The sequence below is a fragment of the Phenylobacterium sp. genome, assembly GCF_036821595.1.
In the GTDB taxonomy this organism is placed as follows: domain Bacteria; phylum Pseudomonadota; class Alphaproteobacteria; order Caulobacterales; family Caulobacteraceae; genus Phenylobacterium.
This window is the reverse complement of sequence record NZ_DAISJG010000025.1, coordinates 1-42,633: the sequence shown is the minus strand read 5'-3', so window position 1 is coordinate 42,633 and position 42,633 is coordinate 1. Positions and strand designations below refer to the sequence as shown.

At 70.1% G+C, this 42,633-nt stretch carries 38 protein-coding genes; 17 read left to right on the top strand and 21 right to left on the bottom strand.

Going from position 1 to position 42,633, the window contains the following annotated elements; genetic code table 11:
• Positions 1-45: 45 nt before the first annotated feature.
• Genes narI through V7Z97_RS12550 form a run of 5 tightly spaced genes read right to left on the bottom strand, consistent with a single transcriptional unit; the run spans position 46 to position 9,548 of the window.
• Complete coding sequence (narI, locus tag V7Z97_RS12570) at positions 46-837, bottom strand: respiratory nitrate reductase subunit gamma (RefSeq protein WP_334163772.1); 792 nt, start codon at positions 835-837, stop codon at positions 46-48.
• 11 nt (positions 838-848) lie between these two features.
• Positions 849-1,544: a nitrate reductase molybdenum cofactor assembly chaperone gene (gene narJ / locus V7Z97_RS12565; protein WP_334163771.1), complete on the bottom strand. Its 696-nt coding sequence runs from the start codon at positions 1,542-1,544 to the stop codon at positions 849-851.
• Entirely contained in the window at positions 1,541-3,067 is a 1,527-nt protein-coding gene (gene narH / locus V7Z97_RS12560) for a nitrate reductase subunit beta (RefSeq protein ID WP_334163770.1), read from the bottom strand. Before narH ends, narJ begins: the two co-directional genes overlap by 4 nt.
• Entirely contained in the window at positions 3,067-6,804 is a 3,738-nt protein-coding gene (locus tag V7Z97_RS12555; protein WP_334163769.1) for a nitrate reductase subunit alpha, read from the bottom strand. Before V7Z97_RS12555 ends, narH begins: the two co-directional genes overlap by 1 nt.
• Positions 6,801-9,548 carry a nitrate/nitrite transporter gene (locus tag V7Z97_RS12550; RefSeq protein WP_334163768.1) on the bottom strand — a complete coding sequence of 916 codons (2,748 nt, stop codon included), beginning with the start codon at positions 9,546-9,548 and terminating at the stop codon, positions 6,801-6,803. Before V7Z97_RS12550 ends, V7Z97_RS12555 begins: the two co-directional genes overlap by 4 nt.
• Before the next feature lie 658 nt (positions 9,549-10,206).
• Between V7Z97_RS12550 and V7Z97_RS12545 the strand changes: the two genes are divergently transcribed.
• The 4 genes from V7Z97_RS12545 to V7Z97_RS12530 all read left to right on the top strand — a co-directional run bounded on the left by V7Z97_RS12545 (position 10,207) and on the right by V7Z97_RS12530 (position 12,040).
• Positions 10,207-10,416 carry a hypothetical protein gene (locus V7Z97_RS12545; RefSeq protein ID WP_334163767.1) on the top strand — a complete coding sequence of 70 codons (210 nt, stop codon included), beginning with the start codon at positions 10,207-10,209 and terminating at the stop codon, positions 10,414-10,416.
• 286 nt (positions 10,417-10,702) lie between these two features.
• Positions 10,703-10,843, top strand: a complete 141-nt coding sequence (locus V7Z97_RS12540; protein WP_334163766.1) for a hypothetical protein — start codon at positions 10,703-10,705, stop codon at positions 10,841-10,843.
• A gap of 118 nt (positions 10,844-10,961) precedes the next feature.
• Positions 10,962-11,552 (top strand): DUF488 domain-containing protein, encoded by a 591-nt coding sequence (locus tag V7Z97_RS12535; RefSeq protein WP_334163765.1) that lies wholly within the window; start codon positions 10,962-10,964, stop codon positions 11,550-11,552.
• A gap of 71 nt (positions 11,553-11,623) precedes the next feature.
• Positions 11,624-12,040, top strand: coding sequence for a PRC-barrel domain-containing protein (locus V7Z97_RS12530; protein ID WP_334163764.1), 417 nt, complete (start codon positions 11,624-11,626; stop codon positions 12,038-12,040).
• Between the two features lie 13 nt (positions 12,041-12,053).
• Here V7Z97_RS12530 and secY read toward each other — a convergent pair whose 3' ends face one another.
• Both secY and V7Z97_RS12520 read right to left on the bottom strand, forming a co-directional pair.
• The gene (gene secY / locus V7Z97_RS12525; RefSeq protein WP_334163763.1) at positions 12,054-13,427 is read right to left on the bottom strand and encodes a preprotein translocase subunit SecY; all 1,374 of its coding nucleotides are present in this window, start codon (positions 13,425-13,427) and stop codon (positions 12,054-12,056) included.
• 122 nt (positions 13,428-13,549) lie between these two features.
• Positions 13,550-13,999, bottom strand: coding sequence for a MarR family winged helix-turn-helix transcriptional regulator (locus tag V7Z97_RS12520; RefSeq protein WP_334163762.1), 450 nt, complete (start codon positions 13,997-13,999; stop codon positions 13,550-13,552).
• Between the two features lie 181 nt (positions 14,000-14,180).
• Between V7Z97_RS12520 and V7Z97_RS12515 the strand changes: the two genes are divergently transcribed.
• Positions 14,181-14,936 (top strand): Bax inhibitor-1/YccA family protein, encoded by a 756-nt coding sequence (locus V7Z97_RS12515; protein WP_334163761.1) that lies wholly within the window; start codon positions 14,181-14,183, stop codon positions 14,934-14,936.
• A gap of 4 nt (positions 14,937-14,940) precedes the next feature.
• On the top strand, positions 14,941-16,599 hold the full coding sequence (gene ctaD / locus V7Z97_RS12510) for a cytochrome c oxidase subunit I (RefSeq protein ID WP_334163760.1): 1,659 nt from the start codon (positions 14,941-14,943) through the stop codon (positions 16,597-16,599).
• Between the two features lie 55 nt (positions 16,600-16,654).
• Here ctaD and V7Z97_RS12505 read toward each other — a convergent pair whose 3' ends face one another.
• Complete coding sequence (locus V7Z97_RS12505; protein WP_334163759.1) at positions 16,655-16,900, bottom strand: hexameric tyrosine-coordinated heme protein; 246 nt, start codon at positions 16,898-16,900, stop codon at positions 16,655-16,657.
• Positions 16,901-16,951: 51 nt separating this feature from the next.
• Positions 16,952-17,251 carry a hypothetical protein gene (locus V7Z97_RS12500; protein ID WP_334163758.1) on the bottom strand — a complete coding sequence of 100 codons (300 nt, stop codon included), beginning with the start codon at positions 17,249-17,251 and terminating at the stop codon, positions 16,952-16,954.
• 156 nt (positions 17,252-17,407) lie between these two features.
• Between V7Z97_RS12500 and V7Z97_RS12495 the strand changes: the two genes are divergently transcribed.
• Positions 17,408-18,871 carry a nitronate monooxygenase gene (locus V7Z97_RS12495; protein WP_334163757.1) on the top strand — a complete coding sequence of 488 codons (1,464 nt, stop codon included), beginning with the start codon at positions 17,408-17,410 and terminating at the stop codon, positions 18,869-18,871.
• An 18-nt stretch (positions 18,872-18,889) separates the two neighbouring features.
• Here V7Z97_RS12495 and V7Z97_RS12490 read toward each other — a convergent pair whose 3' ends face one another.
• The 5 genes from V7Z97_RS12490 to V7Z97_RS12470 form a co-directional block, all read right to left on the bottom strand.
• Entirely contained in the window at positions 18,890-19,147 is a 258-nt protein-coding gene (locus tag V7Z97_RS12490; RefSeq protein WP_334163756.1) for a hypothetical protein, read from the bottom strand.
• Positions 19,148-19,173: 26 nt separating this feature from the next.
• Positions 19,174-19,650, bottom strand: coding sequence for a PRC-barrel domain-containing protein (locus V7Z97_RS12485; protein WP_334163755.1), 477 nt, complete (start codon positions 19,648-19,650; stop codon positions 19,174-19,176).
• Between the two features lie 82 nt (positions 19,651-19,732).
• Positions 19,733-20,194, bottom strand: coding sequence for a group III truncated hemoglobin (locus V7Z97_RS12480; protein ID WP_334163754.1), 462 nt, complete (start codon positions 20,192-20,194; stop codon positions 19,733-19,735).
• A 4-nt stretch (positions 20,195-20,198) separates the two neighbouring features.
• Positions 20,199-21,056 (bottom strand): superoxide dismutase, encoded by an 858-nt coding sequence (locus V7Z97_RS12475; protein WP_334163753.1) that lies wholly within the window; start codon positions 21,054-21,056, stop codon positions 20,199-20,201.
• A 198-nt stretch (positions 21,057-21,254) separates the two neighbouring features.
• On the bottom strand, positions 21,255-22,370 hold the full coding sequence (locus tag V7Z97_RS12470; protein WP_334163752.1) for a tellurite resistance/C4-dicarboxylate transporter family protein: 1,116 nt from the start codon (positions 22,368-22,370) through the stop codon (positions 21,255-21,257).
• 599 nt (positions 22,371-22,969) lie between these two features.
• Here V7Z97_RS12470 and V7Z97_RS12465 point away from each other — a divergent pair.
• Together V7Z97_RS12465 and V7Z97_RS12460 are read left to right on the top strand one after the other, a co-directional pair.
• Entirely contained in the window at positions 22,970-23,431 is a 462-nt protein-coding gene (locus V7Z97_RS12465; RefSeq protein ID WP_334163751.1) for a mobile mystery protein A, read from the top strand.
• Positions 23,428-24,021 carry a mobile mystery protein B gene (locus V7Z97_RS12460; protein WP_334163750.1) on the top strand — a complete coding sequence of 198 codons (594 nt, stop codon included), beginning with the start codon at positions 23,428-23,430 and terminating at the stop codon, positions 24,019-24,021. The genes V7Z97_RS12465 and V7Z97_RS12460 overlap by 4 nt, the downstream gene beginning before the upstream one ends.
• A 52-nt stretch (positions 24,022-24,073) precedes the next feature.
• On the opposite strand, the gene V7Z97_RS12455 is transcribed toward V7Z97_RS12460, so the two are convergent.
• From V7Z97_RS12455 to V7Z97_RS12435, 5 genes are read right to left on the bottom strand one after another with little or no spacing between them, the layout of a single operon-like run.
• Positions 24,074-25,282: an acetyl-CoA C-acetyltransferase gene (locus tag V7Z97_RS12455; RefSeq protein WP_334163749.1), complete on the bottom strand. Its 1,209-nt coding sequence runs from the start codon at positions 25,280-25,282 to the stop codon at positions 24,074-24,076.
• Positions 25,283-25,322: 40 nt separating this feature from the next.
• Entirely contained in the window at positions 25,323-26,012 is a 690-nt protein-coding gene (locus V7Z97_RS12450; protein WP_334163748.1) for an acyl-CoA dehydrogenase family protein, read from the bottom strand.
• A 5-nt stretch (positions 26,013-26,017) separates the two neighbouring features.
• Positions 26,018-27,169, bottom strand: coding sequence for an acyl-CoA dehydrogenase family protein (locus V7Z97_RS12445; RefSeq protein WP_334163747.1), 1,152 nt, complete (start codon positions 27,167-27,169; stop codon positions 26,018-26,020).
• A gap of 7 nt (positions 27,170-27,176) precedes the next feature.
• Complete coding sequence (locus V7Z97_RS12440) at positions 27,177-28,589, bottom strand: alpha/beta hydrolase domain-containing protein (RefSeq protein WP_334163746.1); 1,413 nt, start codon at positions 28,587-28,589, stop codon at positions 27,177-27,179.
• Entirely contained in the window at positions 28,589-31,402 is a 2,814-nt protein-coding gene (locus V7Z97_RS12435; RefSeq protein WP_334163745.1) for a TonB-dependent receptor plug domain-containing protein, read from the bottom strand. The genes V7Z97_RS12440 and V7Z97_RS12435 overlap by 1 nt, the downstream gene beginning before the upstream one ends.
• 245 nt (positions 31,403-31,647) lie before the next feature.
• Here V7Z97_RS12435 and V7Z97_RS12430 point away from each other — a divergent pair, with 245 nt between their 5' ends.
• The 8 genes from V7Z97_RS12430 (at position 31,648) to V7Z97_RS12395 (ending at position 41,326) form a co-directional block, all read left to right on the top strand.
• Positions 31,648-32,718, top strand: a complete 1,071-nt coding sequence (locus V7Z97_RS12430; RefSeq protein ID WP_334163744.1) for a phosphotransferase family protein — start codon at positions 31,648-31,650, stop codon at positions 32,716-32,718.
• Entirely contained in the window at positions 32,715-34,436 is a 1,722-nt protein-coding gene (locus tag V7Z97_RS12425) for a class I adenylate-forming enzyme family protein (protein WP_334163743.1), read from the top strand. Before V7Z97_RS12430 ends, V7Z97_RS12425 begins: the two co-directional genes overlap by 4 nt.
• Positions 34,433-35,752 (top strand): spinster family MFS transporter, encoded by a 1,320-nt coding sequence (locus tag V7Z97_RS12420; RefSeq protein WP_334163742.1) that lies wholly within the window; start codon positions 34,433-34,435, stop codon positions 35,750-35,752. Before V7Z97_RS12425 ends, V7Z97_RS12420 begins: the two co-directional genes overlap by 4 nt.
• Positions 35,753-35,788: 36 nt before the next feature.
• The gene (locus V7Z97_RS12415) at positions 35,789-37,411 is read left to right on the top strand and encodes a carboxylesterase/lipase family protein (RefSeq protein WP_334163741.1); all 1,623 of its coding nucleotides are present in this window, start codon (positions 35,789-35,791) and stop codon (positions 37,409-37,411) included.
• Positions 37,412-37,437: 26 nt separating this feature from the next.
• Positions 37,438-38,346, top strand: coding sequence for an IclR family transcriptional regulator (locus V7Z97_RS12410; protein WP_334163740.1), 909 nt, complete (start codon positions 37,438-37,440; stop codon positions 38,344-38,346).
• 52 nt (positions 38,347-38,398) lie between these two features.
• On the top strand, positions 38,399-39,799 hold the full coding sequence (locus V7Z97_RS12405; RefSeq protein WP_334163739.1) for a CapA family protein: 1,401 nt from the start codon (positions 38,399-38,401) through the stop codon (positions 39,797-39,799).
• Complete coding sequence (locus V7Z97_RS12400) at positions 39,796-41,076, top strand: spinster family MFS transporter (protein ID WP_334163738.1); 1,281 nt, start codon at positions 39,796-39,798, stop codon at positions 41,074-41,076. The genes V7Z97_RS12405 and V7Z97_RS12400 overlap by 4 nt, the downstream gene beginning before the upstream one ends.
• A 67-nt stretch (positions 41,077-41,143) precedes the next feature.
• Positions 41,144-41,326, top strand: coding sequence for a hypothetical protein (locus V7Z97_RS12395; RefSeq protein ID WP_334163737.1), 183 nt, complete (start codon positions 41,144-41,146; stop codon positions 41,324-41,326).
• A 1-nt stretch (position 41,327) separates the two neighbouring features.
• Here the strand turns inward: V7Z97_RS12395 and V7Z97_RS12390 are convergent, their stop codons facing one another.
• Together V7Z97_RS12390 and V7Z97_RS12385 are read right to left on the bottom strand one after the other, a co-directional pair.
• The gene (locus tag V7Z97_RS12390) at positions 41,328-42,356 is read right to left on the bottom strand and encodes a TrbI/VirB10 family protein (RefSeq protein ID WP_334163736.1); all 1,029 of its coding nucleotides are present in this window, start codon (positions 42,354-42,356) and stop codon (positions 41,328-41,330) included.
• The coding region (locus V7Z97_RS12385; protein ID WP_334163735.1) for a TrbG/VirB9 family P-type conjugative transfer protein at positions 42,353-42,633 on the bottom strand (281 nt) is incomplete at its 5' end. The genes V7Z97_RS12385 and V7Z97_RS12390, both read right to left, overlap by 4 nt.

The following is a 42,633-nucleotide window of genomic DNA, read 5'->3' as shown; positions in this document are numbered from 1 at the left end:
GGGCCGCGGCGCCGCGCGAGGTGGTGAGGACGAACCGCACGTCGGTCATTGGTTCTCCTCCACGGCCGCCCGCTGCACGACCGGCCCGCCGTAGCTCGGGGCCGAGCCCGCGACGCCGTGGGACAGCGAGGCCGGCTGTGGCTGCTTCACCGATCCGCGCGTGCGGACCAGCTGGTAGCCGGGCCGGATCAGGAAGAAGAGCGGGATGCTCCAGATGTGCACCAGCCGGCTGAATGGCGTCACCAGGAAGAGCGTCAGGCCCAGGATGATGTGCAGCTTGTAGACCAGCGCCGCGTCGACGATCAGGTCGGCGGCGTTGGGATTGAAGGTCAGCAGGCCGTTGGCCCAGCCCATGAAGAGCAGCATCTCCTCGCCGTTCAGGTGCTGGATGGTCCAGTAGGTGGTGGCGAGCCCGAGCGACAGCTGCAGCCACAGCAGCAGGAGCACGGCGATGTCCGTCCAGTGCGAGCTGCGCCGGATGCGGGCGTCGAACAGGCGCCGGTGCAGCAGGAGCGTGGCGCCGATCCAGGCCATGATCCCCGCCGCGCCGCCGACGATCAGGGCCGCCCGCTGCTTGAAGCCGTGCTCGATGCCGATGGCGTCGAAGACGTTGATCGGCGTCAGCAGGCCCACGAAGTGGCCGCCCAGCAGGATCAGCACGCCCATGTGGAAGAGGTTGGAGCCCAGCATCATCTGGCCCCGGCGCAGGAACTGGCTGGACTGCGAGCGCCAGGTGTACTGCGCCTTGTCGAAGCGGAAGATGCTGCCGACGATGAGCACGGTGATGGCCAGGTACGGAAACCAGCCGAAGGCGAGTTGATTGATGAAGGCCTGCATCGCACGCTCCCTCAGCTCCCTGCCGGCGGGCGGTCCGCCGGACGTTTCCACGCCCTGAGCTTGGCCACGAAGCCGGTCGGCTCGGGCGTCTCGGGGCCGAATTTCACCGGCGCTTCCTCCCAGGCGGCGTCCACCGCCACGAAGTCGTCGGCGCTCGGGTCGGGTTGTCTGCGCAGGTCCTCCAGCGCCTCGGGATCGACGCGCCCGCCGGAGAGCTCGATCAGCGCCTGCAGCACCGCGGCGTAGGGCGTCCCGCGCTTGGCCAGGCGCTCGAAGAGGGCGTGGAAGACGTGCGCCGGCTGGGCCAGCATCTCGCGCGCCTCCCGGGGCGGCAGCAGGGAGGCGAACTCGAGGAAGGCCGGCAGGTAGTCCGGCAGCTCCTCGGGCGTCATGCGGAAGCCCTGGCCGAGATAGGTCTCGCGCAGGTCGATCATCGCCTGGCCGCGCTCCCGGCTCTCGCCATGCACGTGCTCGAACAGGTGCAGGGACAGCGACCGGGTGCGGTCGAACAGGTCGACGTAGCGGCCCTGCAGGTCGATCAGCTCGTCACGGGCGAACGCCTCGAACAGCGGATCCAGGGCGTAGCGCGTCCTGGGCTTCAGCGCCCGCTCCTCGGTGATCGCCGTCCGCAGCTCGCCGGCGCCCGCCTTCAGCTCCTCGGTCGGATACGACAGCAGGAGCGAAAGCGCCTTCAGGGTCCGGCTCATGTGGGGATGTCCATGTACTTCTTGCGGGGCGTCTGCTGCCGCCTTCCGAACAGGTCGGCCTTGGTCGTGCCGTTGGACCCTTCCCGGAAGGCGAAGCCGGCGGCGCCGCGCAGCCAGTAGGCGTCCTCCGCGTCCTCCCGGTGGGTGGTCGGGATGACGTAGCGGTCCTCGTAGGCCGCCAGCCCCATGTAGCGGTACATCTCCTCGATCACCGCGCCCGTGAGGCCGACCTTGCCGGCGATGCCCTCGTCGATCACGCCCTCGACGGTCTTCGCCCGCATGTAGGCCCGCATGGCGAGCATGCGCTCCAGCGCCTGGGCGATCGGCTCCTCGGCGCCGGCCGTCAGCAGGTTGGCCAGGTAGCGCAGCGGGATGCGGAGCGAGCGGACGTCCGGCATGCCGTCGTTGACGGTCATCTTGCCGGCCTCGGCCGCCGACTGGATCGGCGACAGCGGCGGCACGTACCAGACCATCGGCAGGGTCCGGTACTCGGGGTGCAGCGGGAAGGCCACCTTCCATTCGAACGCCATCTTCCAGATCGGCGAGCGGGTGGCCGCCTCGATCCAGGTCTCCGGCACCCCGTCACGGCGCGCCTGCTCCTGCACCGCCACGTCGTTGGGGTTCAGGAAGACCGAGAGCTGGGCCGGATAGAGGTCCTTTGGGTCCTCGACGCTGGCGGCTTCCTTGATCCGGTCGGCGTCATAGAGGATCACGCCCAGGTAGCGGATGCGGCCGACGCAGGTCTCCGAGCACACTGTGGGCTGCCCCGCCTCGATGCGGGGGAAGCAGAAGATGCACTTCTCCGACTTACCCGAGGACCAGTTGTAATAGACCTTCTTGTAGGGACAGGCCGAGACGCACATGCGCCAGCCGCGGCAGCGTTCCTGGTCGATCAGCACGATGCCGTCCTCGGCCCGCTTGTAGATCGCGCCCGAGGGGCAGGCGGCCAGGCAGGAGGGGTTCAGGCAGTGCTCGCACAGCCTGGGCAGGTACATTAGGAAGGTGTTCTCGAACTGGCCGTAGATCTCCTTCTGCACGCCCTCGAAGTTGTAGTCCTGGGAGCGCTTGGAGAACTCGCCGCCCAGGTCGTCCTCCCAGTTGCCGCTCCACTCGACCTTCTTCATCACCTCGCCGGTGATCAGCGACCGCGGCTTGGCGGTGGGCTGAGCCTGCAGCTCGGGGGCCTTCTCCAGCCACTCGTATTCGAAGGTGTAGGGCTCGTAGAAGTCGTCGATCTCGGGCAGGTCGGGATTGGCGAAGATCTTCGACAGGATCCGCCACTTGGCCCCGATGCGCGGCTCGATGCGGCCGTTGGCCTTGCGCACCCACCCGCCCTTCCAGCGGCTCTGGTTCTCCCAGTCCTTCGGGTAGCCGATGCCCGGCTTGCTCTCGACGTTGTTGAACCAGACGTATTCGACGCCTTCCCGATTGGTCCAAACGTTCTTGCAGGTGATCGAGCAGGTGTGACACCCGATGCACTTGTCGAGGTTCAGCACCATGCAGACTTGCGCGCGGACCTTCATCAGACTTTCGCCTCCTGCTCGGACTGAGCTGCGGCTTTGTCGAACCAGTTCAGCTGGCTCATCTTCCGCACGATGATGAACTCGTCCCGGTTGGCCCCCACCGTGCCGTAGTAGTTGAAGCCGTAGGCCAGCTGGGCGTAGCCGCCGATCATGTGGGTCGGCTTCATGTTGATGCGGGTGACCGAGTTGTGGATCCCGCCGCGCTGGCCGGTGATCTCCGAGCCGATGGTCCCGACCAGCTTTTCCTGGGCGTGGTACATGATCGCCAGGCCTTCGGGCACCCGCTGGGAGACGATGGCCCGGGCGGTGAGCGCGCCGTTGACGTTGAAGGCCTCGATCCAGTCGTTGTCGCAGACCCCGGCCTTCTCGGCGTCCACCTCGCTGATCCACACCGTCGGGCCGCCGCGGCTCAGCGACAGCATGATCAGGTTCTCGCAGTAGGTGGAGTGGATCCCCCACTTCTGGTGCGGGGTGACCAGGTTCAGCACGATCTCGGCGTTGCCGTTCGGCAGCTGGCCCACCACCGACTGGTAGGAGCGGGTGTCGATGGGCGGGCGCCAGGTGCAGAGCTCCTCGCCGAACGCCCGCATCCAGGGATGGTCCTGGTAGAGCTGCTGGCGTCCGCTGAGCGTCCGCCAGGGGATCAGCTCGTGCACATTGGTCCAGCCGGCGTTGTAGCAGACCTCCTCGGACTCGATCCCCGACCATGTGGGGGAGGAGATGATCTTCCGCGGCTGGGCGGCGACGTCGCGGAAGCGGATCTTCTCGTCCTGCTTGCCCTCGGCCAGGTGGGCGTGCTCGCGACCGGTGAACTCGCTGAGCGCGGCCCAGGCCCGCATGGCTACGTCACCGTTGGTCTCCGGCGCCAGCATCAGGATGGTCTCGCAGGCGTCGATGTCGGTGAGCACCCGGGGCCGTCCCTCGGTCGGGCCGTCGGGGACGGTGCCGTTCAGCGCCGCCAGGTGCTTCACGTCGACCTCGGTGTTCCACACCAGGCCCTTGCTGCCGTTGCCCTTGGCCTCCAGCAGCGGCCCGATGGCCGTGAAGCGGGCGTAGGTGCTGGGATAGTCGCGCTCGACAAGTGTCACCTTCGGCATGGTGACGCCGGGGATCGGCTCGCACTCGCCCTTGCCCCAGTCCTTCACTTCATGGGTCTGGGCGAGCTCCTCGGCAGTGTCGTGCTGGATCGGCGTCAGCATCAGGTCGTGCTCGACGCCCAGAACCTCGGGGCACACCTCGGAGAATTTCTTGGCGATGCCGCGGAAGATCTCCCAGTCGGTCTTGGAGTCCCACAAGGGGTCCACCGCCGCCGTCAGCGGGTGGATGAAGGGGTGCATGTCGGAGGTGTTGAGGTCGTGCTTCTCGTACCAGGTAGACGAGGCGAGCACGATGTCGGCGTAGAGGGCGGTGGTGGAGAGCCGGAAGTCGATGCTCACCATCAGGTCCATCTTCCCGGTCGGCGCGGTCTCGCGCCAGGCGACCTCCTCCGGCTTCGCCCCGCCGGTGGCCGCGAGGTCCTCGCCGATCACCCCGTGCAGCGAGCCGACCAGGTGCTTCAGGAAGTACTCGTGGCCCTTGCCGCTCGCGCCCAGGACGTTGGAGCGCCAGAAGAAGATGTTGCGCGGCCAGTTCACCGGGTTGTCGGGGTCGTGGCAGCTCATCTTGAGCTCACCGCTCTTCAGCGCCGCGGCGGTCCAGGCGCCGGGGTCCTCGCCGCTCTCGTGCAGCTGGCGGCCGATGTCCAGGGTGTTCCGCTCCAGGGCCGGCGTCGAGGGCAGCCAGCCCATCCGTTCCGCCTTGACGTTCCAGTCGATGGCGCTCGTGGGCCAGCTCCCCTCCTCCGCCGTCGGCGACAGCATGTCGGTCATCCGCAGGCTGTCGTAGCGCCACTGGTCGGTGTGGGCGTACCAGAACGAGGTGGCGTTCTGCTGGCGGACCGGGCGGATCCAGTCCAGCGCGAACGCCAGGGGGAGCCAGCCGGTGGCCGGCCGCAGCTTCTCCTGCCCGACATAGTGGGCCCAGCCGCCGCCCGACTGTCCGACGCACCCGCACAGCACCAGCATGTTGATGATGCCGCGGTAGGTCATGTCCATGTGGTACCAGTGGTTGATACCGGCCCCGACGATGACCATCGAGCGGCCGCGGGTCTTCTCGGCGTTCTCCGCGAACTGCTGGGCCACCGAGATGATCGCCTCGCGCGGGGTGCCCGTGATCCGCTCCGCCCAGGCCGGCGTGAAGGGCACGTCGTCGTCGTAGCTCGTCGCCACGTTCTCCCCGCCGAAACCCCGGTCGAGACCGTAGTTGGCGCAGAACAGGTCGAACACGGTGGCTGCCAGGCCCTCGCCGTCCTTCAGCGCCAGCCGGCGGGCGGGGACGTTGCGGGGCAGGACCTCGGGGTGGTCGGTGGCCACGAAGCTGGTCGGCGCGTCGCCGCCGAAATAGGGGAAGTCGACCGAGACGATCTCGTCATGGGCCTCGGCCAGCGTCAGCTGCAGGTGGATGTCGCGGCCCTGGCCGTCCTTCTGCTCCAGGTTCCACTTGCCCTTGTCGCCCCAGCGGTGGCCGGCCGAGCCCGTGGGGCAGACCGGCTGGCCCGAGGCCTGGTCGATGCCCACCGTCTTCCAGTCCGGCTTGTTCGCCTCGCCGAGGGCGTCGGGGAAGTCGTCGGCCCGCAGCATCCGGTCGGCCACGTAGCGGCCGTTCCGCTGCACCAGCCGCACGAGCAGCGGGAGGTCGGAGTACTTGCGGATGTAGTCGTCGAAGTAGGGCGTCTGCCGGTTGAGGTGGAACTCGCGCAGGATCACGTGGCCCATGGCCAGCGCCATGGCGGAGTCGGTGCCCTGCTTGGGGTGCAGCCAGAGGTCGGAGAACTTGGCCGCCTCGTTGAAGTCCGGCGCGACCACGACGCTGCGCGCGCCGCGGTAGCGCACTTCGGTATAGAAGTGGGCGTCCGGCGAGCGGGTCATGGGGATGTTGGAGCCCCAGACGATCAGGAAGCCGGAGTTGTACCAGTCGGCGGACTCCGGCACGTCGGTCTGCTCGCCCCAGGTCTGTGGCGAGGACGGCGGCAGGTCGCAGTACCAGTCGTAGAAGCTGAGCGGCACGCCCCCGATCAGGGACAGGTAGCGGCTGCCGGCCGCGTACGAGATCATCGACATGGCGGGGATCGGCGAGAAGCCGGCCACCCGGTCGGGGCCGTACTTGCGGATGGTGTAGGCGTTGGCCGCGGCGATGATCTCGTTGGCCTCGTCCCAGCCGACCCGGACGAAGCCGCCCCGGCCGCGCCGGCTGACCCAGTCGTGGCGCTTGTCCTGCGCCTCGGCGATCGAGCGCCAGGCGGCCACCGGGCTCAGGGTCTGGCGCGCCTCGCGCCAGTGCCGCAGCAGACGGCCGCGGACCAGCGGGTACTTCAGCCGCGCGCCGGAATAGAGGTACCAGCTGTAGCTGGCCCCGCGCGGGCATCCGCGGGGCTCGTGGTTGGGCAGGTCGGGCCGCGTGCGCGGATAGTCGGTCTGCTGGGTCTCCCAGGCGACGATGCCGCCCTTCACATAGATCTTCCACGAGCAGGAGCCGGTGCAGTTCACCCCATGGGTCGAGCGCACGATCTTGTCCGCCGCCCAGCGTTTCCGGTAGGCGTCCTCCCAGCTGCGATCCTCGCGGGTGGTCATCCCATGGCCGTCGGAGAAGGATTCCTTCTCCCGCTGGAAATAGGTCAGGCGGTCCAGGAGATGGCTCATCGGCTTCCTTCCGGGGCTGGGACGGTCATGGGGGGAACTGGCGGTCGGCGGCGCTCCACGTCATGCAGCAGGCCGCCCGGGCGGATGTAGACGGCGAAGGTCAGCACGGCGCAGGTCACGTAGAAGCCGAGGAAGCCCCAGAGGGCCGCGTCGGCCGCCCCGGTGCCGGCGATCGAAGCCCCGTAGGCCTTGGGGATGAAAAAGGCGCCGAAGGCGGCGATCGCGGAGGTGAAGCCGATCACCGCGGCGGCCTCGCGGTCGGCGACGCCCGGCGCGGTCGTACGCCCGACCGTTTCGCGCCAGATCGCCGGGATCATCTGGAAGGTGGAGGCGTTGCCGACGCCGCTGAAGAAGAAGAGCAGCATGACCATGCCGAAGAAGCCCCAAAACGAGCCGGCATGGAGGAACCAGATCATCCCCGCGACCGCGGCGATCATGCCCAGGAAGACGACGAGGGTGATCCGCCCGCCGCCGTAGCGGTCGGCGAGCCAGCCGGTGCCGGCCCGCGACGCCGCGCCCACCAGGGGCCCGAGGAACACGTAGCGGAGGGAGTCCACCTCGGGGAAGGCGAGCTTGGCCAGCAGCGGGAATCCGGCCGAGAAGCCGATGAAGGAGCCGAAGGTGCCGGTGTAGAGCCAGCACATCAGCCAGGTGTGCAGCCGCTGGAAGATGGTCGCCTGTTCGGCGAAGGAGGCCCGGGCGCTGGCGAGGTCGTCCATGCCGAACCAGGCCAGCACGCTTCCGGCCATGATGAAGGGGACCCACAGGAAGCCCGCGTTCTGCATCCAGACGCGCTCCCCGGCGCCGGTGGTCTGCCCCTCGCCGCCGAGCGCCCCGAAGAGGGCCAGCGTGACGGCGATCGGCACCACGAACTGCATGATGCTGACGCCCAGGTTGCCCAGGCCGGCGTTCAGGGCGAGAGCCGAGCCCTTCTCCGCCTTGGGGAAGAAGAAGCTGATGTTGGCCATGGACGAGGCGAAGTTGCCGCCGCCGAGGCCGCACAGCAGGGCCAGGACCACGAAGATGAGGTAGGGCGTGCCCGGGTCCTGGACGGCGTAGCCGATGCCGAAGGCCGGAACCAGCAGGGACGCGGTGGACAGGGTGGTCCACAGCCGCCCGCCGAAGATCGGCACGAGGAAGGCGTAGAAGATCCTGAGCGTCGCGCCGGAAAGGCCCGGCAGGGCCGCCAGCCAGAACAGCTGGTCGGGCGTGAAGCGGAAGCCCACGGCGGGCAGGCGCGCGACCACCACGCTCCACACCATCCAGACGGCGAAGGCGAGCAGCAGGCAGTAGGTGGAGATCCAGAGGTTGCGGCGGGCCACGGGGCGCCCCGCCGCGCGCCAGAACGCCGGATCCTCGGGCCGCCACTCGGTGATGGGGGGCCGCCGGAGGGGCGCGACGCCTTCGGCCGCGACCGGCTGCGGCCCCGGGCCGACGTGGGCCGGGTCGTGAATGGGCTCCATCTCCGGCAGTTCCGGCAGGCTCGCGGGGGCCGCGCCGGACCTGACCTCCATTCGCCGCACCGCGATGTGCATCCAGGCAAGCGCCGTGCCCACGAGCAGAAAGAGCAGGAAGAAGCAGCTCGTCCACACGCCCGTGAGGTCGTTCAGAACCCCGAACACCAGCGGCAGCACGAAACCGCCCAGCCCGCCCACCATGCCGACGACGCCGCCCACGGCGCCCACATGCTGCGGATAGTAGACCGGGATGTGCTTGAAGACCGCGGCCTTGCCGAGGCTCATGAAGAACCCCAGGACAAAGATGGTGACGACGAAGGGGACCAGGCCCATGGACGTGGAGAAGGCGATCGGCCCCTCGACGCCATGGATCACATAGTCGGTCGGCGGATAGGACAGCATAAAGGTGCAGAGCGCCGACACGCCGAAGGTCCAGTAGAGGACCTTTCGCGCGCCGTAGCGATCGGAGAGCCGCCCGCCGTAGATGCGGAACAGGCTGGCCGGCACCGAGTAGAAGGCCGCCAGCATGCCCGCCGCCTTCACGTCGAGGCCGTAGACGCCGACCAGGTAGCGCGGCAGCCACAGCGCCAGCGCCACGAAAGCCCCGAAGACGAAGAAGTAGTAGAGCGCGAAGCGCCAGACCTGGATGTTGGCCAGCGGCTTCAGCTGCGCGAGGAACGGCTCCGGCTTGACGCCCGCCGACCGGCGGCGGGCAAGGTCGGGGTCCTCCTTGGTCGACACGAAGAAGAGGACCGCGGTCAGCAGCAGCACGCCCGCCCAGATCTGCGCCACGGCTTCCCACCCGAACGCCACCATGACGAAGGGGGCCAGGAACTTGGTGACCGCCGCGCCGACGTTCCCGGCGCCGAAGACGCCGAGCGCCGCACCCTGCCGTTCCCGTGGATAGAACCTGGAGACGTAGGAGACGCCGACTGCGAAGGCGCCGCCGGCCAGGCCCACCCCGAGCGCGGCCGCGAGCAGCTGCGGATAGGTCTCCGCACGGGAGACCAGGAAGGTGGCGATCGCGGCGAGCGCCATCACGACGGCGAAGACCCGCCGCCCGCCGATCTGGTCCGACCAGATCCCGAGCACGAGGCGGATCAGCGAGCCGGTCAGCACAGGGGTGCCGACCAGAAGCCCGAACTGGGTCTCGGTGAGGCCCAACTCGGCCTTCAGGCCAAGCCCGATGATCGAGAAGATGGTCCAGACGGCGAAGCAGACGGTGAAGGCGAGCGTGCTCGCCCATAGCGCACGCGCCGCACCGGGCGCGCTCCCGTCAGCAGCCATCGTCACGGCATCACCCCGTCCCGGGACATCCACCTGGAGGCTCAATCCGCCACGGATGGGATTGTTCCGCCCGCCGGACAGGCCCGCTGCGGCCCTCGTCCGCCTCTTCGAGGATCAAGGCCTGCGGTCCCTCGGAGGACGCCTCGGGGGTGCGGGGCGCCCGGCCCTTCTGCGGCTGTCTTCGCCCCGGGCCGCGCACGGCGCGAAGTCATGCCGGCGGGCGGCTACGCCGTTGCCAGGGACCGGGTGCAGGCCCGGTCGCAGGGCGGATCAGGAGGGTGGCCGCGCCGGCCGCCGGCTGGTCGGCGCGCTCAGGCCGCGAGGTCGACTCGGGTCCCGGCGGGACGCCGCGTCCGGCCCTCCAACTCGGCCACGCGACGAGCGACCCGATCCGCTGGCCCCGGTCATCCCGTAAGCGGGAGTCTTCCGGTCTGCGGCGCCAGGTCCGCCACGGCTCCGAACCGCTCGTTCCGGCCGAGGGCGGGCGAGCGCAGGGTCAGGCGCGCGCCGGCTCGGGAGCCGATGCGCTCGGCGATCGCGAGCCCGAGGCCGGTCCCGCCGGCGGTGGAGCCCTCCTCCCGTGGGGGTGCATCCGCCCGGCGGAAGCTCAACGACAGACTGGGCTTGCCGCTCAGGGAGTAAGAACTAGGACTCCGGTATGAAGAAGGCCTCGGAATACCGGCAGCACGCCCGCCAATGCCGCACCCTCGCTGCGAGCCTGGACGGGGAGGCTCCAGCGCAGCTGCTGGAGATGGCGGCAACCTGGGATCGGATGGCCGGCGACCGCGCACGCCTGATCCGCGATCATCCGGAACTGGGTCTGGAAGGTGAGGCGGAGGAAGAGGCCGAAAGGCCGCCTGACCCATGAGACGCTCACGGGCGGCGCCACGGGGCGCCAGCCTCGGCGCCCCGAGCCGGCGCTCCCGTCGCCTCGCGAGATCGCCGTTTTCGCCCACCCTCGACAAAGAGCGATCTCGTCGAAGGGGATTTCGAGAAGCACTCCTGCCTGCGTCGCCAGACGCCCTCGCGATCCCGTGACCGGCCCGCGGGACCACATCGCGCTACGATGCGTTTCGCCCGCTGGCCGCCGGGTTCGTCCTGAACGCGCCGGCGGTCAGTTCCGTCCCGTGGCTCGACCGTTTCCAGGAGACCCCATGCAGCGCCTCGCCGTCTACCTCGTGCTGGTCCTGGTCGTATTGGCGGTCGGCTTACTCGCCGACCGTTTCGCGACCCAGGGCGGGCGCGGCGAGTTCGTGGTCGCCACCCCCGGGGCGCCCGCTCTCGAGGCGAGCTGAACCCTGCTCGTGACGGGTGGGACCCCGCGTCATCCTCGGGATCCTGGCATCCCCACAGGGCGGGCGTCTTGAACAGGCGGCGGCAAAGCGGAGCCCGCGGTCAGGCGGCGGCTGAACCATGACCCTTCCCTTCTTCACGATCGGCCATTCGAACCGGACCACGTCCGGCTTCGTCGCCCTGCTCCAGGAGTCCCAGGTCCGGCTGGTGATCGATGTGCGCAGCATGCCCCGCTCCCGGGCCAATCCCCAGTTCAACGGCGACGTGCTGGCGGAGAGCCTCGCCCCGTTCCAGATCGGCTACCGCGCCATCCCGGAGCTCGGCGGCCTTCGCGGGCGCCAGTGGGGCGTAGATCCCTCGCCCAACGGCCTGTGGCGGGTCCGCAGCTTCCGCAACTACGCCGACTACGCGCTGGGCGAACGCTTCGCCGAGGGGCTGCGGGAACTCCGCGACGTCGGGGCCGTCCAGCGCACCGCCATCATGTGCGCGGAGGCGGTCTGGTGGCGCTGTCACCGCCGGATCATCGCCGACTATCTGCTCGCGGCAGGAGAACAGGTCCTGCACATCCTTGGGCCGGGGCATGTGGAGCCCGCACGGCTCACTCCCGGGGCCGAGCCGCGCCGCGACGGGGTCTTCTATCCGGCCCAAGCGGAGGGTCCGCCGGCGACGGCGTCCACGGCTGCGGACAAGGACCAGGCCACCGGTTCGTGATGGAAAGAAACCGCTGCGTGCGGCTTTATATCGCGTTACGATATTTCTGACCGCCGCCGCAGGAGGCGCCCTTGAGACTGTTCCGTGACATGATCGGCTGGGTGGCCCACGGCGAGGCCGCCGGGGATGGACCGCCGGACGGCCCGGCCGGACACCGGATCATCCGGGCCAGCGGGGTGACGCAGGCTCCGGTGTTCAGCGCGTCGGGCGAACGCTGCGGCCGGATCTTCGACCTCTCGATCGACAAGCGCACCGGCCGGATCGTCTATGCGCTGATCTCCGTCGAGGGCGACCTGGGCCTCCTGAGCAGGGTGTGTCCCGCGCCCTGGAACCTGCTGCGCTACGACGCGGCCCGCGGAGGCTATGCGGCGCCGGCGGAGAGAGCCGACCTCACGGCAGGCCCGCCGATTACGCCCGAGGAGCTCAGGCGGGTGGGCGCGTCCGACAGCGCCTGGCAGGACCGGCTGGCGATCTACTACAATCCCTAGCTGACCCTGCCCTTCATATGAGCGCGGCGCGGGCCTCGTCCCGTCGCGCCCCGCCGCGCAGGCGCGTCTTGCGGACCAGGCTCTCGTACTGGTGGCCCACCAGGTGGCTCTGGATGGCGGTGACCATGTCCATGGTGACGCTCACGACGATCAGCAGCGAGGTCCCGCCGAGGTAGAAGGTCATGCCGTAGTAGCCGATGAGGGCCTCCGGCAGCAGGCAGACGGCCGTGATGTAGACCGCACCGATGACGGTGATCCGGCTCATCACGAAGTCCAGGTATTCCGCGGTCTGTCGCCCCGGGCGCAGGCCGGGCAGGAAACCGCCATACTTGCGCAGGTTGTCGGCCACCTCGACCGGATTGAACATCACCGAGGTGTAGAAGAAGCAGAAGAAGACGATCAGCCCCCCATACAGGACCATGAACAGCGGGCGGCCGCTCTGCAGGCTGCCGGAGACCGCCGGCAGCCAGTCCAGCCAGGCCGGGAGCTCCGTCGCGGCCAGCAGACCCACGGCGGTCGCGGGCAGCATCAGCAGGCTGGAGGCGAAGATCGGCGCCATCACGCCCGAGGTGTTCACCTTCAGGGGCAGGAAGGACGACTCGCCGCCGAACGCCAGCCCGCCCTGGTTGCGGCGGGGATACTGGGTCAGCAGCCTTCGCTGCGAGCGCTCCATGAAGACGATCATCACCACGAGGGCGAAGGCCAGGCCTGCGATGACTAGGACGCCGGCCACCGACAGGGTGCCCAGCTCCATGAGGCTCATCATCTGGGCGATCGTTTTCGGCAGCACCGCGACGATCCCGGCGAAGATGATCAGGCTGACCCCGTTCCCGATGCCCCGCGCCGTGATCTGCTCGCCAAGCCACATCAGGAACATCGAGCCGCCGGTGAGCGTCACCACGGTCGACAGCGTGAAGAACATCCCTGGCGCCTCGACCAGCCCGGGGCTCTGGGACAGGCCCATGGCGATCCCAAAGGACTGGAACACCGACAGCACCACCGTCAGGTAGCGGGTGTACTGGTTCAGGGTCTTTCGGCCCGCTTCGCCGCCTTCCTTCCGCAGCTTCTCCCAAGGGGCGTAAAACGTCCCCATGAGCTGCACGATGATCGAGGCCGAGATGTAGGGCATGACGTTGAGCGCGAAGATCGCCATGCGCTCGACGGCCCCGCCGGAGAAGGTGTTGAACATCCCCAGGATGCCGTCGGCCTGCCCCTGGAAGGCGCGCTGGAAGGCGGCCGGGTCGATCCCCGGAACCGGGATGTAGGTCCCCAGGCGGTAGACGACCATGGCGCCCAGGGTGAACCAGATCCGCTGGTGCAGCTCCTTGGCGCTGCGGAATGCGTCCAGGTTGAGGTTGGCGACCAGCTGCTCTGCGGCGGAGGCCATCGGCGATCTCCCGGCTCCTCGAAGCGGCCGGAGATCCGGGCCGCCCGGCGCAAGCCGGCCGGAGCGCAGGAAAACATCGCACTACGATACGCGCATGTCTATCGTGATGCGATATATGTCGCCTATTCCGAGTCAAGCTCCTCGAGTTGGCCGAGGAGTCCGGAGAAGGCGGGGGCGACCAGCCGCAGCTCCCGCAGGTTGTTGGCTGAAAGGGCCTCGAGAACGCCCTCGCCCTTCGCGGTCAGGGAGATGAGCACGCGACGGCGATCCTCAGCGTCGGGCGCCCTCTCGGTGAAACCCGCCTTCTCCAGGCGCCCGACCAGCTCGACCGCGCTATGGTGCTTCAGCAGCAGTTGTCCGGCGAGATCGCCCACGGAGACCGGCCGGCTCAGCGACTGCGCCTTGATCGCCAGCAGCGCCTGGTGCTGCTGCGAGGTCAAACCTACGGACCGGGCGCCGGCTTCCGCGAACGACAGGTAGCGGCGCACCGCGTAGCGGAACGACGCCAGCGCCTCGTAGTCCGCGCGGGTCAGGGTGGTGGGTTTGACCTTGCGGCGCGATGAAGCCTTCATCGGCCCCTCCTCTCAGTTCGGAGCGCCTTGATAGCTCAACAAGCGCCCGCCTCGTCACCCGCGAATTTGCGGTTGCTTGTATCGTAGTCCGATATATATGCTCGGTCGAGCGGCCCGGAGCCTTGCGCGGGGCGCGAGCAGATGGCGGGGCGTCGCCTCGCCGCGAGCACGAGGGGTTGCCATGCGCGACATCGAGGACACCTTCCCCCACACGCCGGCCACGGCCGAGGTCGGCGTCGACCCAGGCCTGCGACGCTACATGATCGCCATCTACAACAAGGTGGCGCTCGGCCTGGCCCTGGCGGGCGCCCTCGCCTACGCCACCGCCAACGTCCCCATCCTGCGCGACCTGCTGTTCCGGGCGGCGCCGGAGGGCGGCGCGGGCGCCTATCACCTGACCTTCCTCGGCGGCTGCGTGGCCATCGCCCCGATCCTGGTGCTGCTGTTGTCATCGCGCCCCCTAAGGCGCGCGACGGCGTTCAGCACCGGCGCCGTCTACTGGACCGTGGTCTCGCTGTTCGGCGCGGCCATGGGGGTCCTGGTCCTCAGCTTCACCGGGCTCTCCGTCGCCACGACCTTCGCGATCAGCGCCGCCGCCTTCGGCGCGCTCAGCCTCGTCGGCTACACCACCCGCCGCGAACTCACGAGCTTCGGCGCCTTCCTGACCGTCGGCTTGGCCGGGCTGGTCGGCGCGCTCGTTCTGAACCTGGTGCTGCACAGCCCGGCCCTGGCGTTCGTCACCAACGCGGTGGGGGCCTTCGTGTTCGCGGGCCTGATCGCCTTCGACACCCAGCGTCTCAGGCGGGTCTACGAGCAGCTGGCCGGGGACGAGGTTGCGCTCGACGTGGCCAGCAACTTCGGCGCGCTCGCCCTCTTCATCAATTTCCTGAACCTGTTCCAGTTCCTGCTGGCGATGGGCTCCGGCGAGCAGCGCTGACCCCATGTCCGAGACCGCTCACGCTCCCGGCGCCGGACACCAGACCGGCCAGCCGCCGCCCTTCTTCATCCGATGGTTCTTCTCCACGAACCACAAGGACATCGGCGTCCTCTACATGATCCTGGCGATCGTCGCCGGCGTGCTCGGCGGCGCCCTCTCGGGGTTGATGCGCTGGGAGCTCTACGAGCCCGGCGTCCAGCTGTTCGCGGAGGGGTCCTGGCTCTCCCAGCTGGGCATCCTGCAGGGCAAGCACGGCTTCAACGTCACCGTGACCGCCCACGCCCTGATCATGATCTTCTTCACCATCATGCCCGCCCAGATGGGCGCCTTCGGCAACTACTTCGTGCCGCTGATGATCGGCGCGCCGGACATGGCCTTCCCGCGGATGAACAACGTCTCGTTCTGGCTGCTGGTGGCGTCCTTCGTACTGATGATCACCTCGCTGTTCGTGGACGGCGGCCCGGGCATCGGCGCGGGGACCGGCTGGACGCTCTATCCCAGCCTCTCGACCACCGGTCACCCCGGCCCTTCAGTCGACCTCGTGATCCTGTCGATCCACCTGGCCGGCGCGTCCTCGATTCTCGGCGCGATCAACTTCATCACCACCATCTTCAACATGCGCGCGCCCGGCATGACCCTCATGCGCATGCCGCTGTTCGCCTGGTCGGTGCTGGTGACGGCCCTGCTCCTGCTGCTGACCCTGCCGGTGCTGGCGGGCGCGATCACCATGCTGCTGACCGACCGGAACTTCGCCACCCATTTCTTCGACGCGGCCGGGGGCGGCGACCCGATCATGTACCAGCACCTGTTCTGGTTCTTCGGCCACCCGGAGGTCTACATCATGATCCTGCCGGGGTTCGGCATCATCAGCCACGTGGTGGCGACCTTCTCCGCCAAGCCGGTGTTCGGCTACCTTGGGATGGTCATGGCCATGGTCGCGATCGGCGTGCTGGGCTCGGTGGTCTGGGCCCACCACATGTTCACCGTCGGCATGAACGTGGGCCTCAGCGCCTACTTCCAGGCGGGGTCGATGATCATCGCCGTCCCGACCGGCATCAAGGTCTTCTCCTGGATCGCCACCATGTGGGGCGGCTCGATCTCGTTCCGGACGCCGATGCTCTGGGCGCTCGGCTTCATCTTCGTCTTCGTCGTCGGCGGGGTCACCGGGGTCGTGGTGGCCTCCGCCGCCTTCGACCAGAGCGTCCACGACACCTACTATGTGGTCGCGCACCTCCATTACGTGCTGTCGCTGGGCGCCGTGTTCAGCATCTTCGCCGCCTTCTACTACTGGTTCGAGAAGGTCACGGGGGTGAAGTACAACGAGATCCTCGGTAACCTGCACTTCTGGATCTTCTTCGTCGGCACCAACATCATCTTCTTCCCGCAACACTTCCTCGGGCTACAGGGCATGCCGCGCCGATACGTGGACTATCCCGACGCCTTCGCCTTCTGGAACAAGGTCTCGTCCGTCGGCTACGTGATCATGGCGGTGAGCATGGGCTTCTTCGTGCTCGTCCTGATAGAGGCCCTGGTCCGCCGCCGCCGTGGGGTGGCCAATCCGTGGGGCGAGGGCGCCACGACCCTGGAGTGGACGCTCCCCTCCCCGCCGCCGTTCCACCAGTTCGAGGAACTGCCTCTGGTCATCGCCGACAAGCCGCATTGAGGAGCAAGGGCCGCGCGCCGCGCTGGAGGCGGCGTGCGGCCACGAGCGCCGGGCCCTAGGTCCCGTGGTCCGCCCAGTAGCCGTTGGCGGCCGCGACGGTCTGGAAATTCACCGCCACCACATGGGCGATCTCGATCAGTTCGGCGGCGTCGCGCTCGTATCCCGCCCGCAGCTGCTCACGGACCTCGGCCGACGGCTGGGTCAGCTTGACGGCCATCCGTGAGAGCTTCACCGCCAGCTCGTAGCCGGCCTGTGGCGTGGCGGTTTTCAGGGTGGGAAGCCAGGATTGTGCGTCTTGCATCGGCGGCGCCTTTCAGGTGAACGGCCCGCAGGCCGGTGGACGCCCGCACCTTCAGGAGCGGGCCAAGAACTTTCGGTCCCGGCGCGGCGCGCCCCGGTAGCGGAGGTCGCCCGCGACGGCGTCGTTGCGATCGTGGATCTCGATGCGGGCGTCATAGCCCAGGTCGGCGAAGCGGGTCGCCAGGATGCGGGCCTGGCGCTCGGCGCAACCGCCGGACAGGAACATCAGGGCCTCGCAGGCGCCGGCGGTGACGCGCCAGCCGCCCTGGACCGGGGCGACCACGATCGCGCGTTCGGCGTCCGGCCCGAGCCGAGCGTCTCCCGAGGTCCAGGACGATCGTGTGCTCGCCATCTCCCGCCTCCCTTGGGCTGAAACAGACGATGCGGCTGATCCGCCGCGCGCGCCCGCCATCTTATATCGGATACCGATATAACGCTCAAAGGGACGCCTTCGTTCCATGCCCCCGAGCCCTTGTGTTATATCGTCTTGCGATCTATTTCACGGGCGATGGATCTGCGCACGCCCGCCTGCGAGCTGCTCGGCTGCGACCTGCCGGTCGTCCTCGCCGGCATGGGCGGCGTGGCGCGCTCCGAGCTCGTGGCCGCGGTCAGCGAGGCCGGCGGCTTCGGCTTCCTCGGCATGGTCCGGGAAAGCCCCCGGCTGATCCGGACCGAGATCGCCGCGGTCCGCGCCCGGACCGGCCGGCCGTTCGGCGTGAACCTCATCCCCGCCGCCACCGACCCGACGCTCTTCGAGGCGGAGCTTGCCGCCTGCCTGGAGGCCCAGGTCCATTCGGTGGCGCTGTTCTGGGACCTTCACCGCGACGCGGTGCTGCGGCTCCGCCGCGCCGGCGTCCTCGTCGTCTGCCAGGTGGGCTCGGCGGCGGAGGCCGCGGCGGCCGAAGCCGCCGGCGCCCAGATCCTCATCGCTCAGGGCGTAGAGGCCGGAGGTCATGTCCGCGGCCTCACGCCCCGGCGCGCGCTGCTCGCCCAGGTGCTGGGCGCAGTCAAGGTCCCGGTGCTGGCCGCCGGCGGCCTGGCCGACGGCCTCGACCTCGCCGAGGTGCTGGCGGCCGGCGCGCAGGGCGGAGTGTTCGGCACCGCCTTCCTGGCGACCGAGGAATCCTTCGCCCACCCCTACCACAAGCAGCGCATCCTGGAGGCGGACGGCGAGACGGTCCACACCCAGGCCTTCCACCGGAACTGGCCGCCGGGCGCCTATGTCCGCGTCCTGCCCAACAGCGTAACCCGCGGCGAGCGCGGCGACCCGTTCGCCGGCCCGCCGCAGGCGATCGGCGCCGAGGGCCCCCGGCCGATCCACCTCTTCAGCACGGACTCGCCGCTGCGCTCCATGACCGGTGACCTGGAGGCCATGGCCCTTTACGCCGGCGAAGGCGCCGCGCGCATCGACCGCATCGTCCCGGCGGGCGAGCGGGTGCGCGAGATCGCCGCCGAGGTCCGGGCCGCGCTGGGACGCGAGCCCCCGCCAGAGGTCGCCTCCCCGGTCTGCTACGCGGCCGAAGCGCCGGACCTCTATATGGGCTTCGCCGACCGCGTGGAGCTGGCCCGCGAGCTCAACACCCTGCTGGAGGCCGAGCGGGCCGGCGCCCAGGTGGCGGCCAGCCTGGTGGCGGAAGCCCCGGACGCGGCGCGCAAGGCGCTCGCGAAGGTGATCCGGGCGGACGAGGTGCGCTGGTGCAGGGCGCTGGTGGACGGCTTGGCCGCCCTGCCCGCCGAGGCGTCCGACCAGATCGGCGACTTCTACGGCAAGGCCATGGCCATCCGCGGCTGGGACGCGCGGCTGGCCTTCGTCAACCGCGGCCAGGCCTGGGTGGTGCGTAGGCTGCGCGAGCTCCTGCCGCGGGTCCGGGACGACCGCCTCCATGCGGTCCTGCTGGCGATGCTAGCCGCGCATGAGCGGAACATCGAGAGCGCCGAACAGGCGCTGGGCGGCGGGCTGGCCTCCAGCTAGGCCCGGCCATCGGCCCCGCTACTGCTGGTGATACCAGCCGTGCAGGAAGTGGTAGCCGCGCTGGCTGAGGTCGGCGATCGCCGCGTCGGCGTCGAGGGCGGGCCTCAGCTCTCTGGGACGCAGCTCAACCGGTCGGATGTACCGCCACGGCGCGCCTTCGGGATCGGCCGGTATGCCGCGTCCCTGCTGGTCCTGGCTGAGGCAGTAGAGGTTTCCACCCCGGCGCTTGAACAGGTGCGCCCGGATGGCGCCGGTTTCCGGGCTCGGGTCAGGCATTGCGTCCTCCACGTCTGCTTCCCGCGTTAGGCGCCGGGGGCCCAGCCGCCGCGGTCCGCCGGCTCCCCGAAGCTGACGCCGTTGCGCGCTCCAGCCCGGTCATCAGGATCCGCGTCGGGCAGCTCGGCCACATAGCCACCGCGGCCTCGCGCATAGGTCAGGGCCGACCATGGCACGCGCGCCACGTGCTCACCGATCCCCAGGAATCCGCCGCCGACCACGACGACGAAGGCGACATCGCCGGTCGCCTCGTCCAGGGCGATCTCAGCGATCCGACCCATACGCCGGCCGTCGGTCGTGTAGACGGACGCCCCTGCCACCCGGCTCGCCGCCACGAGCAGATGCTCGGCTGTGGCGTGGGGCGCCGGCCCCGCCTCCCCCGGCGCGGCGGCCGGGGTAGGGGGGCGATACCAGCTTTCCCCGGGGCGCCGCATCCATTCGCGCCGCGCCGCGTCCGGCTTGGGGGAGCCATTCGCCGTTTGCCAGTCCATCCTGCCGTGCATGGCCATCGAGCCTCCTGCATCGCCAATTTAGTATCGTATTGCGATATTTTCAACGTAGGCGGCCGGCCGCGCCGCCGCGGCGTCAGCAGCCGCTGCCGGCTGAGCCGACCCTGAGGGTTTCTCGGCGGTTCGCCGCGATCCCGAGCTGCAGGCTCTCGCCGATGATGTCGGCCTTGGCGATGAACAGCGCCGCCGCCTCAGGCGGACAGACCGCCTGCGCCGTCTGGCGGAACAGGTGCAGCCAGCGGGCGAAGTGGGTGGGACGGATCTCGGGCAGCCGCGCGTGAACGGCCATGGGCGCGCCCTTGAACCGCCCGGTCATCAGGGTGACCGAGGACCAGAAGTCGCAGAGCTTGGCGAGGTGGGCGTCCCAGTCCTCCACCACCCGATTGAAGATCGGGCCGAGGGCTGGGTCCCGGCGCACCTGGGCGTAGAAGGCGTGCACCAGCTCGCGGATCATCTCCTCGGTCACCCCGGCCGGATGGCCCGGCGCCAACCGACGTCGCCGCTCGTAAGCCTCGGCGCTTCCGACGGGGTCGACCATCGGCCTAGGCTCCTGGCGCAGAGGCCGGGTCTTCCGCGGCAGATGCTGCGCGCCGGGCGGCGGGGCGCGCGGTCCGTGACCGGACCAGCCCGCCCTCCTGCTCCGCCGCCAGCAGGTCCAGAAGCTCATTCACCCGATGCTCCTGCACGCTGCCCGGCTCGACCCAGGCCTCCAGCAGGGACGAGAGCTCGTCGGCCGCCTCCTCGAGAGACGAGGCCACCTCCCGCGGCGCTTCCGCCATGAGCGGGTGACGCCAGCCGACGCCCTCGCCGCGGTCGGCGTCAAACTGCCCCTGAGCGAATGACCAGTTGGGGAGGCGGTCCCACCAGGCCTGCAGGAAGCCGCCCCGGTCCTGACGATGGTCGAGATAGTAGGCGTGCTCCCACAGGTCGCAGACCAGCAGGGGAATGAGGTCCCGCGTGACGAGGGTGTCGGCGTCGTGCGTCGAGAGGACCTGGAGCCGCCCGTCCTGGGCCGCCAGCCAGACCCACCCTGAGCCAAAGTGGGTCGCGCCCTCCCCGACGAACACCTCGCCAAGCTCGGCGAGACCGCCGAACTGCTCGACGATCGCCCCGGCCAGGCCGCCCACCGGCGGCCGGGATTCCGGCGTCATGCATCGCCAGAAGAAGGCGTGGTTCCAGGCCTGGGCGGCGTTGTTGAACAGCTTCCGCTCGCCCGCCAGGGCGGCCTGGCGGATCAGCGCCTCGAGGGAGGTGGCGGGATGGCCGTCGCCGGCGATCAATCCGTTCACCACCTCGACGTACCGCGCGTGATGCCTGCCATGGTGAAGCCGCATGGTGGCTTCCGAGATCACCGGCTCGAGCGCTCCATGGGCATAGGGAAGGTCTGGCAGCGGGATCATGGACGCTCCTCTGGCGCGGCGACTCCAGCAGGGCCCGACCCGGCGTACGGCGCGCCGCGTCGGGCCCTCGCCAGGCGCGGTCGCCCGGGGGAGGGCCGCACCTGAACTTATATCGTATTACGATCTGTTGTGCCGAGTCCACCCGCCTTGTGGAGCCACCCGGCTCAGCCTTACCTGCGTCTGCCGTACGGGCGCCGCCTAGGCGGCGCGGCGCGGGCCTACCCCCGCCCCCAGGACGCCGCGCACGTCGAGCCAGACCCGCCGCGCCAGTCCGAGCGCCGTCAGCGCCCAGGCCGCGAGCGCGACCCAGACCATGGTGACGGCCACGGCGTGGAGGGGGGCGAACTCGGCCGCCAGCGACAGGCGCAGGCTGGCCAGGGCGTACATGCCGAGCGGGAACACCAGGCTCCAGAGCATGGGCGTGTAGCGTAGCGGAACCCTCCGCACCCCGTGCTTCCAGATCCCGAACAGCACCAGGAGCGGAATCCACCAGGTCGCCCATGCCCACATGATGAGCGTCACGCCGTCGATGAACGGCCTCATGGAGACTAGGAACGGCACGCCACTGTCGGTGAGGATCAGCATCGAGCCCGCATTCGTGCTGATCGCCGCCGCGCCCATCACCACCCAGAGCAGCGGCGTGATGTCGTCGGGCCCCACGTCGACGAAGAAGATCCGGTAGGCGAACAGGGTGATGAAGATCCCGTAGAGCCCGAGGCCGACGCCCCAGAGCATGTGGATCAGGACGAAGAGCGAAGGCGCCAGGCTCCCCTGATGGGGCGCCACCGCGGCGCCGAGGATGACCAGTGACTCCGTGCCGACGATGGCGATCAGCCAGCCGCCGTGGACCACATTGGCCCCATGGGCGGTGTTGAGGAAGGTCAGCACGGCGAAGCTGAGATAGATCAGTCCGAACCAGACCAGCAGGGCGAAGAGCCAGAGCGCGAAGGCGGCGTGCGGGAAGCCGCGCAGGTTCATCCCGAGCCCCAGGACGTCGGCGGCGGCGACGAGGGTGAAGAAGGAGAAGACCAGCCCCGGGTTGGTCAGGTCGGCCCACATCGCGGGGGCGAAGCGGGCCGCGCGCACTGCAGTCAGGAGCAGGAGCCAGGGAAAGGCCGCGCCGCCCAGGCCAAAGAGCAGGTCAGAGAGCCCGCGGTGTCCTTCAAGGTAGAGGGTGTTGGCGATGATGCCGGTGGCCATGACCAGGGCGAAGTAGCCGGGGAACAGGCGCTCCGCCTGGCTGCTCTGCCAGTCCGCCAGCCGCCGCCACATCGCCGGCGCCGGCGGGGCCCCTTCCGAGCCCTTCTGCGGCATCGCCTCACCCTTTTGACCCGACCAGAGGGGCGATGATACTGCAATCCTCGCCACGCGGATCCACGCACCGGCGGATCAGGGGCATCCGGCCGCAACGCCCCGGCTGGACCGGTTGCGGGGCGTGACCCGCCAAGCCGTAAGCGCGCTGTGCATCGAGGAAGGCGTTGTCGGCACGGCCGCGGTGCTCCTCGGACGCCAACGAGCGCCTCGTCCTCGGCCAGGAGCAGGAGCGGTCTATCCGTCATTCAGGGCGGACAACGTGGTTGCGGCGGGACGGTGAGTGTCACCCAATTACGTGCGACGTCTGATCAACGCGCGACAGCCGAAATGGCCGTCCGGCCCCGATGAGGTTCCCGGAGGCAGGCCGCCAGCGGACCTTTCCGCGCCCGGGCGCGGAATGGTGAGGGCGCGCAGCGCAGACGCCACGGAGAACGACGCCTCCGCTGGCCTCCTCCAGGCGCAGGGCGGCCGCGCTGCCCCCCTCCGATAAGTCAGACACTATCGTCCAGGGTTGTCTCGATTGCTTATAGCCTATCATTTCATTGCGTTTTGATCGTACATAGGTTATCAGGACAGGGCTGTCTGATAGGGTATGACTTATGGCCGCCACCGACCGCGCCGCTCGGGCGCTCGACAGACGCCTTGATCCCCTGAGGGCCTGGCCTTCAGCAAAGCCCCCGCACGGGTGGATCCGCGCCGTGCGCGACGCCCTGGGGATGAGCACCCGGCAGTATGCCGCGAGGCTGGGTGTCAGCCAGCCACAGGTCGTTGCGTACGAGAAAGGCGAAGCCGAGGAGACCATCGCGCTGGCGAACCTGCGCCGAGCCGCCGAGGCCCTGGACTGCGAACTCGTCTACGCCCTTGTCCCTCGCCGGCCGCTGGCCGAAATCCTGCGCCAACGCGCGGAAGACATCACCGATGCGAGGCTGGCCCGCATGGGTCACACCATGCGGCTTGAGAACCAGGAGGTCACCGGACCCGATCTCAGGCGCCAGAGAGACCTGATGATCGACGACCTTCTTCGCGGCAAGCTGCGGCGGCTGTGGGACGACGCGCGTTGATCGACCCGCTGTTCGATGCGGACGACGACGCCAACACGCCCCTTACCCCTGCGGAGCGGGAAGGGCTGATACCCACCTACATCACCACACGAGCCGAGTTGAACGCCGCCGAGCAGGAAAACATCGCCGAGGCGGACGAATGGGCCTTCACCCGTCGCCGCGGGAGCATCCTCGACGTGGACGTCCTCATGACCCTGCACCGCCGGATGTTGCGACGCGTCTGGAAGTGGGCCGGCAAGCCCCGCCAGACCGAGCGCAATATCGGGGTCCCGGCTCACCAGATCGAGGTGGCGCTCCACCAACTGCTGGACGACGTCCGCTACTGGGTTGAGCATAGAACCTTCGGGCCGGACGAGATCGCGCTTCGCTTCCACCACCGGCTTGTGGCCATCCACCCCTTCCCGAACGGCAACGGCCGCCATGCGCGGCTGGCCGCGGACGCCCTCGCCGTCGAGCTGCGCCAGCGGCGCTTCACCTGGGGCGGCGCCAGTCTCGTCGAGGCTGCGGAGACCAGGAAGGCTTACGTCCGCGCGCTTCAGGCCGCGGACGGCCACGACATGGCGCCACTGCTGGCCTTTGGAAGGCGCTGAACAGGAGCGGCGGAGCCGGACGCACCCGGACCCGGACAACCTCTTGCGACATTTAGGCGCGCTCGAAGACCGCCGCGATGCCCTGGCCGCCGCCGATGCACATGGTCTCGAGGCCATATCGACCGTCCCGGCGGTGCAGCTCGCGCAGCAGGTTTGCGAGGATCCGGCCGCCGGTCGCGCCTATGGGATGGCCAAGCGAGATCCCCGAGCCGTTGACGTTGAGGCGGTCGCGGTCGTCCCAGCCCCAGCCCTTCAGGACCGCCAGCACCTGGGGCGCAAAGGCCTCGTTGAGCTCCACAAGGTCGATGTCGCCCCAGCCGAGGCCGGTGCGCGCGAACAGCCGCTCCACCGCCGGAACCGGGCCAATGCCCATCCGCGCCGGGTCGCAGCCGGCCGCGGCCCAGCCTACGAACCAGCCCATCGGCTCCAGGCCCAGCTCCGCGAGCCTGTCCTCGGCGACCACCAGGCAGGCGGCGCCGGCGTCGTTCTGCTGGCTCGCATTGCCCGCCGTGACCACGCCGCCCTTCTCGATCGCCGGCAGCTTGGCCAGGCTCTCCAGGGTGACATCGCCGCGCACGCCCTCGTCGCGGTCGAACACCACCGGGTCGCCCTTCCTCTGCGGCGTGACGACGGGCACGAGTTCGTCGTCGAACTTGCCCGTGGCCCAGGCGTCGGCGGCGCGGCGGTGGCTCATCAGGGCGTATTCGTCGCATTCCTCGCGGCTGATGCCGTAGTCGCGGGCCAGGTTCTCGGCCGTCTCGATCATGCCAGTGATCACCCCGAACCGCGAGATCGGCTGCGACATTACCCGGCCGCGGGCCAGCCGGTCGTGCATGGTCACCGACCCCGCTCGCGCGCCCTTGCGCATATCGAGGGTGTAGTACTCGGCGTTGCTCATGCTCTCGCAGCCACCGGCGATCACCACGTCGGCCGCGCCGGTCTGGATCATCATGGCGGCGTCCACCACCGCCTGCAGGCCGCTGCCGCAGCGGCGGTCGAGCTGGTAGCCCGGGACCTTGATCGGCAGGTCGGCCGCCAGCGCTGACCAGCGGGCGATGCAGGGCGCCTCACCGTTGCCGTAGCCCTGGGCGAAGATGACGTCGTCGATCCGCTCCGGATCCACGCCGCTGCGGTCCACCAGAGCCCGGATGACTGTTGCGCCAAGGTCGCCGGCGGTGACAGACGAGAGCGCGCCCAGGTACTTGCCAACCGCGGTGCGGATCGGACTGACGATGGCGGCGCGGCGGAGTTTGGAAGGCATAGGGCGGCTCCAGCAGATGGTGTTCGGCAGGTCAGGACAGTCAAAGCTTACGGGCGAGCGTGGTGAGGTCGGAGCTCTCAGATAGCGCCCACGCCCCCAGCCGAGCCGCCCACCAGCCCTCGCCCCCGTGCGCCAGGGCCAGTTGGCGCAGGCGGCGGGTCAGAGGGTGCAGGGCGTACTCTTCACTCACCCCGATGGCGCCGTGAACCGCATGGGCGATGGCCGACACGCTCCGCGCGGCTTGGCAGCAGCGCAGTTTCGCGACACCGGCGCGGTGCTCGCTCACCTCGGGCGCCGGGCCCAGGAAGGCCGCCTGAGCCGCCATGCGGGCCGCCAGCACCTCCTGGGCCATCACGGCGATCTGGTGCTGGACAGCTTGGAAACGGCCGATCTCGCGGCCGAACTGCTTGCGCGTCAGCGCGTACTCGACGGTCAACGCCTGGATGGCCAGCATCGCCCCCGCCATCTCGCCAGCGGCGAGGGTCGCCCACAGCGCCCGGGTTGGGTCGCCGGGGGCGCGAGCCGCTATCTCCCGCAAGATCGGCGGCGGTTCCGGCCGTCCGCCAAGCTCGAGGGCGAGCGGGAAGAGCGCCTCGAGCGGTAGGCCGGCGCCGCCGTCAGTCTCCGGCTTCAAGAGATCCAGGAAACCTGACGCCTCCAATGTGGGCCATGGATTGTCGGTGGGAAGGCTGTCGAGCAGACGGGAGAACTGGTCGGCGAGCAGGTCCATGGGCCTCACCTCAGCCCCAGCCCGCGCGCGATGATGCCGCGCAGGATTTCGCGCGTCCCACCGCGCAGGGAGAAGGTCGGGCACATCGCCGACACATACTCCAGAGTTGCGAGCAACTCGCCCGGAACGCCTCCCTCCGGCTCGCCCGCCAGATGGTCGCCAATGAGCGCGGGAATGGATTGCTCGAACCCGGTCCCCAGATCCTTCACGATGGACGCCTCCACGACCGGGCTCGCGCCCCGCGCCAGCATGGCCGTGACCGAAAGCGACATGTTCCGAAGGGTCGACAGCTCGGCCAGGAGCCGCCCGGCGATGATGCCCTCGGCCTCGGTGAGACTGCCCCGGCCCCGCACGTAGGTCAGCCAGGCGTCCACCAGCACCGTGGAGGAGTAGATCCGCTCTGGTCCGGATCGCTCGAAGGCGAGCTCCGCGTTCACCTGCTCCCAGCCGGCGCCCTCCCGCCCTATCAGGGCGTCCTCGGGCAGCAGGACATCGTCGAAGTGCACCTCGGAGAAATGTTCGTCCCCGGCGAGGTCACGGATCGCCCGCGCCGTTACGCCGGGCGTTCGCATGTCGATCAGCATCTGCGAGAGGCCGGCGCTGCGGTCCTCGGCCCCCCCGCTGGTCCGAACCAGCGCGACCATGAAGTGCGCCTTGTGGCCGTAGGTGGTCCACAGTTTGGTTCCGGATAGCCGCCAGCCGTCACCGGTCCGCTCGGCGCGGGTGCGCACGCTGGCAAGATCGGAGCCGGCGTTCGGCTCACTCATCCCGATGCAGAAGAAGGCCTCCCCCCGGCACACCGCGGGCACGATGCGGCGCTTCTGCGCCTCGGTACCGAACCGCAGGATCAGGGGCGCGCTCTGTCGCTCGGCGATCCAGTGGGCCGCGACCGGCGCGCCCGCGGCCAGCAGTTCCTCGATCAGCACGAACCGCGCGAAAGGACTGCGGCCTCCGCCGCCGAAGGCCTTTGGCAGCGTCAGTCCGACCCAGCCCTTCTCCGCCAGAGCCCGGGTGAAATCCGCATCGAAGCCCATCCAGGTCCGGGCCCGCCGGGCGGCTGGCACGCCGTCCAGGCGCTCGGCCAGGAAGGCCCGCACCGGCTGGCGCAGAGCCTCGTCCTCCGGAGGTATGACGGCGAGGTCCAGGGTCCGCAGCATGTGCAGATCAGCGGGCGCGGCGCTGCGCAGCGTCGAAGCCGCGGAAGGTTTCGGCCTCGGCGATCACCTCGGCGGCGTCCTCTCGAAGCAGTCGGCCCTCCCGGACCAGGGCCGCCGCCCGGGTCCGCACCTGCGCCAAGTATCCCTGGTGGTCTCGGTAGCGGCGGACGAGCTCGTCGCGGGGGAACGGGTCCATACGTCCGCCGCCGCGGCAAGCTACCTTCGGGGCCTCGTGGGTCTGGTAGTAGCGCGCCACCGGCACATCGAGGCGCGTGGAGCGGAGGCCGCCGCTCGCGTTGCCCGCGGCGTCCTTCACCACATAGCCGTAGCGGTCGATGACGATCGGCTGCGAAGGCGGTGGGGCGGCGTTCCGGTCCGACCAGGCCTTCAGGTGCTCGATCGCCAGCGAGTAGTAGTGATGCAGCGGGAAGTCGCTCTGCGCGGCGCCGCACAGCTTCGTCAGGTCACCGCCCATGGGATCGCGCGAACCCCGGTGGTCTGCGCCAGCCACCTCGTAGGCGCGGTAGCGCTCTTGAGGCGCGTCGCTGTCGGCGCGGGGTCGGAACGGCATCCCGAACTCGATCGCCGCGCTCGAATTCACGCTGATCACCGGCACGTCCAGCCGGGCGGGCCGCTGTCGCACATCGTAGGGCATCAGGTCGCCACTGTCGGCATTGATCCGCGGGTACCAGCCCGGCTCGCCGAGGAGCACCGCGTCGAAGATTGGATCGCCGCCGGGGAGCCGCTCCCGGGCATGGAAGGTGTTGGCGAAGAAGAGGGTAAGCGCGCCAGATCCGGACCAGCCGCCGATCATCGTCTTTCGGACCCGCAGCGGCCCGGTCAGGTCTCCCGCCTTGGCGAGCCGCCCCACCGAGGCGATCACGTCCCAGTTCAGTCCCCCCTCCCGGCCGCCGCTTCCCATGCCGAGCCACGCGTAGCGGACAGGATCAGTCCGCTTCAGCTTCGCGATCGGGTCGCCCTCGCCGTAGAGGATCAGGTTGCGGGTCGTGGTGATCCCGATCCAGACGTCGCCGCGGCGGGCGAAGTAGTCTTCGCTGGCGCGCCAGGCGAAGGAACGGCCAAGCTCGGGATGCATGGGTTCGACGAACGCCCAGCCGCTGAACCTGCGAGGATCGGCGGGGCGGCGCACGATGACCCTCGTCGACCACGGCTCGCGATCCTTGATGACCCTGGCTTCACCGGCCTCGTCGTAACCGAAGATACGGCCTTCGCCGCTGACGACGAATTCCTCCTCCACATAGCCGGCGGGAAGGCTCGGGTCGGTCTGATCGACCAGCCCCTTCCCGGCCGGCGGCGGCGTCACCACCGCCGGAGGCGGCAGCGACAGGGGCTCGGCCGCGTGCGCGGCCACGCCCCCGAACAGGCCGAGAACGACCGCGAGGCGGCCAGCCGCGCGCATCAGAAGTCGAACCGCAGGCCAACCGTGTAGTAGCGGCCGCTCAGGTCATAGATGAAGTTGTTCGTCGGATAGAAGGTCGCCGTGGTGACGCTTGGGGCCGGCGGCGGATCCTTGTCGAACAGGTTGTTGATCGTGACGAAGGCCTCAAGCTCGCGACCACGCACCTCGAAGTCATACTTCGCGGTGACGTCAGTATAGAAGACGGCCGGGATCGTATTGTCGTTGATCTGCGCGCCTTCCTGCAGCCTGTGGTCGTAGTACCCCTTGGAGACGTACCGCTCCTGCAGGAAGAGCTCGAGGGGGCCGCGCTGCCAGGAGAGCGCCAGCGCGCCGGTCCAGCGCGGCGTGCCGTTGGTGATCGTGGCGACGCTATTGCCCAGATCGCCGGCGCGATCGACGGGCGCCGCGCCCGCGAGCGTGGTCTCATTGCGCCCGATGGTGCTGGCCAACAGGCGCGCCCCGAAAGCCCCGTCGAACAGGTCGCGGCGATAGGCGATCTCGACGTCCACGCCGTCCTGCTTCACGGAAGCGGCGTTCTGGAAGGGCGTCAGCACCGCCTGGATGGCGCCGGCGGCGGTGCGGCTGACCAGCGCGCACTGCTCGGTCGAACCGGCCGCGCAGGCGTTGACGACATCCTGCGGCGTGGGCAGCGAGATCGCATCGTCGATGCTGATCTTGTAGGCGTCGACGGCGAAGCTGAAGCCTTCGAACCAGGACGGGCGGTAGACGAAGCCCGCCGTCGTGGTGTCCGCGCGTTCCGGATCAAGGTTCGGATTGCCCTGGCGACGATTGAAGAAGCGGACCAGGGCATTCCCCTGCTGCGGGTCCCGCAACTGTCCCTGGCTCTGGGTCGTGCCGGCGAACAGTTCACCGAAGTTTGCGGCGCGGATGTCGCGTGAACGCGTGGCCCGCAGCCGCAGGTCCGGAATGGGCTCCCAGGTGCCGCCGACCTTCCAGGTCGTGACCCCCCCGCTGATGCTGTAGTCCGTGTAGCGGATCGCGGCGTTCAGCTCGAGGGAATGGGCGAATGCCTGATCGCGCAGCAGCGGGACGACCGTCTCGGCGAAGACCTCCTTGATGTCATACGAACCGCGGCTGGGCTGCGGATTCGTCAGGATGAAGCCGCCCAGCACGCCGTCCAAGGTCGCAGGCAGGCCGCGTATGTTGGTGGCGGAAATCCGCGACTGGGAGATCGAGTCGCTGATCTGACGCGTGCTGACCTTCCGGTACTCGGCGCCGGCGGCCAGGGACACCGGCCCCGCCGGCAGGGCGAACGGCTCGCCGGAGATCTGGGCCGCGAGCACATCCTGTTTCACGGTCTGCTTCGAGTAGGACGTGCCGGTGATGTAATCGCGCGCGGCCTGGGACGGCGCGCCGTCGCCGAACAGGTTGACGGGCACGCACCCGTCGCTTGGCGTGGTCAGGGTCGAGCGGCAGACGATCTGGCCGCCCGGCCCGACAACGGCGTCGGCCGCCCGGTAGGCGTTCTCGTAGATCGTGTTGGAACGGGTCTGGATCCGCTGGATGGTCTCGCCGTGCTCGTAGTAGGCGGAGGCCTGCCATCCGTCGAACAGGTCGGCCTTGAGGCCGGTCACGAAGTTGTAGCTCAGGTTCCGCACGTGGAAGTTGGCGCGGCCGAAGTCACGATCAATGCGGCCGAGGCGGAAGGACGGCGTGTTCGTCGCCAGCAGCTGCGCACGCAGCGCCGCGGGCAGGAAGGCGTTGTCCGCATAGATCGTGAAGGCGTTGCCGGCGGTGGTGTTCGGATTGGTGCTGATGAACTGGGTGATCGACTGGCCGTAGGTGCCCTCGGCGAACAGCTGCAGCGTGTCCGAGACGTCGAAGGTGGCGTGGGTGAAGAAGGTCCCATAGGTCAGGCTGGTGGGCAGGCCCGCCACGTCCTGGACCCCGTCGCCCCCGATCTGGAACGAGGTCGTCGTCCCCGTGCCCCGGTCGTAGGGCGCCAGCACGCCGCCCGGCAGGAACTGCTGGTTGGCGAACGGCCCGCTGGTGACCAGCCCCCCGTAGGTGCCGGTGGAAATCGCCGCGTCACGCGTGATGAAGGTCGTCGGAACGCCACTCGGCGTGTTGATCGGACCCCAGCTCGCCTCGATCCAGTCACGACCATGGGCGTACTGGAACCCGTCCCGCTTGGCGAACTCGCCGGACGCCACGATATGGGCCCGCCCATCCAGCAGCTTGCGGCCGCCGGTGAGGTTCACCTTGTAGGACTTGTCGTCCTCGTAGCGGGAGATGCCGCCCTGGAGCTCGCCCTTGAGGCCCTCGTACTGGGTGTCGAGGACGAAGTTCACCACGCCGGCGACGGCGTCGGAGCCGTAGGCGGCCGACGCCCCCCCGGTCACGATGTCCACCCGCTGCACGAGCGCCTGCGGGATGAGGTTCACGTCCGTGGCGCTCGAACTGTTCGAAGGCACGCTCCGGCGGCCGTCAAGCAGCACCAGCGTGCGCGAGACGCCGAGCGCCCGCAGGTTCAGGTAGTTGCCGCCGGCGTTGGCGTTGGCCGACGGGCCGGCGCTGGCCGGCGTCGATGAGCGCTGGAACTGAGGCAGCTTGTTGAGCGCGTCGGGGATGCTGGTGGGGGTGGAGGCGGTGAGCTGGTCGCGATCGACCACCGTCACCGGCGTGGGCGCATCGAAGCCGTCCCGCACGATACGGGACCCGGTGACGATCACCTCCCCGACCTCGGCGCCCTCCTGCGCCCAGGCCTGACCGCCCGCGCCCAGCGCGATCAGTGACGCGCCCATGGCCAACTGGAGACGCAAAGCGATCGGCGTCGCGCGCGAAGCCTTCATGACGTTTCCCCTGTCCCTGGCCGACCTTGGGCCGGCTCTTGTTTCGCCCCGGTGTGAGGTCGGAGGGGAGCGTACGACGCCGCCGCGCGACGTCAAGTTTTTATAAACGGTCATTCTCACTGTTGAACGTCACACGCAAACAGCCGGCATGTCGTCCTTTGTCGGCTTTTTGTTCGAATAGCTATTCTCCCCCTTGAATAACATGGTCGGGCGCCCCTATCGTTCCGATCCAGAATGGAGTCCCCATGAGGCCGACCGCCGCCACCGCCGTCCCGGAGACTGCCCAACCGGCTCCCACAGACGACCTGGACGGGGGACGGCTTGAGTCCTGGCTGGCCAGGGCGGTGGAGGGCTACGCAGGACCTCTGGAGGTGCGCCGCTTCGCCGGCGGCCAGTCCAACCCCACCTACCAGTTGATCACGCCGCACCGGCGCTATGTGCTCAGGCGGAAGCCCGCCGGACCGCTGCTCAGGTCGGCGCACGCGGTCGATCGCGAGTTCCGCGCCATTCGCGCCCTGCGCGACGCGGGCTACCCCGTGCCTCAGGCGTTCGCGCTCTGCGACGACGACTCCGTGATCGGGTCGATGTTCTATGTGATGGAGATGGTCGAGGGACGGATCCTGTGGGACGGCCGGCTCCCCGACGCGACGCCGACCGAACGGGCCGCGATCTACGACGCCCAGATCCAGGTCCTGGCGCGTCTCCACGTCCTCGAACCGCAGGAGATCGGGCTCGCGGATTTCGGGCCGGCCGGCAACTATTACGGCCGCCAGGTCGCCCGCTGGACGAAGCAGTACCGCGCCTCGGAGCAGGACCCGATCCCGGAGATGGACCGGCTGATCGACTGGCTGCCGAGGAGCCTTCCCCCCGAACGTCCGGCCCGTGTGGTCCACGGCGACTTCCGCCTCGACAACATGGTCTTCCATCCCTCGGAGCCGCGCGTCGTCGCGGTGCTGGACTGGGAACTGTCCACGCTCGGGGACCCCATCGCGGACCTGACCTACCTGCTGATGCAGTGGGTCATGCCCCCCGGGGAACGGAACTCGCTGCTGGACGCCGATCTCGCGGCCTTGGGCATTCCGGACGTGGAAGCGTGCCTGGCGCGCTACGGCGAGCTGACCGGCCAGTCGGTGGACTCCCTCGACTGGTGCTTCGCCTACAACCTCTTCCGGCTCGCCGCGATACTTCAGGGGGTGGCCGGGCGCTTCCTGGCCGGCAACGCCTCCAGTGAACGGGCGGCGCGGGCCGCTGGGCGGGTCCGTCCGCTCGCGATGACGGCCTGGCAGTTCGCCCTGAAGGCGGGGGCTCGCGGATGACCGTGGCCTGGCCCGCGGCGGACGTCGCCGAAACCCTGCGCCGTCTCACGGCGCCGGGGGCGCCGTTCGAGATGCGCGAGGCCATGGTCGCCGGACGCCGGCTCCGCATCTATCCGACCGCGGCGTCCACCATGCGGCAGGTGTTCGACGCCAGCCGGCGGTTCGGGGCCCGCGACCTGCTCGTCTACGAGGGCGAGCGGATCAGCTTCGACGCCCACTGGCGCGCCGCCACCGCCTTGGGGTGGGTCCTTCACTCCCGCTTCGGGGTCCGGCCGGGCGATCGCATCGCCATCGCCATGCGCAACCTTCCGGAGTGGTCCGTCTGCGCCTGGGCGACGCTTGCGACAGGCGCCGTGCTGGTCCCCCTGAACGCCTGGGAGCCGGGCGCGGTCCTGGCCCGCATGCTCGGGGACTGCGGCGCGAAGGTCCTGTTCGCGGACGCCGAACGCGCCGCCCGCCTCGCGCCGCATCGGTCCGAGCTCGCGGGCCTGCGCATGATCGTCGCCCGTGACGACGCCGCGGCCGAACCCCTTGAGGCGATCATAGGCGCGCCGTCCACCTATGGGGCGCTCACGCCGGAGCCGCTGCCCGACAGCGGCGCGGGGCCCGACGACGACGCCACCATCTTCTACACGTCCGGCACGACCGGCCACGCCAAGGGCGCGGTGGGGACGCACCGGAACCTGGCCACCAACCTGGTGAACATCGGCTTCCGCGCTGCCCGCGCCGCGGTGCGCCGGGGCCAGCCGCCGCCGGCGCCTCCAACGACGCCTCGGTCCCAACTTCTGCCCCTGCCCTTCTTCCACGTCACCGGCTTCCACTCGGCGCTCGTGCCCGCGGTCGCCAACGGCGCCACCCTGGTCCTCATGCACAGGTGGGACGCCGAGCGCGCCCTCGACCTTATCGAGGAAGAGCAGATCGGCGCCCTCACGCTCGTGCCCAGCCAGGTGGTGCAACTGCTCTCGTCGCCGACGCTGTCCCGTCGCGACCTGAGTTCCGTCGACACCGTCGGCTACGGCGGCGCCGCGGCGTCGCCGGAGCTGGCCGGGGCCGTCCGCGCCGCCTTCCCGCACGCCATGCCGGGCCAGGGCTACGGCGCCACCGAGACCTCGTCACTGGTCGCCGCGAACAGCGCCGAGGACCTGCTGCACCGCCCCTGGAGCGTCGGCCTGCCCACCCCCGCCTGCGACGTTCGCCTCGTCGACGATCGGGGCGGCGACGCCGCGCCCGGCGAGCCCGGCGAGCTCTGGGTGCGAGGGCCCAACGTCGTCCGCGGCTACTGGAATGCGCCGGAGGCGACCGCCGAGGCCTTCGTGGACGGCTGGTATCGCACCGGCGATGTCGCGACCCGTGACGAGGAAGGCTTCATCCGAATCCTCGACCGGGCCAAGGACATGCTGATCCGCGGCGGCGAGAACATCTACTGCGCCGAGATCGAAGCCGCGCTCCAGGCGCACCCGGCCGTCCTCGAGGCCGCCGTCGTGGGCCTGCCCGATGCTGTCCTGGGGGAGGTTGTCGGCGCGCTCGTGCACCTGCGGCGCGGCCACTCGCTCTCGGCCGAGGCCTTGTCCGCCCACGTCGCGCCGGCCCTCGCGGCCCACAAGCGTCCCGTGGTGATCCGCTTCCGGGATGCGCCGCTGCCCCGCAACGCCGCCGGCAAGGTGCTCAAGCGGGCGCTGAAGGCCGAACTGGCCGCCCAGCAGGAACCCGCCGCATGAGCACGCTCGACACGTCCGCCGCCCCGGCGCCTGCCACGGCGGCCATGACGAAATCGACCCGCTATGTGCTGGTCCTGCTGTTCCTGTTCTACCTGTTCAACTTCCTCGACCGCCAGATCGTCAACATCCTGGCCGAGCCGATCAAGACCGACCTGGGTCTGGCGGACTGGCAGCTCGGCGCCATGACCGGCCTGGCCTTCGCGCTGTTCTACACCGTGCTCGGCATCCCGCTGGCCCGCTATGCGGACCGGCCGACCACCGACCGGCCGAAGCTGATGGCCGTGTGCGTCATCATCTGGAGCGGCATGACGGCGCTGTGTGGCCTGGCCGCCAACTTCGTCCAGTTGCTGCTGTTCCGGATCGGCGTCGGGATCGGCGAAGCCGGCTGCTCGCCCGCAGCCCACTCCCTGATCTCCGACCTCGTCCCGCGGGAGCGCAGGGCCCGGGCGATGAGCCTCTATTCGCTCGGCATTCCCCTGGGCAAGCTGATCGGGATGGTGATCGGCGGGGTTGTCGCGCACGCCTGGGGCTGGCGCGCCGCCTTCGTCCTCGTGGGCGCCCCCGGCGTCATCCTGGGCGTCGTCGCCTGGTTCACGCTCCGCGACCCCCGCCGCGACGCGCCGAAACCCGCACAGGTGGTCCAGCCCCTCCCCCTGATGCGCGTGGTCCGCGATCTGCTGCCCAATGGCGCGCTCTGGTGGGTGAGCCTGGCGGGCGCCTTCATGTCGTTCCTGAGCTATGGGCAGAGCGCCTTCGTCGGCTCCTTCTTCATCCGCGTCCACGGGCTGAACGTCGGCCAGGCGGGCGTCCTGCTGGGCCTCGCCTTCGGACTGGCCGGGGCCGTGGGCACCTGGGCCGGCGGCCAGATCACCGACCGCGTCGCGGCCAGGCGGCCCCGCGCCTACGTCCTGCTGCCGGCGCTGGCCGCCGCGGGCGGCGCGGCCCTGTTCGCGCTGGCCGTGATGGCGCCGACGATGATCATGGCCCTCCTCCTCCTGGCGGCGGCGTCGGCCCTGAACTCGTCATGGTACGGCCCGGTCTTCGCGGCCGTGCAAAGCATCGTTCGCCCGCAGCAGAAGGCGACGGCCGCGGCGGTGCACCTGTTCGTGGTGGCCCTGATCGGCCTGGGCCTCGGCCCGCTGATCTTCGGCGCCGTCAGCGACTGGCTCAACGGACGCGGCCTCGGCGTCGCCGAGGGGCTGCGCTATGCGCTCCTGCTCGCCTCCATACCCGCCGCCCTCCTGGCGATCTTCTGCTTCTGGATGGCGTCGCTCTCGATCACCCGCCACCTCGCCGACGGCGACGCCCACGCATAGAGCCGCCGCGAACGGCCCACAAAAGGGAGAAACGACATGGACGCGACGAACGCCAAGGGGATGGGCCGCCGCCAGCTGCTGGCCGTCGGGGCGGCCTCGCTGCTGGCCCCCGCAGGTACGGCCCGGGCCGCGGCGGTGGAAGCCCGGACCACCGCGGGCCGGATCCGTGGCGAACGCCTGGCCAGCGGCGTTCATGCCTTCAAGGGCGTCCCCTACGGCGCTCCGACCGGGGGAGCCGCGCGTTTCCTGCCGCCGCAGCCGCCGAAGCCGTGGGCAGGCGTCCGCGACACGGTGGCCTGGGGACCGAACGCCCCGCAGGTGCCGATCGCCCGGTACGATGTGCTCGAGTCCTGGGACGGCGGCTTCGACGACGCGCCGCAGAGCGAGGACTGCCTGGTGCTCAACGTCTGGAGCCGCGGCCTGCGGGACGGCGCCAGGCGCCCGGTGATGTTCTACCTCCACGGCGGAGGCTTCTGGGGCCGCTCCGGTTCGCGGGAGGTCTTCAATGGCGCGAACCTCGCCCGCCTGGAGGACGTGGTGGTGGTCACCATCAACCACCGCCTCAACATCTTCGGCTACATGTACCTGGGTCACCTGGATCCGAAATTCGCCGCGTCGGGCAACAATGCCCAGCTCGACATGGTGCTGGCCCTGGAGTGGGTGCGCGACAACATCGCCGAATTCGGCGGCGATCCCGACAACGTGACCCTCTTCGGCCAGTCCGGCGGCGCCAACAAGATCAGCACCCTGATGGCCATGCCGCGGGCCAAGGGGCTGTTCCACAAGGCGATCATCCAGAGCGGCAACTTCGTCCGCGGCAAGCCGCTCGACACCGCCTCGGCGATGTCGAACGCCTTCATGGCCAGCATGGGGCTCGAGCCTTCCGACCACCGGCGCCTGCAGGAGGTCTCCACGGCGGACCTCACCGCCGCCCTCCGCGCCGCCTCGAAGACCGGACATTCGGACCGCAGCTTCGGTCCGGTGGTCGACGGCGTGGTCCTGCCGAAGGGGCCCTGGTGGCCGGAGGCCTCCGACCTCAGCGCGAACATCCCGGTGATGATGGGCAACACCGCCGACGAGATGACCATGATCGTCGGCAGCTCCGACCCCTCCATCTTCCGGATCACCGAGGCCGAGCTGCCGGCCAGGCTCGCGCCCTATATCAAGGGCGGCGACGCGCGGAAGATCATCGCCGACTTCCGCAGGCTGACGCCGGACGCGAGCCCCAGCGACCTGTTCTTCGACATCACCACCGCGCGCACCATGCGCGGCACCTCCATCCTCGTGGCCGAGCAGCGCGAGAAGCAGGGCGCGGCGCCCTTCTACATGTACGAGATCGGCTGGCGGACGAACGTCGACGGCGGCAAGTGGAAGTCGCCGCACTCGATGGAACACGGCTTCACCTTCTTCAACCTGCACAATGTGGCCACGGTGTACGGCGACACACCGGGCCAGGTCCAGATGGCCGAGCAGCTGAGCAGGACCTGGGCGACCTTCGCGCGGACGGGCAATCCCAACAACCCGCGGATCCCGCGCTGGCCCGCCTATGACAGCCGCACGCGGCAGGTGATGGTCTTCAACGTGCCGTCCCGCGTGGTGGCCGACAACCGGCGGGGCGAACGGCTGGCCCTTGCCGGCATGACGCCTTACATCGCCTGATCCCCAAACCGACAGGACCTCGCCCCATGACTGCCGAAGCGCCGGCGCGACGAACCCGCCGGACCGCCGACCCAGCCGCCCCGCCCGCGCGCCCCGCCGCGCGCTCGCGCGCCGGGGAGAACGGCCGGGCCGAACCCGAGAGCGAGACCGCGGGCCTGGTGGGCTCGGTCGTCCAGGCGCTGGCGATCCTGCGCTACATCGCCCGGACACGAGAGCCCGCGGGCGTGACGGCGATCGCGCGCGCCATCGGGATCAGCCCGAGCAGCTGCTTCAACATCCTGCGCACCCTCGTGGCGGAGGGATTCGTGGAGCGTGACGACGAGACCAAGACCTATCTGCTGGGCGTGGCGCCGCTCGACCTCGCCCGCAGCGTCATCGACGAGAACGGGGCCTTCACCTACCTGCGGGCGGACATGCAGCGCCTGGCCGACACCTTCTCGGTCACCACCACACTGTGGCGCATGACGCGCAGCGAACGCTGGGTCCTCGTCGGTCTGACCGAGAGCCTGGCCCTGGCCCGCATCCACATGACCATCGGCCAGCGCCTGCCCCTCTACGGCGGCGCCATGGGCCGGTGCCTTGCGGCGCACCGGCAGTCCTCGCAGTCGGAACTGCTGTCGCGCTTCCGCTCCGTGCGCTGGTTCCGGGCGCCTTCGGTGGAGGAATACCTCGCCCAGGTGGAGGAGACCCGCGTGCGCGGCTGGGGACTGGACCAGAACCAGTTCAACCAGTTCTTCTCGTCCATCGCCGCGCCGGTGATCGACAACGACAACCGGATCCGATTCTGCGTCACCCAGACCATGTTCGACGGCCAGCATAGCCCGGTGGAGATCCAGGATCTGGGCGAGGCGACCCTGCGGGTCGCCGACCACGCATCCCGGAACCTCTACGGCCGCACGCGCTCGGCGAGGCCGCTGGGGTCGGGGGACGGCTGAGGGCGCCCCCGCCCCGCGAGTTCCAGAAAAGAAGACACACAGGGAGGATGGGATGATCACGCGGCGCGCCGCACTGGCTTCGGCCGCCGGAATGATCGGGGCGGCCGCCGCCCCGGCGCTGGCGCAGACCGCCTACGACCCGGCCATCGAGACCGCCACCACCATCGGGGACGGCTTCACCTTGGCCGCGGTGGGCGACATCATCTACCCCCTGCCTCTGGCGGGCTCCCCGGACCCGCGCTTCCAGGCGGCGATCCGCCCCATCAGGGACGCCGACCTCGGCTACGGCAACCTCGAGATGTCGATCATCGACGCGCCGCGCTTCCAGGGCGTTCCGTCCTACCTCTTCATGGGCTCGCCGGACGTCGCGGAAGACCTGCGGGCGATGGGATTCGACGCGCTCGGCCGAGCCAACAACCACCTCTACGACTATGGCCCCGAGGGGATGATCGAGACGAACGCCCACCTCGACAGGGCGGGCATCGTCCACTCCGGCTCCGGCCCGAACTACGGCGCCGCCCGGGCGCCGCGCTACCTGATGACCCGGAAGGGCCGGGTCGCCTTCGTGACCGCGGCGACCACCCACTCGCCCACGTTCACGCCGCTCTTCCAGATCGTCCGCGCGCTCCCGGCCTCCAGCGAGATGCCGGGCCGGCCGGGGATGAGCGTGCTCGGCACCACGCAGATCTTCAACGTGCCGCCGTCCCTCGCGGAGTCTGTCCGCGCCGTGAAGCGGGCCTTCCCCACCGGCGGGGCGCTGTACGCGCCGACAGCGGACACCCCGACCCGCTTCTCCGCCATGGGCCAGGAATTCCAGGTGGCCGACGTGGATCGTCCCCAGTTCACCTACGAGGTGGACCAGAACGACGTGAACGCCATCCTCCGCTCGGTGCGGGAGGGCAAGGCCAAGTCGGACTTCCTGGTCTTCGGGCTTCACACCCACGAAACCCGCTACGCCGCGAAACCCGACACCGATCCCGAACCCGGGGACTTCCTGCAGGGTTTCGCGCGCCAGGTCATCGACGCCGGCGCCGACAGCTTCGTGGGCGCCGGCGTGCATGTCCTGCGCGGCATCGAGATCTACCGGGGCCGGCCCATCTACTACGGTCTGGGGGAGTTCTTCCGGCAGATGGACATAAACCGCCCCAGCGGGCAGGCCCCGCAGCGCGGCGACGTGAACAGCGATCCGGCGAAGTACGAGTCCGTCGTCGCCGTGAACCGCTTCGACGGCGGCGCGCTGGCCGAGGTGCGGCTGCACCCGGTCACGCTCGGGGCCAGCCTTCGCATGGCGCATCGGGGCGTACCGCGCGCCGCCTCGCCGGCCGAGGGCCGCCGCATCCTCGAGCGCCTTCAGGCCCTGTCCGCGCCCTACGGCACGAGGATCGCCATCGAGGGCGACGTGGGCGTCATCCGCCTGGGCGCCGCCGGCCGCCGCACCGGAAGGTCTTCATGACCGCCGCCGCCGCCGGCGCGACGGCCGGCCGGGCCAGCGCGAACGGCGCGGTCGCCCTGCTGCTGGTCATCTACACGCTCAACTACCTCGACCGGCAGATCGTCAACATCGTGGCCGAGCCGATCAAGACGGAGCTCGGTCTCCTCGACTGGCAACTCGGGCTGCTCACGGGACTGGCGTTCGCCGTCTTCTATACGGTGCTGGGCATTCCCCTCGCCCGTCATGCCGACCGCGCCCGGACCGACCGGCCCGTGCTGATCGCCGCCTGCCTCGGCGTCTGGAGCGCGATGACGGCGCTCTGCGGGCTCGCCACCACCTACGTCCAGCTGCTGCTCGCACGCATCGGGGTCGGGGTCGGCGAGGCCGGCTGCTCTCCGGCGGCGCACTCGCTCATCTCCGACATCGTGCCCCGGGAGCGCCGGGCGTCGGCCATGGCGATCTATTCCATGGGCATTCCGCTCGGGAAGCTCTTCGGCCTGCTGATCGGCGGGGTCATCGCCCAGGCCCTCGGCTGGCGCATGTCCTTCCTCCTGCTCGGCGTGCCGGGCGTGCTCCTGGCGCTGGTCACCTGGAAGCTGCTGCCCGAACCCAGGCGCCGCCGGCCGGTTCCGGCGGCTCCGCCGGTCCACACCTCCATAATGGCCTCGCTCCGACAGCTCACGCCCATTCCCACCTTCTGGACGATCACCTTCGGCGGGGCGTTCATGTCCTTCCTGAGCTACGGGCAGACCGCTTTCCTCGGCTCGTTCTTCATCCGCGCCCACGGCGTCAACGTCGGAGAGGCGGGCGTCATGCTGGGTCTGGCGCTCGGCGGCGCCGGGGCGATCGGCACCTGGCTCGGCGGGCGGATCGCGGACCGCTGGTCCCGGCGCGACCGGCGAGCCTACGTCCTGGCCCCCGCCGTCGCGTCCGGCCTCGGCGCCCTGCTCTTCGTGACGGCCATCCTGTCCCGGGACCTGTGGCCCGCGCTCGCCATCCTCGCGGCGGCCACGGCGCTGACATCGGTGTGGTACGGGCCGGTGTTCGCCACCGTCCAGAGCCTGGTGGAACCCGATCAGCGCGCCATGGCGGCGGCCGTGCACCTGTTTTTCGTGAACCTCATCGGACTGGGGCTCGGCCCGCTCACCTTCGGGATCCTGTCGGACCTGCTGAACAGCAGCGGCTTGGGGCCGGCCGAGGGCCTCCGCTACGCGCTCCTCGCCGGTTCAGCGACCACCGTGGTGGCCATTGGCTTCTTCCTGGTCGCGAGCCGTACGATCCGCGCGGATCTGAAGTAGGGCCTGGCGCGCCGCCCGGCGAGCCCGGCCGCTGGCGGAATCGGGACGGGGCCGCCATCCTCCGACCATGGCCGAGCGCTACCACGTCCGCCCCGACCGTGAGGGCTTCACCGTCTACGACCTGTGGACGGGCGAGGCCGCCGTCATCGCCATGACCCCGCAGACGGGGCTCAGCCGCGAGGACGCCGACCACACCGCCGACCTCCTCAACCTGCGCGCCCGGCGCGGCGAGCGGGCCGTCTTCCAGTAGGTCAGCCCCCGGGCCAGGCCTCCAGCGCCAGGTCGCGGGGCAGCAGCACCCGCAAGGGATGGCCCGGCTCGAGCGCGATGCGCGGGCCAGCGTCGAGGCTTCGTCCCACCACCTGCCCGCCCACCTGGGCCCCGACGTCGGCGCCGCCGCGCCGCAAGGCCCGCCAGGCCGCCCCGTCGCCGTCGCCCGCCGCCAGCTCGCCGGCGGTGGCCAGGCCGAGCGCCACGAGGGTCCCGGCCGCCATCTCCCGCCACCGGCGGTCCACGCGCCCGGCCAGGCCCACGGCCCCGTCCGCGTCGAGCCCCGGCGCGCCGCCCAGGTCCAGGGTCCGGCCGTCGGGCAGGAGGAGCCGGGTCCAGGTGACCGGCAGCCGGCCCTGTCCCCCCGCCGGGTGCGCATAGTCGCCGATCAGGCGGCTGCCCTGGGGAACGAGCAGCCGCCGCCCGGTGGCGGTGTCGTGGACGTTCTCCGTCACCTGGGCCGCCACGGGTCCGGGCAGGTCCGAGCGCACCGCCGTGGTCAGCGCCGCGCGGATCGTCTGCCCCGCGGCGAGCACAAAGGTCGGGGCCGCCGGCGCAGCCGCGTCCGGACTTGGATCCCCCTCCCCTTCGCGCCCACCGGCCGGCGAGGTCCGCGACCCGCCCGACGTCCCCGCCACGAACAGCCCGCTGGCCCGGGCCCGGTCGCCCTCCGCCTTCGCGGCCTCGACGGCCGGGATCACGGAGCCGGGGGTCCCCGGCGCGACCAGCACGGGCGGCTCGGGCGGCGCCGCGGACGGCAGCCGCAGGTAGTCGCGCGGCAGGGCCAGCAGCCGCTCGGGCGGCGGGGGCGTCGGCGGCGCCGGCTGTTCCGGGACGGCCGGTTCGCGGCCGGCGGTGAGCGCCCAGCCGGTGACCGCCGCCAGCGCCGCGGCCGAGATCGCCGCGGTGAGCAGGACGGCGCGCCGGGAGAGCCGCACGGCCTGCGGCGCCGGGCCGCGCAGCCGCAGCCGCCGGGCGAGCGCCCGCTCCTCGTCGCGGGCGCCGCTCACGGGCGCGGATCCCGCACCAGCCGCACCCGGGCGGCGCGCCGGCCGCTCCCGAGCCGCAGCTCGGCGGCCGGGAAGACGCCCTCGACGACCATCCGCGTCCCGCGGACCCGGACGCGGGCGGCCTCGACGCCGCCGTCGGCGGCCGGGACGAGGAGCGGCGGCAGGCCGCCCCTGGCGACGGCGGGCGGGAAGTCGACATAGGTGCGCCGGCCGTCGTCGAAGACCCTGAGCGGCCGGAACGGCGCCCTGCCCTCGATCCGCCACCCGAAGCGCAGGT

Bases quoted from the DNA above. Each gene is read 5' to 3' on its own strand.
- narI (WP_334163772.1), bottom strand. From the start codon at position 837: ATGCAGGCCTTCATCAATCAACTCGCCTTCGGCTGGTTTCCGTACCTG.
- narJ (WP_334163771.1), bottom strand. From the start codon at position 1,544: ATGAGCCGGACCCTGAAGGCGCTTTCGCTCCTGCTGTCGTATCCGACC.
- narH (WP_334163770.1), bottom strand. From the start codon at position 3,067: ATGAAGGTCCGCGCGCAAGTCTGCATGGTGCTGAACCTCGACAAGTGC.
- V7Z97_RS12555 (WP_334163769.1), bottom strand. From the start codon at position 6,804: ATGAGCCATCTCCTGGACCGCCTGACCTATTTCCAGCGGGAGAAGGAA.
- V7Z97_RS12550 (WP_334163768.1), bottom strand. From the start codon at position 9,548: ATGGCTGCTGACGGGAGCGCGCCCGGTGCGGCGCGTGCGCTATGGGCG.
- V7Z97_RS12545 (WP_334163767.1), top strand. From the start codon at position 10,207: ATGAAGAAGGCCTCGGAATACCGGCAGCACGCCCGCCAATGCCGCACC.
- V7Z97_RS12540 (WP_334163766.1), top strand. From the start codon at position 10,703: ATGCAGCGCCTCGCCGTCTACCTCGTGCTGGTCCTGGTCGTATTGGCG.
- V7Z97_RS12535 (WP_334163765.1), top strand. From the start codon at position 10,962: ATGACCCTTCCCTTCTTCACGATCGGCCATTCGAACCGGACCACGTCC.
- secY (WP_334163763.1), bottom strand. From the start codon at position 13,427: ATGGCCTCCGCCGCAGAGCAGCTGGTCGCCAACCTCAACCTGGACGCA.
- V7Z97_RS12520 (WP_334163762.1), bottom strand. From the start codon at position 13,999: ATGAAGGCTTCATCGCGCCGCAAGGTCAAACCCACCACCCTGACCCGC.
- V7Z97_RS12515 (WP_334163761.1), top strand. From the start codon at position 14,181: ATGCGCGACATCGAGGACACCTTCCCCCACACGCCGGCCACGGCCGAG.
- ctaD (WP_334163760.1), top strand. From the start codon at position 14,941: ATGTCCGAGACCGCTCACGCTCCCGGCGCCGGACACCAGACCGGCCAG.
- V7Z97_RS12505 (WP_334163759.1), bottom strand. From the start codon at position 16,900: ATGCAAGACGCACAATCCTGGCTTCCCACCCTGAAAACCGCCACGCCA.
- V7Z97_RS12500 (WP_334163758.1), bottom strand. From the start codon at position 17,251: ATGGCGAGCACACGATCGTCCTGGACCTCGGGAGACGCTCGGCTCGGG.
- V7Z97_RS12495 (WP_334163757.1), top strand. From the start codon at position 17,408: ATGGATCTGCGCACGCCCGCCTGCGAGCTGCTCGGCTGCGACCTGCCG.
- V7Z97_RS12490 (WP_334163756.1), bottom strand. From the start codon at position 19,147: ATGCCTGACCCGAGCCCGGAAACCGGCGCCATCCGGGCGCACCTGTTC.
- V7Z97_RS12485 (WP_334163755.1), bottom strand. From the start codon at position 19,650: ATGCACGGCAGGATGGACTGGCAAACGGCGAATGGCTCCCCCAAGCCG.
- V7Z97_RS12480 (WP_334163754.1), bottom strand. From the start codon at position 20,194: ATGGTCGACCCCGTCGGAAGCGCCGAGGCTTACGAGCGGCGACGTCGG.
- V7Z97_RS12475 (WP_334163753.1), bottom strand. From the start codon at position 21,056: ATGATCCCGCTGCCAGACCTTCCCTATGCCCATGGAGCGCTCGAGCCG.
- V7Z97_RS12470 (WP_334163752.1), bottom strand. From the start codon at position 22,370: ATGCCGCAGAAGGGCTCGGAAGGGGCCCCGCCGGCGCCGGCGATGTGG.
- V7Z97_RS12465 (WP_334163751.1), top strand. From the start codon at position 22,970: ATGGCCGCCACCGACCGCGCCGCTCGGGCGCTCGACAGACGCCTTGAT.
- V7Z97_RS12455 (WP_334163749.1), bottom strand. From the start codon at position 25,282: ATGCCTTCCAAACTCCGCCGCGCCGCCATCGTCAGTCCGATCCGCACC.
- V7Z97_RS12450 (WP_334163748.1), bottom strand. From the start codon at position 26,012: ATGGACCTGCTCGCCGACCAGTTCTCCCGTCTGCTCGACAGCCTTCCC.
- V7Z97_RS12445 (WP_334163747.1), bottom strand. From the start codon at position 27,169: ATGCTGCGGACCCTGGACCTCGCCGTCATACCTCCGGAGGACGAGGCT.
- V7Z97_RS12440 (WP_334163746.1), bottom strand. From the start codon at position 28,589: ATGCGCGCGGCTGGCCGCCTCGCGGTCGTTCTCGGCCTGTTCGGGGGC.
- V7Z97_RS12435 (WP_334163745.1), bottom strand. From the start codon at position 31,402: ATGAAGGCTTCGCGCGCGACGCCGATCGCTTTGCGTCTCCAGTTGGCC.
- V7Z97_RS12430 (WP_334163744.1), top strand. From the start codon at position 31,648: ATGAGGCCGACCGCCGCCACCGCCGTCCCGGAGACTGCCCAACCGGCT.
- V7Z97_RS12425 (WP_334163743.1), top strand. From the start codon at position 32,715: ATGACCGTGGCCTGGCCCGCGGCGGACGTCGCCGAAACCCTGCGCCGT.
- V7Z97_RS12420 (WP_334163742.1), top strand. From the start codon at position 34,433: ATGAGCACGCTCGACACGTCCGCCGCCCCGGCGCCTGCCACGGCGGCC.
- V7Z97_RS12415 (WP_334163741.1), top strand. From the start codon at position 35,789: ATGGACGCGACGAACGCCAAGGGGATGGGCCGCCGCCAGCTGCTGGCC.
- V7Z97_RS12410 (WP_334163740.1), top strand. From the start codon at position 37,438: ATGACTGCCGAAGCGCCGGCGCGACGAACCCGCCGGACCGCCGACCCA.
- V7Z97_RS12405 (WP_334163739.1), top strand. From the start codon at position 38,399: ATGATCACGCGGCGCGCCGCACTGGCTTCGGCCGCCGGAATGATCGGG.
- V7Z97_RS12400 (WP_334163738.1), top strand. From the start codon at position 39,796: ATGACCGCCGCCGCCGCCGGCGCGACGGCCGGCCGGGCCAGCGCGAAC.
- V7Z97_RS12395 (WP_334163737.1), top strand. From the start codon at position 41,144: ATGGCCGAGCGCTACCACGTCCGCCCCGACCGTGAGGGCTTCACCGTC.